Origin of the sequence: Saccharothrix mutabilis subsp. mutabilis (assembly GCF_039521145.1) — a bacterium.
Taxonomy (GTDB): domain Bacteria; phylum Actinomycetota; class Actinomycetes; order Mycobacteriales; family Pseudonocardiaceae; genus Actinosynnema; species Actinosynnema mutabilis.
The window spans coordinates 1-44,755 of the sequence record NZ_BAAABU010000018.1; the positions used below are offsets into that span (position 1 = coordinate 1).

The 44,755-nt window shown below is 74.6% G+C and carries 32 protein-coding genes; 18 read left to right on the forward strand and 14 right to left on the reverse strand.

Features of this window, described 5'->3' with window-relative positions; genetic code table 11:
• On the forward strand, window positions 1-1,244 hold a 1,244-nt coding region (locus ABD126_RS28675; RefSeq protein ID WP_343937087.1), incomplete at its 5' end, for a GAF domain-containing sensor histidine kinase.
• 29 nt (window positions 1,245-1,273) lie between these two features.
• Here the strand turns inward: ABD126_RS28675 and ABD126_RS28680 are convergent.
• Entirely contained in the window at window positions 1,274-2,365 is a 1,092-nt protein-coding gene (locus tag ABD126_RS28680; RefSeq protein ID WP_343937088.1) for an acyltransferase family protein, read from the reverse strand.
• Between the two features lie 9 nt (window positions 2,366-2,374).
• Between ABD126_RS28680 and ABD126_RS28685 the strand changes: the two genes are divergently transcribed.
• The gene (locus ABD126_RS28685; RefSeq protein WP_343937089.1) at window positions 2,375-3,076 is read left to right on the forward strand and encodes a CPBP family intramembrane glutamic endopeptidase; all 702 of its coding nucleotides are present in this window, start codon (window positions 2,375-2,377) and stop codon (window positions 3,074-3,076) included.
• A gap of 208 nt (window positions 3,077-3,284) precedes the next feature.
• Here ABD126_RS28685 and ABD126_RS28690 read toward each other — a convergent pair whose 3' ends face one another.
• From ABD126_RS28690 to ABD126_RS28715, 6 genes are all read right to left on the reverse strand, one after another.
• Window positions 3,285-4,205: a carbamate kinase gene (locus ABD126_RS28690; protein ID WP_343937090.1), complete on the reverse strand. Its 921-nt coding sequence runs from the start codon at window positions 4,203-4,205 to the stop codon at window positions 3,285-3,287.
• Between the two features lies 1 nt (window position 4,206).
• Complete coding sequence (gene argF / locus ABD126_RS28695; RefSeq protein WP_343937091.1) at window positions 4,207-5,199, reverse strand: ornithine carbamoyltransferase; 993 nt, start codon at window positions 5,197-5,199, stop codon at window positions 4,207-4,209.
• 16 nt (window positions 5,200-5,215) lie between these two features.
• Window positions 5,216-6,466, reverse strand: coding sequence for an arginine deiminase (locus tag ABD126_RS28700; RefSeq protein ID WP_343937092.1), 1,251 nt, complete (start codon window positions 6,464-6,466; stop codon window positions 5,216-5,218).
• Window positions 6,463-7,851 carry an amino acid permease gene (locus ABD126_RS28705; RefSeq protein ID WP_343937093.1) on the reverse strand — a complete coding sequence of 463 codons (1,389 nt, stop codon included), beginning with the start codon at window positions 7,849-7,851 and terminating at the stop codon, window positions 6,463-6,465. Before ABD126_RS28705 ends, ABD126_RS28700 begins: the two co-directional genes overlap by 4 nt.
• A gap of 140 nt (window positions 7,852-7,991) precedes the next feature.
• Window positions 7,992-8,315, reverse strand: a complete 324-nt coding sequence (locus ABD126_RS28710) for a hypothetical protein (protein ID WP_343937094.1) — start codon at window positions 8,313-8,315, stop codon at window positions 7,992-7,994.
• Between the two features lie 323 nt (window positions 8,316-8,638).
• Complete coding sequence (locus ABD126_RS28715; protein WP_343937095.1) at window positions 8,639-10,930, reverse strand: heavy metal translocating P-type ATPase; 2,292 nt, start codon at window positions 10,928-10,930, stop codon at window positions 8,639-8,641.
• 297 nt (window positions 10,931-11,227) lie between these two features.
• On the opposite strand from ABD126_RS28715, the gene ABD126_RS28720 reads away from it, so the two are divergent.
• From ABD126_RS28720 to ABD126_RS28770, 11 genes are all read left to right on the forward strand, one after another.
• Window positions 11,228-13,777: a heavy metal translocating P-type ATPase gene (locus ABD126_RS28720; RefSeq protein WP_343937096.1), complete on the forward strand. Its 2,550-nt coding sequence runs from the start codon at window positions 11,228-11,230 to the stop codon at window positions 13,775-13,777.
• A 263-nt stretch (window positions 13,778-14,040) separates the two neighbouring features.
• A complete protein-coding gene (locus ABD126_RS28725; RefSeq protein ID WP_343937097.1) occupies window positions 14,041-15,144 on the forward strand; it encodes a Gmad2 immunoglobulin-like domain-containing protein in 1,104 nt (367 codons plus the stop codon).
• A gap of 279 nt (window positions 15,145-15,423) precedes the next feature.
• Window positions 15,424-15,654 carry a hypothetical protein gene (locus ABD126_RS28730; RefSeq protein ID WP_343937098.1) on the forward strand — a complete coding sequence of 77 codons (231 nt, stop codon included), beginning with the start codon at window positions 15,424-15,426 and terminating at the stop codon, window positions 15,652-15,654.
• 145 nt (window positions 15,655-15,799) lie between these two features.
• Window positions 15,800-17,560: an acetate--CoA ligase gene (acsA, locus tag ABD126_RS28735; protein ID WP_343937099.1), complete on the forward strand. Its 1,761-nt coding sequence runs from the start codon at window positions 15,800-15,802 to the stop codon at window positions 17,558-17,560.
• A gap of 38 nt (window positions 17,561-17,598) precedes the next feature.
• Window positions 17,599-18,507 carry a pyruvate dehydrogenase (acetyl-transferring) E1 component subunit alpha gene (pdhA, locus tag ABD126_RS28740; protein WP_425542898.1) on the forward strand — a complete coding sequence of 303 codons (909 nt, stop codon included), beginning with the start codon at window positions 17,599-17,601 and terminating at the stop codon, window positions 18,505-18,507.
• Window positions 18,504-19,478: an alpha-ketoacid dehydrogenase subunit beta gene (locus ABD126_RS28745; RefSeq protein WP_343937101.1), complete on the forward strand. Its 975-nt coding sequence runs from the start codon at window positions 18,504-18,506 to the stop codon at window positions 19,476-19,478. The genes pdhA and ABD126_RS28745 overlap by 4 nt, the downstream gene beginning before the upstream one ends.
• Window positions 19,471-20,916, forward strand: a complete 1,446-nt coding sequence (locus ABD126_RS28750; protein ID WP_343937102.1) for a dihydrolipoamide acetyltransferase family protein — start codon at window positions 19,471-19,473, stop codon at window positions 20,914-20,916. The genes ABD126_RS28745 and ABD126_RS28750 overlap by 8 nt, the downstream gene beginning before the upstream one ends.
• Window positions 20,913-21,167, forward strand: a complete 255-nt coding sequence (locus tag ABD126_RS28755; RefSeq protein WP_343937103.1) for an acyl carrier protein — start codon at window positions 20,913-20,915, stop codon at window positions 21,165-21,167. The genes ABD126_RS28750 and ABD126_RS28755 overlap by 4 nt, the downstream gene beginning before the upstream one ends.
• A 633-nt stretch (window positions 21,168-21,800) precedes the next feature.
• The gene (locus ABD126_RS28760; protein WP_343937104.1) at window positions 21,801-23,045 is read left to right on the forward strand and encodes an aspartate kinase; all 1,245 of its coding nucleotides are present in this window, start codon (window positions 21,801-21,803) and stop codon (window positions 23,043-23,045) included.
• Window positions 23,042-27,046, forward strand: a complete 4,005-nt coding sequence (locus tag ABD126_RS28765) for a Pls/PosA family non-ribosomal peptide synthetase (protein ID WP_343937105.1) — start codon at window positions 23,042-23,044, stop codon at window positions 27,044-27,046. The genes ABD126_RS28760 and ABD126_RS28765 overlap by 4 nt, the downstream gene beginning before the upstream one ends.
• Window positions 27,043-28,404 (forward strand): diaminobutyrate--2-oxoglutarate transaminase family protein, encoded by a 1,362-nt coding sequence (locus ABD126_RS28770; RefSeq protein WP_343937106.1) that lies wholly within the window; start codon window positions 27,043-27,045, stop codon window positions 28,402-28,404. Before ABD126_RS28765 ends, ABD126_RS28770 begins: the two co-directional genes overlap by 4 nt.
• Before the next feature lie 51 nt (window positions 28,405-28,455).
• Here the strand turns inward: ABD126_RS28770 and fbp are convergent, their stop codons facing one another.
• Genes fbp through ABD126_RS28785 form a run of 3 tightly spaced genes read right to left on the reverse strand, consistent with a single transcriptional unit; the run spans window position 28,456 to window position 30,666 of the window.
• Complete coding sequence (fbp, locus tag ABD126_RS28775; protein WP_343937107.1) at window positions 28,456-29,574, reverse strand: fructose-1,6-bisphosphate aldolase/phosphatase; 1,119 nt, start codon at window positions 29,572-29,574, stop codon at window positions 28,456-28,458.
• Window positions 29,571-29,972 (reverse strand): VOC family protein, encoded by a 402-nt coding sequence (locus ABD126_RS28780; protein ID WP_343937108.1) that lies wholly within the window; start codon window positions 29,970-29,972, stop codon window positions 29,571-29,573. The genes fbp and ABD126_RS28780 overlap by 4 nt, the downstream gene beginning before the upstream one ends.
• A 10-nt stretch (window positions 29,973-29,982) precedes the next feature.
• Window positions 29,983-30,666 carry a CBS domain-containing protein gene (locus ABD126_RS28785; RefSeq protein ID WP_343937109.1) on the reverse strand — a complete coding sequence of 228 codons (684 nt, stop codon included), beginning with the start codon at window positions 30,664-30,666 and terminating at the stop codon, window positions 29,983-29,985.
• Window positions 30,667-30,894: 228 nt separating this feature from the next.
• Here ABD126_RS28785 and ABD126_RS28790 point away from each other — a divergent pair, with 228 nt between their 5' ends.
• From ABD126_RS28790 to ABD126_RS28805, 4 genes are read left to right on the forward strand one after another with little or no spacing between them, the layout of a single operon-like run.
• Window positions 30,895-31,590, forward strand: a complete 696-nt coding sequence (locus ABD126_RS28790; protein ID WP_343937110.1) for a hypothetical protein — start codon at window positions 30,895-30,897, stop codon at window positions 31,588-31,590.
• Window positions 31,591-31,628: 38 nt separating this feature from the next.
• Window positions 31,629-32,384, forward strand: a complete 756-nt coding sequence (locus tag ABD126_RS28795; protein ID WP_343937111.1) for an ANTAR domain-containing protein — start codon at window positions 31,629-31,631, stop codon at window positions 32,382-32,384.
• A gap of 5 nt (window positions 32,385-32,389) precedes the next feature.
• Entirely contained in the window at window positions 32,390-33,103 is a 714-nt protein-coding gene (locus ABD126_RS28800; RefSeq protein ID WP_343937112.1) for an ANTAR domain-containing protein, read from the forward strand.
• Window positions 33,096-34,076, forward strand: a complete 981-nt coding sequence (locus tag ABD126_RS28805; RefSeq protein WP_343937113.1) for a helix-turn-helix domain-containing protein — start codon at window positions 33,096-33,098, stop codon at window positions 34,074-34,076. The genes ABD126_RS28800 and ABD126_RS28805 overlap by 8 nt, the downstream gene beginning before the upstream one ends.
• Window positions 34,077-34,126: 50 nt before the next feature.
• On the opposite strand, the gene ABD126_RS28810 is transcribed toward ABD126_RS28805, so the two are convergent.
• From ABD126_RS28810 to ABD126_RS28825, 4 genes are all read right to left on the reverse strand, one after another.
• Entirely contained in the window at window positions 34,127-37,924 is a 3,798-nt protein-coding gene (locus ABD126_RS28810; RefSeq protein WP_343937114.1) for a S8 family serine peptidase, read from the reverse strand.
• A 200-nt stretch (window positions 37,925-38,124) separates the two neighbouring features.
• Window positions 38,125-38,781, reverse strand: coding sequence for a lamin tail domain-containing protein (locus ABD126_RS28815; protein WP_343937115.1), 657 nt, complete (start codon window positions 38,779-38,781; stop codon window positions 38,125-38,127).
• A gap of 98 nt (window positions 38,782-38,879) precedes the next feature.
• Window positions 38,880-39,230 carry a helix-turn-helix domain-containing protein gene (locus ABD126_RS28820; protein WP_343937116.1) on the reverse strand — a complete coding sequence of 117 codons (351 nt, stop codon included), beginning with the start codon at window positions 39,228-39,230 and terminating at the stop codon, window positions 38,880-38,882.
• Between the two features lie 119 nt (window positions 39,231-39,349).
• A complete protein-coding gene (locus tag ABD126_RS28825) occupies window positions 39,350-39,844 on the reverse strand; it encodes a lamin tail domain-containing protein (protein WP_343937117.1) in 495 nt (164 codons plus the stop codon).
• Between the two features lie 567 nt (window positions 39,845-40,411).
• Between ABD126_RS28825 and ABD126_RS28830 the strand changes: the two genes are divergently transcribed.
• Window positions 40,412-44,623, forward strand: coding sequence for a S8 family serine peptidase (locus ABD126_RS28830; RefSeq protein ID WP_343937118.1), 4,212 nt, complete (start codon window positions 40,412-40,414; stop codon window positions 44,621-44,623).
• Window positions 44,624-44,755 lie beyond the last annotated feature (132 nt).

Consider the following 44,755-nt stretch of genomic DNA (forward strand, 5'->3'; position numbering starts at 1 on the left):
TGGGTGTGCCGGTGCGCGTCCGGGACGAGGTGTTCGGCAACCTCTACATGACCGAGAAGGTCGACGGCGCGGACTTCACCGCCGATGACGAGGTGGTCCTCTCGGCGCTCGCGGCGGCGGCCGGTGTGGCGATCGAGAACGCGCGCCTGTTCGAGCGGTCCCGGATGCGGGAGCGGTGGCTGGAGGCAACGGCCGAGGTCAACAGCGTGCTCCTGGGCGGCGCGTCGGGGGAGGCCGCGCTGTCGTTGATCACCCAGCGCACCCGGGAGCTGTCCTCGGCGGCGCTGTCGGTGCTGCTGCTGGGGGACGACGTCCGGCTGCGCATCGCCGCCGGCACCGGCGTCCACGTCGAGGACCTGATGGGTGCCGACATCCCGCGGGAGGAGTCGCTGGTCGGGGAGGTGCTCTCCACGGCCGTGCCGATCCTGATCGAGGACCTCGAAGGGCAGCTCTGGGGCCGCGCGGTGAACCTCGGGCCCGCGGTCGCGGTGCCGCTGCGGACCGGGTCGTCGGTGACCGGCGTGCTGCTGGTGGCGCGGGAGAAGGGCGGCGCGCAGTTCGGCCCGGACCAGGTGCCGCTGCTGGCGTCCTTCGCCGACCAGGCCGCGGTGGCGCTGGAGTTCGCCGAGAACCAGCGCGCCCGCCGCCTGGTGGACGTGCTGGAGGACCGCGACCGCATCGCCCGCGACCTGCACGACCACGTCATCCAACGGCTGTTCGCCACCGGCATGAGCCTCCAGGGCGCGCTGGGCTCCATCCAGCAACCGCGGGTGCGGGAACGGGTGGAGAAGGCCGTCAAGCAGCTGGACGAGACCGTGCTGGAGATCCGCACCTCGATCTTCGACCTCCAGACCTCCGACGACGCGCCCGGCCTGCGCCGCCGCCTGCTCGACCTGGTCTCCGAGCTGACCGAGCCCACCCCGCTGACCCCGACCGTGCGGATGACCGGCACCGTGGACAACTCGGTGCCCGACGACATGGCCGACGACGTCGAGGCCGTCGTGCGGGAAGCTGTGACCAACGTCATCCGCCACGCCCGCGCCGCCACGCTCGTCCTCACCGTCGAGGCGGGCGACCACCTGGTGGTCACCGTGGTGGACGACGGTGTCGGCATCCCCGACCTGGTCGCGCGCAGCGGCCTGCGCAACCTGGAGCGGCGCGCCGCGCAGTGGGGCGGCACCTGCACGGCCGCCGCCGGCCCGAGCGGCGGCACCCGCGTCGCCTGGCAGGTGCCGCTGCCCTGAGCCCCGGACCACAGGCCCGCGGCAGCCGCTCACGAGGCCTTCTGCGCGCCCGGCCGGGCGCCGTTCGACCGCCGCCACGTGAACAGGGCGATCACCGGCAGGGTGAACAGCAGGGGCCCGAGGACGGCGAGCGGCCGGCCCAGCCACCACACGAGGTCGGGCGCCCGGTCGTCGGCGATGCGGCCGTCGAACACCGCGTAGCCGGCCGCGCGGGCCAGCGCCATCCCGGTGGTGTGGAACAGGAACAGCGGCAGCGCGAACCGGGTGACCAGGTCGCTGGCCCACCGCACCCGGCGGCGGAGCAGGAGCCGCTCGACGGAGGGCCGGGTGACCTCGGCCAGCCCGACCTGGAACACCAGCAGCGCCACCAGCACGAACGTCGGCGGGCCCACGTTGGACATCCGGTCGCCGGGCACCCCGACCATCGAGCCGGGGTAGAGGCCGGAGAACACCAGGCCCGCCAGGCCGAACAGCCCGGCGGTCAGCAGCGCCCACGCGAGCCGCGCCGGCGCGAGCACCAGCCGGCGGTGGAAGAAGCCCAGCTGGTGGGCCAGCCCCCACACCGCGGCCATGTTGACCCAGCCCAGCCAGGCCAGGCCGTAGCGGAACCGCAGCACGTCCACGACCAGCGCGACCCCGCCCAGCCACACCAGGACCAGCACGTCGAACCGGCGGTGCAGCCACGTCGTCACCGGCACCAGCGCGATCAGCACCGCGTACACGCCGACGAACCACAGCGGGCTGACCACCAGCAGCACGACCCCGCCGATCCACCGCAGGTCGAACCACCACCCGACGGCCAGCCCCAGCGCGGTCCACGTGCCCACCAGCGCCAACGCGGGCACCAGCAAGGGCCGCACGTGCTCCCACACGTACCGCCGCACCGGCGCCGACCGCCGCTCCCAGGACGACAGGTGCACCGCGCCGCCGACGTAGAAGAACAGCGGCAGCACCTGGAGCAGCCACGTGAGGATCCACAGGCCGGACAGGAAACCGAGCGGGCTGGTCGGCGTGGGACCGTCCGGCTGCCAGCGCAGGATGGTGAACGCCCAGTGCCACAGCACGACCACCACCAGGCTCATCGCGCGCAGCCAGTCCAGGTACCCGTCGCGTGGGCGCACACTGGAGGCATGCCCGTCAGACGTGTCGCCGCCCTGATCGCCGCCGTGTCCCTGCTGGCCCTGGCCACCACGCTGGTCAACCGGGTCCTGCCCGGCTGGGCCTACCCGCTGTCCGGCGTGGTGGTCGTCGCCTGCCTGCTCGGGGTGGCCCGCTGGTCCGGGCTGCGCGCCCCCGACCTGGGGCTGGACCGCCGCCACCTCGGCCGGGCGGCCCTGGTCGGCCTGGTCGGCCTGGCGCTGGTCGGCGTCGCGTTCGCGGTGGCGCTCGCCGTCCCCGCGCTGCGCGAGGCGTTCAACGACGGGCGGATGGACGCCACCGGTGTCGGCGCGCTGCTGTGGGTGGCGCTGGTGCGCATCCCGCTGGGGACGGTGCTGCTGGAGGAGATCGCCTTCCGGGGCGTCCTGCCCGCCCTGTTCGGCGCGGGGGAGGACTGGCGCTGGCTGCCCGTGCTCGCCGCGTCGGCGCTGTTCGGCCTGTGGCACGTCCTGCCGTCGCTGGCGCTGAGCCAGAACGCCGCCGTCGCCGGCGTGTTCGGCGGGGTCCCGGTGTGGGTCACCTCCGCTGTCGCGGTGGTGGCCTCCGCCGTCGCCGGTGTCGTCCTGCACTGGTGGCGGCACGCGGGGCGGGGCGTCCTCGCGCCCGCGCTGGTCCACACGGCGACCAACTCCGGAGGCCTGGCCGTGTCCTGGTGGGTGCTGACCGCCGGGTGAGCCCCCGGCGCCCACCGGCGTCGGCCGACTCGCGGCACCGCCGGCCCGGCCGCGGCCATCGCCGACCGCGGCCGGCCGACCGTCCGGACCACCGGGACCCGCACCACGATCCACCGTCGTCATGGGACCACGGTCGGCGACGCCGGTTCCCCGGGCCACGGTCCGAGGTCCCGTGCGCACGGGGTCCAGCGACCCCCGCCGGTCGCGGTCAACCGGCGGCCCGTGACCGGGTGATCGTCGTGCCCGCCTCGCCGGCCACGACCGCGCCCGCGTCGGTCAACGCGCCGATCGCCGCCGGGAACCCGGTCGCCGCGACGAACCGGCGGCACGCCTCCACCTTCGGCCCCATCGACCCGGCGGGGAAGCGCAGGTCCCGGAGTTCGTCGACGTCGAGGTGGCGCAGCGGCCGGGCGTCGGGGGTGCCGAAGTCGCGCATCACGTGCGGCACGTCGGTGAGCAGCACGAGCCGGTCGGCCGCCAGCCCGATGGCCAGCGCCGCCGCCGTCAGGTCCTTGTCGACCACGGCCTCCGCGCCGCGCAGCCGCCCGTCGCCGCCGCGCGCGACCGGCACCCCGCCGCCCCCGCCGCACACCACGACGACCCCCTCGGCCACCAGCCGCGCGATCGGCTCCTGCTCGGTCAGGCGCAGCGGCTCGGGGGAGGCCACGACGCGACGCCAGTGCGGGCCGTCGGCCGCGACCGCCCAACCGTGCCGGAGCGCGAGGTCCTCGGCCCGCGCCCGGTCGTAGACGGGCCCGATGAACTTGGTGGGCGCGCCGAACGCCGGGTCCCCGGGATCGACCTCGGTCTGGGTCAGGACGCACAGCACCGGCCGGCGCACGCCCTCGTTGCGCAGGGCCTGCGCCAGCCAGTAGCCGATCATGCCCTGGGTCTGGGCGCCCAGCACGTCCAGCGGGTACGGGTGGGTCAGCGACTCGTCGCGCTGGCTCTCCAGCGCGAGCAGCCCGATCTGGGGACCGTTGCCGTGGCAGACCACCAGCTCGTGGTGCTCGGCGAGCGGCGCGAGGGCCCGCGCCGCCGCCTCGACGTGGTGGAGCTGCACCTCGGCGTCGGGCCGCTCGCCGCGCGCCAGCAGGGCGTTGCCGCCCAGGGCGACCACGATGCGCATGTCAGGACGCCAGCGCGGCGACCAGCACCGCTTTGATGGTGTGCAGCCGGTTCTCGGCCTGGTCGAACACGATCGAGCGGTCGGAGGTGAACACCGCGTCGGTGACCTCCGCGCCGTCGAGCCCGAAGCCCTCGTGCACCTGCCGGCCGACGGTGGTGCTCCGGTCGTGCACGGCGGGCAGGCAGTGCAGGAACTTCGCGGCGGGGTTGCCGGTGGCCGCCATCAACCGCTCGGTGACCCGGTAGGGCAGCAGCAGCGGCACGCGGGTGTTCCACTCCTGCGGCGAGTCGCCCATGCTCACCCACACGTCGGTGTAGACGAAGTCGACGCCGGCCACACCCCGCTCGGGGTCGTCGGTGACCAGCACGCGCGCCCCGCTGGTCTCGGCCAGCCCGCGCGCGGCGGCCACGACGTCGTCGGGCGGCCACAGCTCGCGGGGCGCGGCGATGCGCACGTCCATGCCCAGCAGCGCCCCGGTGACCAGCAGGGAGCGGGCGACGTTGTTGTGGCCGTCGCCGACGAAGCAGAAGGAGATCTCCTCCACCGGGCCCGGGTGGTGCTCGGTCATGGTGAGGACGTCGGCGAGCGCCTGGGTGGGGTGCCAGGAGTCGGTCAGCCCGTTCCACACCGGCACCCCGGCGTGGTCGGCGAGCAGCTCGACGGTGTCCTGGGCGAAGCCGCGGAACTCGATGCCGTCGAACATCCGGCCGAGCACCTTCGCGGTGTCCGGGACGGACTCGTCGCGGCCCATGTGCGAGCCGGTCGGGTCGAGGTAGGTGACGTGGGCGCCCTGGTCGTGCGCGGCGACCTCGAACGCGCACCGGGTGCGGGTCGAGCTCTTCTCGAAGACCAGGGCGATGTTCTTGCCGCTCAGCGCGGGGATCTCGACGCCGTCGGCCTTCGCGCGCTTGAGCTTGGCGGCGGCGTCCACCAGGGCGAGGAAGGCGGCCTTGTCGAGGTCCAGTTCCTTGAGCAGTGATCCGGGGTGGCGCATGGGATGTCGTTTCCTCTCAGATGCCGTCGCGCTGGACGGGGCAGGTCATGCACCGGGCGCCGCCCCGGCCGCGGCCGAGTTCGCTGCCCGGGATGGCGACGACCTCGATGCCGTGGTCGCGCAGCATGGTGTTGGTGACGGTGTTGCGCTCGTAGCCGACGACGACGCCGGGTGCGAGGGCCAGGAAGTTGTTCGCGTCGTCCCACTGCTCGCGCTCGGCGGCGCGGGCGTCCTCGTCGGCGCACAGCACCCGCGGGCGGTCCGCGCCCCACGCGTCGGCCACCGCCGCGAACAGGCCCTGGCGCTGTTGCACGCGCATCCCGGCCGCGCCGCGCTCCACGACCTCCAACGGGTCCGCGGCGGTGATCACCCAGGTGGGCAGCGCGTCCGGGTCCAGGCCGGGGTAGCGGACGAACGTGTCGACGTCGAGCATCGTCAGGACGGTGTCCAGGTGCATCAACGCGTGCGACTTCGGCAGTTCGACGGCGATCACGGTGGTGGCCCGGCCGGTGCGCAGCAGTTGCGCGGCGAGCACTTCCACACCCATGGGCGTGGTGCGCTCACCCATGCCGATGAGCACCACGCCGCGGCCGAGCACCAGGATGTCGCCGCCCTCCACGGTGGCGGGGTGGTGCTCCCGGTCGTCGTCGCCGCAGTAGACGGGGAAGTCGGCCGCGGCGAACAGCGGGTGGAAGCGGTAGACGGCCCGGCAGTGCAGCGATTCCCGCCGCCGGGCCGGCTTGGCCATCGGGTTGATCGTCACGCCACCGCCGATCCAGGCGGAGCTGTCCCGCGGGAACAGCGTGTTGGGCAGCGGCGGGAGCACGAAGTCGTCCAAGCCCAGCGTGCTCCAGCGCAGGCTGCGCACGTCCAGCGGCGACAGGTCCGCGCGGGTCATCCCGCCGACGAGCAACTCGGCCAGCACCGGGGCGTCCACCTTCTCGGCGAACTCGCGCACCGGCTCCACCAGGGTCGGGCCGAGCTGTTCGGGCGTGCACACGCGGTCCAGCACGAACGCCCGGGCCTCGGGCAGGGCGAGCGTCTCGGCGAGCAGGTCGGCGAAGTGGTGGACGACGACGCCCCGGCCGCGCAGCACGGCGGTGAAGAAGTCGTGCTCCGCGCGCGCCTTCTCCGCCCACAGCACGTCGTCGAACAGCAGGTCGTCGCAGTTGGCCGGGGTCAGGCGGTCCAGCTCCAGGCCGGGCCGGTGCACCACGACCCGGCGCAGGGCCCCGACCTCGGAGTGGACGCCGTGCGCGGCGCTCACCGCTGCCCCGCCGCGGTCGGGTGCTCGCCGTACTCGTGGCGGCCGGCCTTGAGCCAGACGTAGACCGGGACGCCCAGCAGCAGGCAGACCACGCCGTAGTAGACGGCCTGGTAGCCGCTGCCCGCCAGCGCCCAGAACGAGAAGACCAGCGCCAGCGCCGAGATCCCGCAGTCGCGCACCAGGTGCGCGCGGTGCGCCGCCCGGCCGCGCACCACCAGCCAGTACAGCTGGGCCGCCGCGCTGAACAGGTAGGGCACCACGGCGGTGAAGACCGACAGCAGCACCAGCGTGGTGAAGACCTGCTCGAAGTTGGTGTAGCTGACCACGACGAGCACCGAGGCGAGCACGGTCGAGCTGACGATGCCGAAGTGCGGGACGCCGCCGCGGGTGCGGGCGAAGCGGGCGGGGAACAGGCGGTCGCGGGCCGCCGCCATCGGCATCTCGCCCACGACGAGCGTCCAGCCGACGAGCGCGCCCAACCCGGACACGACCGCCGCGACCGCCACGGCCTGACCGGCCCACTGGCCGCCGAAGATGGCGTTGGCGGAGTCGGTGAACGGCGCGGTGGAGTCGCGCAGCGCCGCGTTGGGCACGGTGCCGAACACGGTCAGCGTGCCCAGCACGTAGACCACCGCGCAGCCCAGGGTGCCCAGCACGGTCGCGCGGCCGACGTTGCGGCCCGGTTCGCGCACCCGGCCGGCGGCCACGGACGCGGTCTCGATGCCGATGTAGCTGAACAACGCGATCGCCGCGGCGGCGGAGACGGCGGCGCCGGCGGACGTGCCGCTGCTGTTGAACGCGCCGAAGTTGTCCGCCTTGACGAACAGCAGCCCGACGGTGGCCATGAACAGCAGCGGCACGAACTTGAGCACCGTGGACACGACCTGGGTCACCGCGAAGTTGCGCAGCCCGGACAGGTTGACCAGCGCCGGGATCCACAGGCCCGCCAGGGCGATCACGATCGACCAGCCCACCCGGTGGTCGGTGTTGACGAACACCTCGACGTAACCGACCAGCGCCACGACGATCGCCGCGTTGCCCGCCCAGGCGGTGATCCAGTAGCACCAGGCGTTGAGGAAGCCCGCGAAGTCGCCGAAAGCGTCCCGGGCGTACACGTACGGCCCGCCGGAACCGCGCAGGCGGTTGGACAGCGCGCCGAAGGTCATGGCCAGCGCCAGCGCCCCGATCGTCACCAGGACGAAGGCCACCAGGCTGATCGGGCCGAACGCGGCCAACGCGCTCGGCAGGCCGAACACGCCGGTGCCGATGACCGACCCGATGACCAGCGCGGTGGCGGTCGGCAACCCGAACCCGCCCCCGCGCCGCCCGGGCGGGTCGCCGCCCGTTGTCGTCCCCACTTCGGGGGCCGTCGTGTCTGCGCTCACGAGATGTCCTCGCTTCCCTGTCCGGACCGCCCGGTGCGATCACCCCCGACAGCCTGGCCAGGACGGGCGACGACCCCACACCGCCGCAGGACCCGTCACGACCGGGCCCTTGGTCACCGATCACCCGGGCGGCCGACGGGTCAGGCGGGAGAACCACCGCGCCGCCTGCGCCCGCGGCGCGCGGCGTTGCCACTGGTGAACGTGTGCAGCACGGCTATGCCGAGCACGAAGCCGAAGTTGTACCAATTACCGTTGTTGTGCACTTCGTAGATGTTGACGTTGTGGTTGAACAGGGAAACGATGAACGTGATCGGGTGGATGAGCCCGTGCCAGACACCGGGCCAGAAACCCGCCGGCGGCACACCGTCCACAGTGGACACGTCGTTCGGTCCGGCCGCGCAACCCGCCGTCACCACCGCCACCACCAGGAGAGCGCCGAGCAGGCGCCGGGAATTCGTCGTCATGCCGCCACGGTTGCGCGGCGGGCCGGCCCGGGCCAAGGGACCTCCGGACGGACCGCGCGGGGCCTTCGGTCACCTGTTCTGCGCGCCACGCGGGTCGGGCCGCGCACAGGCCACCGCGCGCCACCCCGCGACCCGTTGCGGCGCACCGACTTGAGCCGTGCCGATACCCCAGCGCGCGGAGTCGAGGCGTGCCGCTACCCAACGCACGGCGTGGGGCCTACACTGCTCGCGCTGGGACCTCCCCCCTTCCCAGCGGTCGAGCGGTTCCCGATTTCCTCCCCCCGAAGCCGGGAACCGCTCGAAACCCCTCCCACGACCGGAAATCAGCCCGGCGTCGTGGCGAGGGTGAAGTAAGCCTCTTCCTCCTGGGCGAAGTGCAGGGTCAGGATCGCGTCCAACCCGTACAGGGTCGCCAGGAGGTCGCCGGTCCGGTCGAGCCGGCCGATGTCGGGCGACGTGGCCAGGTGACGGCCCAGCCGGCGCACCAGCCGTTCGATCTCGGCGTGCCCGCGGCTCATCGTCAGCGTCGCCTCCGCGCCGCCCAGGACCTCGGTCAACGCGGGGTAGAGGGTGGTCTCCTCGGCGCGCTCGTGGGGCAGCAGCCGTTCGGTGAGCAAGCGGTGGGTGCGGCGCACGAGCGCGTCGGCGTCCGGATCGCCCCCGCGGGCGACGGCGTCGGCCGCCTGCCGGACCATCGCCCGCACCTGGAGCAGTTCCTCGTGCTCGTGGGCGAAGCGGTGCAGCAGCCGGTCGGCTTCGGCGTGCGGTCGGCGGGTCCGGCCGCCCAGGGCGCGCAGCGCGTTGGCGATCACCGCCAGGTCGATGGCCTCCTGCACCAGCGCGCCGGCGACCGGGACCAGGAAGCCGCCGGCGGCGGCGAGCATCGCCAGCAGCGACAGGACGGTGCCCAGGCCGGCGCTTTGCAGGGCGACGCGCCGGGCGCGGCGCGCGGTGTCGACGGCGTCGGCGAGGCGGTCGATCCGGTCGTCCAGGATCACCGCGTCGGCGGCCTGCGCCGCGGCGGTGGAGCCGCGCGAGCCCAGGGCGACGCCGACGTCGGCGGCGGCCAGCGCGGGAGCGTCGTTGATGCCGTCGCCGACCATCGCGGTGGTCCCGCCGGAGCGGGCCGCGCGCACGAGCGCGATCTTGTCGGCCGGGGTGGCGTTCGCGTGGACCTCGTCGATGCCCAGCATCCCGGCGACCTCCACCGCGTTGTCGACCCGGTCGCCGGTGAGCAGCACGACGCGCCGCACCCCCGCGGCCCGCAGCCTGCGCATGGTCCGCGCGGCGTCGGTCCGGATCCGGTCCCGCACCAGCAGCGCGGCCACCGGCTCGTCGTCCCGGCTGACCCAGATGACGCCGGCCAGGTCCAGGTGCGCCCGGCGGGCGGCGTCGCGCGCCCAGTCCGGTTGGGGCGCGGCGGAGGGCAGCCGTCCCACGTGGACGGTCCGGCCGTCGACGTCGCCGCGGGCGCCCCGGCCGGGTTCCTCGGTGACGCCGTGCGCGTTCGCGGGCCGCACACCGGCCCGTTCGGCGGCGCGCACCACCGCCGAGGCCAGCACGTGGGGGGAGTACCGCTCGACGCCCGCCGCGAGCGCCAAGGCCTCCTCACGGGTCGTGCCCGGCGCGCACACCAGGTCCACGACCTCGGGCCTGCCCTCGGTGACCGTCCCGGTCTTGTCCATGACCAGGGTGCTGACCCGGCCGAGCAGTTCCAGGGCCGCGCCGCCCTTGACCACGACACCGGCGCGCGACGCGCGGGACATGCCCCCGGTGACCGCGATGGGCACCGCGAGCAGCAGCGGACACGGCGTCGCGGTGACCAGCACGGCCACCGCCCGCTCCGGGTCGCCGGTGAAGGCCCAGGCCAGCCCGGCGACCAGCAGGGCCGCGGGCAGGAACCACACCGCGATGCGGTCCGCCAGCCGCGCCACCGGCGCGCTGCTCGCCGCGGCCTGCCGGGCCAGCGCGACCACGCCCGCGTAGGTGCTGTCGCCGGCGGTGGCCGTGGCGGTCAGGTCGACCGCGGCGCCGGCGTTGACCACGCCGCTGCGCACCGGCTCCGGGGCGCGCCTGGTCACCGGGACGGCTTCCCCGGTCAACGCCGACTCGTCGAACGTCCCGTCGACCACCAGCGCGCCGTCGACCGGCACGACCTCGCCGGGCAGCACCACCACCCGGTCACCGGGCCGCACCAGCCCGACCGGCACGGTCTCGACGTCCTCGCCGCGCCGCAGGTGGGCCTGCCCGGGGGCCCGCTCCAGCAGCGCCGACAGGTCCCGCCCGGCGCGCCGCCGCGCGGCGGCCTCCAGCAGGCGGCCGGTGGCCACCATGACCGCGATGACCGCCCCGGCCAGGAACTCGCCGACCGCGAGCGTGCCGCCCAGGGCGAGCACCGCCAGCAGGTCCGCGCCGTACCGGCGAACCCGCAGGTCGGCGACCACCCACACGACCGTCGGCACCAGGGCGACCACGTCCGCCGCGGCCCACAGCACCGCCGCGGGCACCGGCCCGGCCACCCGCGCCACCCCGCCGGCGGCGACCAGCGCCGCGACCACCACGAGCAGGGCCGTTTCCCCGGACGGCAGCCGCCGTCGTCCACCAGTCGCACCCATGACCGAACCCTCGCCCGACCCGGGCACCGGGCGACAGAGCAGCACGGCTCGCCCGGCCGGGCCCTCCGACCCGGGACCGAGCATCCACTCCGCCGGTCGCGTCCACCCCGCTGGCCGCGTTCACCACGCCGGCCGCGCTCACCACGCCGGTCGCGTCCACCGCGCCGGTCGCGTCCGCCACACATCCCGCGTGGGCCGGAAGTCCCTGCCGCCCGCCTACCGACGTCCCTGTCCCCGGTGGCCGTTCCGCGCGCACGATCGGGCCAGCCTCCGCGCACCGGTGAAGGGAGCACTCCCATGACCACCGCCGACATCGTCGTGCTGGCGACCGCCGTGGCCGTCATCGCCGGGCTGGGCTGGTACTTCTTCGGTCCCCGCCGCGCCCGCCGCGCGGAGGTGGCCGACGGGGTGCAGCGCGTCGAGGTCACGGTGCGCGGCGGCTACCGGCCCGACGTCATCCGGGTGCGCCAGGGCGTCCCCGTGGAACTGGTGTTCCACCGCCGGGAAAGCGGCGACTGCACCTCGCACGTCGTGTTCCCCGACTTCGGCGTGAACGCCGCGCTGCCCGCCTCCACCCGGACCACCGTCCGGATCGACCCGGACCGCGCGGGCACGTTCGGGTTCTCCTGCGGCATGAACATGATCCACGGCAGCCTGGTGGTCGAGCCGGCCGACGAGACCGACGGCACCGCACCGGCCACCACGGCACCCCTGGGGACGACGGACTCGCGCACCGCCGCCGAGGAGGAAGCCGCCCAGGCCCGGGAGCGGCGCGCGGAGATCGGCGACCTGACCCGGCGGGTGCTGGTGGGCGCGGTCCTCACGCTGCCCGTGCTGGTCGCGATGATGGCGCACGAGCTGTTCGGCGCCGACTGGGTGCCCGGGGTGCTGCTCGACCACTGGGTGCAGCTCGCCCTGATCACCCCGGTGATGCTCTACACCGGGTGGCCCGTCCACCGCACCGGCTGGCTGACCCTCGCCCACCGCGACGCGGACATGAACAGCCTCATCACCCTCGGCACGGTCGCCGCCTACGGCTACAGCCTCGTCGTCACCCTCGCCCCGGGCCTGCTCCCGGAGGACGTCCGCGAGGTCTACTACGAAGCCGTCGGCGTGATCCTGACCCTGATCCTGCTCGGCCGCCTGCTGGAGGCCCGCGCCAAGGCGGGCACCGGCGAAGCCGTCCGCGCGCTGCTCGGCCTCCAGGCCCGCACCGCCCGCGTCGTCCGCGCCGGCGTCGAGACCGAGATCCCGGTCGAGCGGGTCGTCGTGGGCGACGAGGTCGTGATCCGCCCCGGCGAGAAGGTCCCCGTCGACGCCACCGTCCTGTCCGGACGGTCCGCCGTGGACGAGTCGATGGTCACCGGCGAGCCCATCCCGGTCACCAAGCACGCCGGCGACACCGTCATCGGCGCCACCATCAACACCACCGGCTCCCTGCGCGTCCGGGCCGCCAAGGTCGGCGCGGACACCGTGCTCGCCCAGATCATCCGCCTGGTCCGGCAGGCCCAGGCCTCCAAGGCCCCGATCCAGCGCCTGGCCGACGCGACGTCCGCCTACTTCGTCCCCGTGGTCATCGCGGTGGCCGTCGCCGCGTTCACCGCCTGGTACCTGGTCGGGCCGGCCCCCGCGCTCACCCTCGCGCTGGTCTCCGCCGTCGCGGTGCTGATCATCGCCTGCCCGTGCGCGCTCGGCCTGGCCACCCCGTTGTCGATCATGGTCGGCACCGGCGAGGGTGCCCGCGCGGGCATCCTGATCCGCTCCGCCGAAGCCCTGGAGACCGCGCACAAGCTCGACACGGTCGTGCTGGACAAGACCGGCACCATCACCGCCGGCCGGCCCGCCCTCACCGACGTCCGCGCCACCGCCGCGATCGCCGGGGACGACCTGCTCGCCCTCGTGGCCGCCGCCGAAGCCGACAGCGAGCACCCCCTCGCGTCGGCCATCGTCGCCGGGGCCCGCGACCGCGGCCTCACCCCGGCCGCCGCGTCCGGGTTCGACTCGGTCACCGGCGGCGGCGTGCGGGCCACCGTCGACGGGCACGCCGTGCTCGTCGGCACCCGCAGGCTGCTCGGCGACGCCGGCGTGGACACCGGCGCGCTCGACCCGATCGCCGCGGACCTGTCCACCGAGGGCAAGACCCCGGTCCTGGTCGCGGTGGACGGCCGGCCCGCCGGCGTGCTCGCTGTGGCCGACACCGTCAAGGCCGACTCCACCGCCGCGATCGCCGCGCTGCACCGGCTCGGCCTGGACGTCGTCATGATCACCGGCGACAACCCGCGCACCGCCGCCGCGATCGCCCGCCAGGTCGGCATCCGCCGCGTGCTCGCCGAAGTCCTGCCGGAGCACAAGGCCGACGAGATCCGCCGCCTGCAAGCGGAAGGCCGCCGGGTCGGCATGGTCGGCGACGGCATCAACGACGCCCCCGCGCTCGCCCGGGCCGACATCGGGCTGGCCATCGGCACCGGCACGGACGTCGCGATCGAGGCCGCCGACATCACCCTCATCTCCGGTTCGTTGGCGGGCGTGGTCACCGCGATCCGGCTGTCGCGGGCGACCATGCGCAACATCCGCCAGAACCTGTTCTTCGCCTTGGTCTACAACGCGGTCGGCGTCCCGGTCGCCGCCGGCGTGCTCTACCCGTTCCTGGGCCTGCGCCTGAGCCCGGTGCTCGCCGCCGCCGCGATGGCACTCAGCTCGCTGTCGGTGGTCGGCAACGCCAACCGCCTGCGCCGCCACCACCCCGCCACCCTCCCCGCGCCGCCCGCCACCACGCAGGTCGCCGCGGTCGAGCCGGCCGTGGAAGTCGACACCGGCCACACCGAACCGGTCGCCCCCGCCCGCTGACCACCCGCCCTCGATCCCCACGCCTTCCGCCTCGCCCGCCGCGCCGCACCCCGCCGCGCCGCGCCGCACCCCGCCGCGCCGCACCCCGCCGCGCCCGCACCCCGCCGCGCCCGCACCCCGCCGCCCCCGCCGCCCCGCGCCCCGCCGCCGCGCCTGCCGCATTCCCGACAACCAAGGACCTTCGCCGCTCGACGCCAGCCCTTTCGGTTCTGTCCCAACGCTTCCCAGCCGACCAGCCTGGAGGGGAGAGGGAGGAGAGGACGATGAGCACTCCTGTCGACAAGCGCCGGGCGTGGTGGATCGCGGGCGTCGTGGCGGTCGTGGCGGTCCTGGTCGCGGTGGTGGCCTTCGTGGTGAACCGCGGCCGGTCCACCGACTCCGGGACGTCGTCGCCGCCGGTCCCCACGACGACCACCGCGGACACGATGGAGGTCCGGGTGTTCTTCCACCGGGGCGAAGCGGACGACCCGGGCCGCGTCGTCGCCGTGCCGCGAACGGTGCCCCGTTCCGACATGGTCGCCACGGCGGCGCTGAAGCAGTTGCTCGGCGGCACGACGGCCGCGGAGGCCGAGCAGGGCTACTGGTCGCTGTTCGTGCCCGCCACGGCGGACAGCCTGCGCGCGGTCCGCGTCGAGAACGGGGTCGCGCACGCCGACTTCGCGAACTTCAGCCGCACGATCCCGAACGCGAGCACCAGCTTCGGCAGCGCCGCGCTGATGGCCGAACTCGACGCGACGCTCAAGCAGTTCCCGACCGTGCGGTCCACGATCTACTCGTTCGACGGTGACGTGGCCGCCTTCTACGAATGGCTCCAACTCACCCCGCCGACCGGGAACCCCGGCGACACCGCGCCCGCCGTCGCCGAGGCGCGCCGGTTCCTCAAGTCCGCGGTGGGCATGGCGGACCCCGCCGAAGGTCCGTTCCGGTGGGTCGGCGACGGCACCGCCGAGGTGACCTTCTTCGCCCGCTCGCCCAACACCGGTGAGCCCATGCCCACGATCACGACCGTGGTGTCGCTGCGCCGCGAGGGACGGTGGACGGTCACCGGCACCCGCACCGACCCCATCCGCGTCGACACCCCGACCGCCGGCCAGACCGTGCTCTCACCCCTGCGCGTCACGGGCACGGCCCACACCTTCGAGGGCAACGTGGCCGTCCGCGTGCTGGCCGACCAGGGCGGCGGCACCACGGAGGTCGGCACCGGCTTCGTCACCGGCGGCGGCGACGAGCAACGGCCGTTCAGCGGCGACATCACCTTCACCGCGCCCAACGGCGGCACCGGCTGGGTGGTCTTCGCCGAACATTCGGCGGCCGACGGGCGGATCCTGCACGCGACGACCGTCCGGGTGACCTTCCCGGCCACCTGACGGACCGGGCCGTCGGTCGGCGCTGGAACGGCGGTTCACCCACGATCGTGAACAGACGTCGGCAGGTCGTCGTGGAGATCGGGTTGGTGGAAACCCTCGCACAGTTGCGCGAGGAGTTGGCGGAGGCGACGGTAGCCCCGTCACCGGGCGGGCTCCCGCCCCCTGACCGGCGGGCCGCTGGTCCCCGTCTCGTCGTGTCCGATGGTCCCGTCGCATCGACTTCCTCCGCTCCTGCCGCCGTCACCGCGACCGGCGAACCCTCGAAGGTGGCGGAAGGAGATGAGTGACATGGACTACACCGCGAGGCACAGGGCGATGCTGAAGGCGATCTCGGAGGGCCGCGGCCGGTTGACCGGGGAGCGGCACCCCAGCCTCACCGTGGACGGCCTGTGGTGCGACTTCACCGCCACCGCCGACCTGCTCGGCGGTGGCCTGGTGCGCTCCGCGGCCGGCGCGGCGGTCCTCACCACCTCGGGCACGGACGTCCTGCGCGCCCTGTCGGCCGCCTGACCGGTCCGCCGCGGCGCGGGGCCCTGGCGCGGCGGGACCAAAGTCCCCGGCACGGCGGTCCTGGCGGTACTGCCGCAGCCGTCCGCCCGGCGGGCACGCTCGGCAGCAGGCAACCGCCGCGACCGCACGACAGGGAGGTCGGCTCGTGGAGTGGCAACCCGTTCGCAAGCCCGGCGCCGCCGGCGTCGTACCGAACCTGACCGACTACGCGGCCACCCGGGCCGGGTTCTCCTGGGCCACCGCCCGGCGGGCGCTCGACGGGCTGCCCGGCGGACGCGGCCTCAACATCGCCCACGAGGCCGTGGACCGGCACGCCGGCGCCGGCCGGGTCGCGCTGCGCTGCCGGGACCGCGCCGGCCGGGTCACCGAGCTGACCTACGACGACCTGATGCGCGCCACCAACAGGTTCGCCAACGTGCTGCGCGGGCTGGGCGTCGGCAAGGGGCACCGGGTGGCGACCCTGCTCGGGCGGGTGCCCGAGCTGTACGTGACGGCCCTGGGCACCCTGAAGAACACCAGCGTCTACGCGCCGCTGTTCTCGGCGTTCGGCCCCGAGCCGGTGCGGGAGCGGCTGCGGCTGGGCGACGTGCGCGTGCTGGTGACGACCCCGGAGCTGTACCGCCGGCGGGTCGCGGCCCTGCGCGCGTCCCTGCCCTCGCTGGACCACGTGCTGCTGGTCGGCGGCGACACCGACGTGCCCGACACCGTCGACCTCGCCTCGGCGATGGCGGCGGCGAGCGACGAGTTCACCATCCCGCCGACCGACCCCGAGGACATGGCGCTGCTGCACTTCACCAGCGGCACCACGGGGAAGCCCAAGGGCGCGGTGCACGTCCACGGGGCGGTGGTGGCGCACCACGTCACCGCGGCGTACGCGCTGGACCTGCACCCCGACGACGTCTACTGGTGCACCGCCGACCCCGGCTGGGTCACCGGCACCTCCTACGGCATCATCGCCCCGCTCACCCACGGCGTCACCGTCGTGGTCGACGCGTCGGACTTCGACGCGCACGGCTGGTACCGGGCGTTGAGCGACGAACGCGTGACGGTCTGGTACACCGCGCCCACGGCGCTGCGGATGCTCATGCGCGCGGGCGACGACCTGCCGGGCCGCTACGACCTGTCGAGCCTGCGGTTCGTCGCCAGCGTCGGGGAGCCGCTCAACCCGGAAGTGGTGGTGTGGGGCGAGAAAGCGCTCGGCCTGCCCGTCCACGACAACTGGTGGCAGACCGAGACCGGCGCCATCATGATCGCCAACTTCGCCGCCGCCGACATCCGGCCGGGGTCGATGGGCCGACCGCTGCCGGGCGTGCGCGTCGGCCTGCTGCGCCGCGCCGGGAACCAGGTCGCCCTGGTGGGCGGCCACGTCGTGGAGGTCACCGACCCCGACGAGGTCGGCGAGCTGGCGCTGCGGCCGGGCTGGCCGTCGATGTTCCGCGGCTACCTGCACGACGACTCCCGCTACCGCGCGACCTTCGTCGACGACTGGTACCTCAGCGGCGACCTCGCCCGCCGCGACGCCGACGGCTACTACTGGTTCGTCGGGCGCGCCGACGACGTGATCAAGTCCGCCGGCCACCTGGTCGGGCCGTTCGAGGTGGAGAGCGTGCTGATGGAGCACCCCGCCGTCGGGGAGGCGGGCGTGATCGGCAAGCCCGACCCGGTCGCGGGCGAGGTCGTGAAGGCGTTCGTGGCCCTGCGCGGCGGTTACGCGCCCACCGAGGACCTGAGGTCCGAGCTGGTCGCGTTCGGGCGGCGCCGGCTCGGGGCGGTGGCGCCCAAGGAGATCGCCTTCGAGCAGCACATGCCGCACACCCGCAGCGGCAAGGTGATGCGGCGCCTGCTCAAAGCGCGGGAACTGGGCCTGCCGGAGGGGGACACCTCGACCCTGGAGGGGACCCCGTGAGCGACGACCGCAAGCGCCACACCGACCTGCTGCGCGAGATGGTGCGCATCCGCCGGTTCGAGGAGCGGTGCGCGGAGCTCTACAGCGCGGGCGCGATCCGCGGCTTCCTGCACCTCTACGTGGGGGAGGAGGCCGTGGCCGCCGGGATCATCCCGGAGTTGCGGCCCGACGACGCCGTGGTGTCCACCTACCGGGAGCACGGCCACGCGCTGGCCCGCGGCCTGTCGATGGAGTCGGTGATGGCCGAGATGTTCGGCCGCGTCACCGGGTGCAGCCGGGGCCGGGGCGGCTCGATGCACCTGTTCGACGCGCAACGGCGGTTCTACGGCGGCAACGCCATCGTCGGCGGCGGCCTGCCCGTCGCGGTCGGGCTCGCGCTCGGGGACCTCATGCGGGAGCGCGACCGGGTCACCGCCTGCTTCTTCGGCGACGGGGCGGTGGCCGAGGGCGAGTTCCACGAGTCGGTCAACCTGGCCGCGCTGTGGCGGCTGCCGGTGCTGTTCTGCTGCGAGAACAACCAGTACGCGATGGGCACCGCGCTGGCGCGCGAGCACGCCCAGACCGACCTGGCGCTGCGGGCCGGCTCCTACGGCCTGCTGTCGTGGGCGGTCGACGGGATGGACGTGCTCGCGGTGCGCGACGCGGCCCGACGCGCGCTGGAGTACGTGCGGGGCGGCAACGGGCCGTGCTTCCTGGAGTTGCGCACCTACCGGTTCCGCGCGCACTCCATGTACGACGCGGACCGCTACCGCGACAAGGCCGAGGTCGAGGCGTGGAAGCGGCGCGACCCGATCGACCTGCTGCTCGCCGCCCACCCCGACCTCGACCTCGCCGCCGTGGAGCGCGAGGTCGCCGCGGAGATCGACCACGCGGTGGCGGCGGCCGACGCCGCGCCGCCCGAACCCGTGGCGGACCTGACCCGGTTCGTCGTCTCGGAGCGACCATGAAGACCACCTACCGCGAAGCCCTGCGCGAGGCGCTCAGGGACGCGCTGCGCACCGACGACCGGGTGTTCCTGATGGGGGAGGACGTCGGCCGCTACGGCGGCACCTTCGCGGTGAGCGCGGGGCTGCTGGAGGAGTTCGGACCCGACCGCGTCCGCGACACCCCGCTGTCGGAGTCGGCGTTCGTGGGCGCGGGGATCGGTGCGGCCCTGGCGGGGATGCGGCCGATCGTGGAGATCATGACGGTCAACTTCAGCCTGCTCGCGCTGGACCAGATCCTCAACAACGCGGCGACTCTGCTGCACATGTCCGGCGGTCAGTTCGCCGTGCCGCTGGTGATCCGGATGACCACCGGCGCGGGCCGGCAGGTGGCCGCGCAGCACTCCCACAGCCTGGAGGGCTGGTACGCGCACATCCCCGGGCTGCGCGTCGTCGCGCCGGCGACGCTGGAGGACGCGCGCGGCATGCTCGCCACCGCACTGGCCGACCCCGACCCGGTCCTGCTCTTCGAGCACGGCGCCCTCTACGGCGCGTCCGGCGACCTGGACGGCGCCGGCCCGGTCGACCTGGACCGCGCGGTGGTCCGGCGGGCCGGTTCGGACGTCACGTTGGTGACCTACGGCGGCTGCCTGCCCAAGTGCCTGGAGGCCGCGGACGCGCTGGCGGCGCAGGGCGTGGCGGCGGAGGTCGTCGACCTGCGCAGCCTCCGGCCGCTGGACGAGGAGACCGTGCTGGCGTCGGTGCGCCGCACCCACCGGGCGGTCGTGGTGGACGAGGGCTGGCGCAGCGGCGGGTTCGCCGCCGAGGTGAGCGCCCGGATCGCCGAGCGGGCGTTCTACGACCTGGACGCGCCGGTCGAGCGGGTGTGCGCGGCGGAGGTGCCGATCCCGTACGCGAAGCACCTGGAGCAGGCCGCGCTGCCGCAACCGGCGACGATCGTGGCCGCCGCGACGAGGGCGGTGCGCGGTGGCTGAGTTCACCATGCCCTCGCTGGGGGCCGACATGGAGGAGGGCACGCTCCTGGAGTGGCTGGTCAAGCCCGGGGACCAGGTGCGCAAGGGCGATTCGATCGCGGTCGTGGACACGGCGAAGGCGGCGGTGGAGGTGGAGTGCTTCGCCGGCGGCACCGTGGACCGCATCCTGGTGCAGCCCGGCGAAACCGTCCCGGTCGGCACCCCGCTGGCCGTCATCGCCACCGAGCCGACGACCACGGGGCAGAGGACCGCCGCCGAGCCGAGTGCCGCCGCGCCGCAACCGCCGCCGCCCGCCCCGACACCCGCCCTGGCATCCGCGCAGAGCACCCCGCACCGACCCGGACCGGCCAAGCGCCCCATCACCGGCCCGTTGGTGCGCAAGCTCGCCGCCGAACTCGGGATCGACCTCGACACCGTCCACGGCACCGGCCGGGGCGGTGCGATCACCCGGGCGGACATCCAGCGCGCGACCCGCCCCCAGCCCGCCGGCGTATCAATGCGGCGACGCATCACCCCGTACGCGCGCAGGCTGGCCGCCGAACTGTCGGTCGACCCGGCGACCGCCGCGCCGGGGAAGGACGGCGTCGTCCACGCGGCCGACATCCGTGCCGCCGCCGCCGAGCGAGCCGCCGCCGAACCAGCCGCCGCCGAGCGAGCCGCCGCCGAACCAGCCGCCGCCGAGCGAGCCGCCGCCGACGGTGCTCCGGTCGAGCGTGCCGCCCCGAGCCGGGCCAAGCCGTCCGCTCGCCAAGCCACCGCCCGCCAAGCCAAGGCCCGCCAGGCCACGGCCCGGGAAGCCACCGCCCGCCTGATGGCCCGTTCGAAGCGCGAGATCCCGCACTACTACCTGAGCACCACCATCGACCTGACCCGCACGATGAGCCGGCTGCGGGAGGTCAACCGGGACCTGCCCGTCGAGCGGCACGTCCTGCCCGTCGCGGCGCTGTTGGAGGCGTGCGTCGTGGCGGCTACCCGGGTGCCCGCGCTCAACGGGTTCTGGGACGACGGCTTCCAGCCGGCGGCCCGGGTCCACCTCGGGGTGGCCGTCGCGCTGCGCGGCGGCGGCCTGGTGACGCCCGCGATCCTCGACGCGGCCGGGCTGTCCGTCGTCGACCTGATGGACCGCCTGCGGGACCTGGTCGCCAGGGCCCGCACCGGGCGCCTGCGCGGTTCGGAGCTGACCTCCGCGACGCTGACCGTCACCAACCTCGGCGACCGGGGCGTGGAGTCGGTCTTCGGCGTGATCCACCCGCCGCAGGTCGCCCTGGTGGGGCTGGGCAAGGTCGTGGAGCGCCCGTGGGCGGTCGACGGGCTGCTCGGCGTGCGGCCCGTGGTGACCGCGACCCTGTCCGCCGACCACCGCGCGACCGACGGCCACACCGGCGCGCTGTTCCTGGAAGCGCTCGACCACGCGCTGAACCGACCGGAGGAACCATGAACGACGACCGGGCCCGGGAGACCGTCCTGGCGGCGCTGCGGCGCATCGCCCCCGACGCCGAGGTGGAGGGCCTCGACGGGCACGCCGACCTGCGGGAGGCGTTCGACCTCGACTCGCTGGACTTCCAGGCGTTCACCGTCGAACTCGGCCGCGCCGCCGGCGTCCCCGTCGAGGACGACGACGCCCGCGACCTGACCACCCTCGACGCCTGCGCCGCTTTCCTCGCAGGACACCGCCGGAGCGCCGGCTGATTTTCGTGATTCGCCGGTCCGTGCTGTTTGACGACGCACTCACCGCACCAGTGCGGTGCTTTTCACAGAATGCGCCGCAATGCGTCGTCCGTTGCCGGCCGATCGACGTCGGATGAGCGGGTGGGGCAACCGGTCGGGCCGGCAAATCTGTTTATCGCGGCAGCGTGCCGCAGTGCGCGCCCGCAGCCGCGCCGGCCTTTTGTGATCACTGGGCCGACCGCGCACCGATCGGCCCAGTGCGCGCCGCCTGGAAGGGTGCCGGTGTTGCTCGTGGTCATCTTTTGGTCACGGCCACTACCTGGGACGGCACGTCGATCCGGGGCCGATGAATCGGGCGTTCGAAGGGTTGTGTTCCGCATTCTGCCGGAACCCCCGGTGGGCTTGCCGGACCTGTACCGACCGGTTCGGTGTCACGATAAATGCGGAACCCCGACGGGAATTGCGAAATTGGCCGCATAATCCTTCTGGAGGTGCACCCGGTCGTCACGGGTGCGCTACCTTCCGTTCCGGCGCATCGCGTCGCACAGGTATCTCGCCCGCCGGCTCGGGGGGTCGTGACCCGCTCATCCGCGGTGAACCGACGGGTCGCCCGGCGCATTCGATCGCAGCTCGGAACAAGGGGGTGGGCTTGTCATGGAAGGTGCTCACGATCCACACGGGACCGTCGCGGCGCGACCGGCCGGGGGCCGGGGCGCGCCGCCGCCCGGCGCGGTGCTCGTGCGCAAGTACGGCGGCTCGTCGCTGGCCACCCCCGCCCGGGTGCGGGCCGTGGCGAGGGCGTTGGCGGACGCGGTCGGGGCCGGGCACCGGGTGGTGGTCGTCGTCTCGGCGATGGGGCGCACGACCGACGACCTGATCGCGCTGGCCCGGGTCGTGGGCGACCGGCCGGACCCGCGCGAGCTGGACCAGTTGCTCGCCACCGGGGAACAGGCGTCGGCGGCGCTGGTGGCGCTGGCGTTGCGCGGGCTCGGGGTGCGCGCGGGGTCGCTGTGCGGCGACCAGGCCGGGATCGTGGTGGGCGGACGGCCCGGGGCCGGGGTCGTGCAGCACGTCGAGCGCGGCCGGCTGCTCGCGCGGCTGCGGCAGTGGGACGTCGCGGTGGTCGCCGGGTTCCAGGGGCGCACCGAGGACGACGACGTGCGCACGCTGGGCCGCGGCGGGTCCGACACCACGGCGGTCGCGCTGGCCGCCGCGCTGGGCGGCGACGACTGCGAGATCTTCACCGACGTGCCGGGCGTGCTCACCGCGGACCCGTCGGTGGTGCCCGGCGCGCGCCGGCTCTCGACCGTGCCCTACGACGTCATGCTGGAACTGGCCGGTCGCGGCGCGAAGGTGCTGCACCCGCGGTCGGTGGCGGTGGCCGCGCGGCACGGCGTGCGCCTGCGGGTGGCCCACACCGAGCGGCCGGAGGTCGGCACGACCGTCGCCGCCGCGCCGCTGGAGGGCGGGCACCGGGTGGTCGGTGTGGCGCACGAGCGCGACGTGCGGCTGGTGACGGTCTCGGGCGTGCCCTGGTCGTTCGCGCTGGCGCACCTGGCCCGCCACGGGCTCGCGCCGGACGTCGTGGTGCGGTGGGACGCCGACGAGGTCCGGTTCACCGTGCGGGGCGGGCCGGCCGAGGACGTGGTGCCCGAGGTCGTCGGCGCGCTGGGCGCGGACTGGAGCGTCGAGGACGGTCTCGGGTCCGTGTCGGTCGTCGGGACGGGCCTGCTGGACCACCCGCGCTACCTGGCGGGCACGCTGGACGTCCTCCAGGACGCGGTCGTGACCATGACGACCTCGCCGTCCCGCTTCACCGCCGTCGTCGCCGCCGACCGGGTCGCCCCGCTGGCCCGGGCGCTGCACGCGGAGTTCGGCCTCGCCGAGGCCACCCGGTGACCGCCTACGACGTGCCCGTGGGCGTCGCCGACGGGCCGGTGCTCACCTGCGCCGACCAGCCGGTGCGCCGGCGGCCCGGTGAACGCCTGGACGCGTTGTTCGAGCGGCACTGCGCGGAGATGGGCGACCGGATCGCCGTGGACACCGGCGACGCGACGCTGACCTTCGCCGAACTCGACGCGCACGCCAACCGGCTGGCACGGCACCTGGTCGCGGCGGGGACGGTGCCCGGCGACCGCGTCGGCCTGCTGTTCGACGACCCCGCGCGGACCTACGCCGCGATGCTCGCGGTGCTCAAGCTGAACGCGGTGTACGTGCCCCTGGACGCCGCGTTCCCCGACGACCGCCTGGCGTTCATCGCCCGCGACGCCGGGATCGCCCGCGTGCTGACCGTGTCAACCCTGCGCGACCGGGTGGCCTGGTCGGCGGCGGTGTGCGTGGACCTGCTCGACCCGGAGGCGGTGCCCGGCGGGCGGCTCGGCGCGGACGAACGCGGCCGTCCCGTGGACGACCTGTGCTACGTCGTCTACACCTCCGGCTCCACCGGCAGGCCCAAGGGCGTCGCGATCGAGCACGCCGCCATCTGCAACTTCGTGCGGGTCGCGGCCGAGGTCTACGGCATGCGGCCGGGCGACCGGGTGTACCAGGGGATGACGATCGCGTTCGACTTCGCGGTGGAGGAGACCTGGGTGCCGCTGCTGGCCGGGGCGACGCTGGTGCCCCGCCCGCCGGGCCCGCCGCTGGTCGGCCGGGAGTTGCGCGGGTTCCTCGCCGACCGGCGGGTCACCGCGCTGTGCTGCGTGCCCACGCTGCTGACGACCGTGGACGAGGACCTGCCCGACCTGCGGCTGCTGCTGGTGTCGGGCGAGGCGTGCCCGGAGGACCTGGTCCGCCGCTGGCACCGGCCGGACCGGCGGTTCCTCAACGTCTACGGGCCCACCGAGGCGACGGTCACCGCCACCTGGGCCGTGCTGCGGCCCGACCGGCCGGTGACCATCGGCGTCCCGCTGCCCACCTACTCGGTGGTCGTGCTCGACCCGGACGAGCCGCGCGCGCTCGACCACGGCGAGGCCGGCGAGATCGGCATCGCCGGCATCGGCCTGGCCACCGGCTACCTCAACCGCCCCGACCTCACCGAACGCGCGTTCGTCCCGGACTTCCTGGGCATCCCGGACAACCCGTCCGGCCGCATCTACCGCACCGGCGACCTCGGTCGCATCCGCCCCGACGGCGAGATCGAGTACCTGGGGCGCATCGACGCCCAGGTCAAGGTCCGCGGCTACCGCGTCGAGCCGACCGAGGTGGAGTCGGTGCTGCTGGAGGTCCCCGGCGTGGCGCAGGCCGTCGTGGAGCCCGCGCGGCGCGACGACGGGACGGTGGAACTGGTCGCGTACTACAGCGTGCGCGCGGACGCCGCCGACCCCGGCGCGCCGGAGGTCTACCGCCGGCTGCGCGACCGGCTGCCCGCGTACATGGTGCCCGCGTACCTCGAACGGCTCGACCTGGTCCCGATGACGGCCTCGGGCAAGGTCGACCGGCGCGCGCTGCCGCCGCCGCGGTCGCCCCGCGCGTCGGCGGGCGGGCCGCACGTGGCGCCGGCGACCGCGACCGAACAGGCGTTGGCCACGGCGTTGGCGGACGTGCTGGGCTTGGCGCGCGTGTCCGTGGAGGACGACTTCTTCGCCGTGCTGGGCGCGGATTCGTTGCTGCTGGCCCGGTTCGGCGCGGTGGTGCGGGAGCGGACCGACCTGCCGCCGGTCGCCATGACCGCGGTCTACGCCCACCCGACCGTGCGGGCGCTCGCGGCGGCGCTGGACGGGACCCGGGCCGGTGCCGCCGAACGGGTGGAGCCCGCCCGCCGCCACGGCCCCCTCCGGCACGTGTCGTGCGGCGTCGGCCAGGCGCTGGTGTTCCTCGCCTACGCCTGCGGCGCGGGGTGGGCGGCCGAGACCGGCTTCGGCTGGATCGCCGAGGCCGCCGACCCGCTCGCGGCGTACCCGCGCGCGGTCGCGGTGGCGGCGCTGGGCCTGGCGGTGGCCTCGGCGGTGCCGATCGCGGCCAAGTGGCTGCTGGTCGGCCGCTGGACCGCGCGCGAGATCCCGTTGTGGGGCTGGGCGTACCTGCGGTTCTGGACGGTCGCGACGCTGGTCCGGTTCAGCCCGGCGGTGCTGTTCGCCGGGTCGCCGCCCTACGTCTGGTACCTGCGGGCGCTGGGCGCGCGGATCGGCGCGGGGGCGCTCGTGCTGACCCGGCACCCGCCGGTGTGCGCCGACCTGGTGACGATCGGCGCGGGCGCGGTGGTCCGCGGCGAGTGCCACCTCAACGGCTACCACGTCCGCGGCGGGTGGCTGCGCACCGGGCCGGTGGCGATCGGCCGCGACGCGTTCGTGGGCGAGGCGACCGTGCTCGACGTGGACACCGCGCTCGGCGACGGCGCCCAGCTCGGGCACTCGTCGTCGCTGCACCGCGGCCAGGCGGTGCCGGCGGGGGAGTCGTGGCACGGCTCGCCCGCCCGCAAGTCCACAGTGGACTACCGCGGTCTTCGGGCGGAGCGGCCGTCCCGGGTTCGCGGCGTGGCGTTCGGCGTGTCGCAGCTGCTGGTGCTGGTGCTGGTGTCGCTGCCCGCCGCGCTGCTGGCCACCGGGTTCGCGGTGGGCGTCGTCTACGACGGGCGCGCCGACTTCGCCCGCGCCGCGCTGTACGGGGAGTTGGCGGTCGAGGCGGCCGTGCTCCACCTCGGGGCACTGGCGGCCGTGCTGGTCGTCGCGCTCACGGCCCCCCGGCTGCTGGCCCGCCTGCTCCCGCCGGGACGACCGCTGGCCCTGTACGGGTTCCGGCACTCCTGCCACCGGGCGGTGCTGCGCCTGACCAACTCCCGGGCGTTGGCGCTCCTGTTCGGCGACAGCTCGGCGATCGTGCACTACCTGCACGCCCTGGGCTACCGGCTGGGCGCGGTGGTGCAGACCGGGTCCAACTTCGGCGTCGAGGTGCGGCACGAGGCGCCCACCCTGTGCGAGGTCGGCGTCGGCACCATGACCTCCGACGGCCTGTGGCTGCTCAACGCCGAGTACTCGGCCGCGTCGTTCCGCCTGCGCGAGGTCCGGGTCCCGGCGAACTCGTTCCTGGGCAACGACATCTTCTACCCGCCGGACGCGCGCGTGGGCGAGGACTGCCTGTTGGCCACGAAGGTGCTTGTGCCGCTGGACGGCCCCGTGCGCGCCGGCACCGGGCTGCTCGGCTCGCCGCCGTTCGAGATCCCGCGCACCGTGCACCGCGACACCGGGTTCGACATCGCGGCCCAACGGCGCGCGCGGCTGCCCGCCAAGAACCGGCACAACCTCGCCACCGCCCTGCTGCACCTGGCGGCCGGCTGGCTCCAGGCGTTCGCGGTGCTGCTGGTCGGCGTGGCCGCCGGCACCCTGCACGCCCGGCTGGACTGGCTCGCCATCAGCGCCGAGATCGTCGTCACCGCCGTGGTCTCCGTGCTGCTCGCGGTGCTCGTCGAACGGGCCGCGCAGGGGTTCCGGCCGCTGCGGCCGAGGTTCTGCTCGATCTACGACCCGGTGTTCTGGCGGCACGAGCGGTTCTGGAAGCTCAGCCCCGGCCGGTACCTCGCGCTGTTCAACGGCACGGCGTTCAAGAGCGTGCTGTGGCGGCTGCTCGGGGTGCGGATCGGGCGGCGCGTGTTCGACGACGGCTGCGCCATCCCGGAGAAGTCGCTGGTCGTGATCGGCGACGACTGCTCGCTCAACGCGGGCACCGCCGTCCAGGCGCACTCGCTGGAGGACGGGGCGTTCAAGTCCGACCGCATCGCGCTGGGCACGGGCGTCACGCTCGGCGTCGGCGCGTTCGTCCACTACGGAACGGTGGTCGGCGAGCACGCGGTGCTCGAAGCCGACTCGTTCCTGATGAAGGGGACCCAGGTCCCGCCGCGGTCGCGGTGGCGCGGCAACCCCGCCGCACAGCTCACCGCGGACCAGCCCGTGAGGAGGCGACCATGAGTCGAGTGCCGGAGCTGATCGGGGGACCGGTGGTCCGCACGGACCTGCCCGGTCCGCGGTCGGCCGAGTACCTGGCGCACCAGGGGCGGTGGGAGTCCAACGCGCGCACCTACCCGCGCAGGCTGCCGATCGCGCTCGCCGAGGGGTTCGGCAGCTACGTGCGCGACGTGGACGACAACGTGTTCATCGACTTCCTGTCCGGCGCGGGCGTGCTGGCCCTGGGCCACAACCACCCGGAGGTGGTGCGGGCCGCCGAAGCGTCGCTGCGCGCGCTCACCCACGGGCTGGACTTCCCGACACCGGCCAAGCGCGAGTTCACCGACGCCCAACTGTCGATGCTGCCGCCGGGGATGCGGTCGCGGATGAAGGTCCACTTCTGCGGGCCGACCGGGGCCAACGCCGTGGACGCCGCGCTGAAGCTGTGCAAGACGGCCACCGGACGGGGCGCGGTGGTGTCGTTCCAGGGCGGGTTCCACGGCTCCACCCACTCGGCGATGGCGGTCACCGGCCTGGTGGCGCAGAAGGAGCCGGTCGCCGACGGGATGCCCGGCGTGCACTTCTTCCCGTTCTCCTACTGCGCCCGCTGCCCGCTCGGGCTGTCCCCGGAGTCGTGCGAGACCAACTGCGTGGCGCTGCTGGAACGCTCGCTGCGCGACGCCAACGGCGGCGTCCCCAAGCCCGCCGCCGTGGTGGTCGAACTGGTGCAGGGCGAGGGCGGGGTGGTGCCCGCGCGCCCGGAGTTCGTGCGCCGCCTGCGCGTGCTCACCGCCGAGCTGGGCATCCCGCTCGTGGTGGACGAGGTGCAGACCGGGTGCGGGCGCACCGGCACGTGGTTCGCCTTCGAGCGGTACGGGATCCAGCCGGACGTCATCGTCGCGTCGAAGGCGTTGAGCGGCATGGGGTTGCCGGTGGCGATCATCCTCTACGACCGCCGCCTGGACGCGTGGGCGCCCGGCGCGCACACCGGCACGTTCCGCGGCAACCAGGCGGCGTTCGCGGCCGGCGCGGAGACCGTGCGGATCGTGCGACGCGACGACGTGCTGGGCAACGTGCGGCGGCGCGGCGAGCAACTCGGCGCCCGGCTGGCGGAGCTGGCCGGGCACCCGTGGGTGCGGGAGGTGCGGGGTCGCGGCCTGATGTGGGGCGTGGAACTGGCCGACCCGGCCGGCGGCGCGCCGGCCGGGTCGGTCGCCGCCGCCGTGCAGGCCGACGCGTTGCGCAACGGGCTGATCGTCGAACTGGGCGGGCGGGAGGACTGCGTGGTGCGCGTGCTGCCGCCGTTGAACGTGACGGCGGAGGTGGTGGACACGGCCTGCGACATCCTGACCGCGTCCGTGCGGCGCTGCTGCCCGGGGTGAGCGCGTGCGGTGGTGCCGGCCCGTTCCGGTGGGCCGGCACCACCGCACCCGTCAGCGCGGCACGGGCAGCTTCGGCGTGTCCAACGACTCCCAACGGTCGGTCAGCCGCTGTTCGAGCGTGTGCATAGTCGTGTACTCCAGGTCCTCCAGCGGCAGCCGGTGCGGCTCGAACGGGCCGTGCCGGCGCAGGTAGTCCATCGCCGCGGCGGCCTGCGACCGCGCCCGGTCGAACGCCGGGTCGGCGAACAGGTCGCGCGGGCCGACGAACTTCCCGTCGCGGATCTGGAAGCCCAGCGCGACCACCCGCGGCGGGCCGTCGAACCGCGACGGCGTCGCCTGCTCGACCCCGACCGGCATGATCGGCGCGTGGTGCGAGCCGCGCATGCAGCCCGCGACCGCGTAGGGGAAGGCGAACGGCTCCAGCACCTCGCCGACCGCGGGCAGCCCGGACTGGGCGCGCACGATCATCACCGGGTCGTCCTTGCCGACGTACTTGCCCGCGATGAGCGACAGCCGCTGCGTGGACGTGGCCGCCGCCTGCTCGTCCAGGGTCTTGGACCGCACCGAGTGCACGACGTAGCGGCTGGGCGCGCCGATGTACATCAGCATCTCGTACAGGTCGGCGGGGCAGTCGAACCAGATCCGCTTCTCCTCGTAGAGGTCGTAGACCTCGAACCGGAAACCGGCGTGCATCTTGGCGTCGATCACCAGGCCGGCGGTGTTGAACGGGTCGGCGAACATCTTGTACAGCGGCAGGTTCCAGGCGCCCGGCTCGGTCTTGTCGGCCAGGAAGCAGATCACCGGCTCGCTGGGCCGCTCGGTGAACTCCAGCTCGGCGTAACCGGGGCCCATCCCGCGCAGGTTCCCGCTGAACGCGTCGGAGAGCAGGTCCTGCCCCGCCCCGTACAGGCCCAGCCGCTTCGCGATCGCGGTGGTCCGCTGGAAGACGTCCCACGCGAAGGTGTGGACGGGCTCGGCGTCGCTGCCGTGCTCGTGGGTCATGATCAGCGAGATGTCGTCGCCGCACGACGCGACCCGGGCGTCGAGCAGCAGGTGGTCGCCGATCGCGCCGTCCAGCGCGGCCCGCGCGGCGGCCGTCATCTCCGGGTGCACCGACGAGTGGCCGACGAACCCGCCGGTGTCGGCCTTGATGATGCTGAGCGTGATCACCGCTCCTCCTCGGGCTCCGCGACGGCGCCGGGCGCGCCCTCGTCGCTCTGGAACAAGCCGACCAGGTTGCCCTCGGTGTCGCGCAGGTGCACCGACCAGCCGACCGAGGGGATCGGCATCTTCTCGGCCACGACGGTCCCGCCCGCCGCGGTCACGCGGTCGACCGCGGCGTCGATGTCGTCCACGCCGACGTAGACCAGCACGCCCTCGGGCGCTTCGCGGCGCGGCGTCAACGCGCCCTCCGCGCCGGTGCCGACCCCGGGCTGCTCCCCGGTGGCCAGCGGCCAGTACTCGACCGGGCCCCACCGCTGCGGGTCCCAGCCGAACACGGCGCGGTAGAAGTCCCCGGCGCGGTCGGGGTCGTCCACCGGGATCTCGAAGTGCACCACGCGGCTCATCCGGGCCTCCTCATCCACCGAGGCCGACGTGGTGGTCGGTCACGGTGTCGTCCCAGTCGTAGGTCAGGTTGTTGACGACGTTCACGACGGCGGGCAGGACGCGGGTGACGTGCTCGGCCATCCGCACCTCGCTGCGGCGCTCCAGCTTGCCGCCCAGCGTCACGACACCGCGGTCCACGCGCACGTCGACGCCGGCGGGCTCCAGCCACAGCACGCGCTGGAAGACCGTGCGCAGGATCTCCGCCCGCAGCGACTCGTCGTCGACCAGGAACGCCTTGAGCACGTCCCGCCGGGCGAGCACGCCCGCGAGCCGGCCCCGCTCGTCCACCACGAACAGCCGGCGGACGCCGGCGGTGGCCAGTTCCCGGGCCGCCGCGCTGATCGGCGCGTCGGGCGCGATGGTGACGACCGGGGAGGTCATGACCTCGGCGGCCGTGGCGCCCTCCGCCTTGTGCCGGCGTCGCCTCGTGGCGCGCCCGGCGAACAGCGCGGGTTCGCCACCGCGCTTGTACTCCTCCTTGGCCACCAGGTCGGCCTCGGAGACGACGCCGACGGGCCTGCCGTCGTCGTCCACCACCGGCACGGCGCTCAGGCCGCGTCCGGTGAGCAGTTCCACCAGGTCCTTGAAGGGGGTGTCGGGCCTGGCGGTGACCACCTCGCGGGTCATCAGCGAGGCGGCGGTCGGGTCGCGCATGTCGTCCTCCCGGCTGTCGGTCCCGTCCCCAGCGTGTTCGGCCGGCGCTCGGCGGACCAGGGACGCAAGTCACCGCCGGACCGGGACGTTCGCCGCGCCGGACCGGACCCTCGATCGGCCGCATGACGGGGTCGGCACCCGGCGGTACAGTGCCCGTCGGGCTTCGCCGGGCACACCGCGGCCGAGCCGCCGTGGCGCGTGGGGACCTCCGATCCGAGGGGAGAGCAGGTGGGCCGCACAGGCCTCCGGGTGGAGACGTCCGAGCACGGTGGTGTCGCGGTCCTGCGCCTGGCCGGGCAGCTCCTGCCGACCGACTTCCTCCTGGTGCGCGACGCGTTGTTCGGGGCGGTGTTCGCCCGCCCGCCCGCGGTGGTGGTGGACCTGACCGGGTTCGGGGCGGTGCCGCCGGAGGCGACCGCGGCGCTGTTGGCGGTGCGCCAGCAGGTCGTCGAGTGGCCCGGTGTCCCGGTGCTGCTCGCCGGTCCGGACGCGGGCCGGGCGTGGGGACTGCCCCGCTACGACACCGTGTCCGAGGCCGTCGCGTCGGTGGCCCCGGGCCCGCCGCGGCGGTTCGTGCGCTTCCCCCTGCCGCCGGACGACGCGCCCCGGTTCGCCCGCCTGCTGGTCGAGGACCACTGCGTGCTGCGGGGCCGGCAGGACGTGGCCGCGGCGACGGGTGAGGTGGCCCAGCGGCTGGTCGGGCTGGTCGACCAGGCCGACCTGGCCCCCACGCTCGGCGTCGAGTGGTGGCGGGACCGGGTCGTCGTCGTGGCCGGCGGCGACGGTTTCGTGCCGTGCGGGTTCGCCGACGTCCGGGACGCGGTGGCGCCCGGGGGAGCGGTGCGCTGCGGCTGGGTCGGCACGTGGTCGGACAGCACGCTCGTCTGGGCGGTGCTCGACCCGTCCGCCGCGGCTCCCCGCTGACCGCGCCGAGCGCGACCGCCTGACACGATGGGACGGCCATGCCGGACAACCACGACGCCGACGAGCGCAGGAACAGCCTGTGGGACCGCATCCGCGCGCTCGCCGAGCGGGACGGCACCGTGGTCGCCCTGCGCCACGTGTGCCTGGTCGCCCGGACCGCGCTGGACGCCGAAGGCGTCGCGGTCTACCAGACCGCGGGCGACGGGACGAGCGAGCCCGTCGCCGTCACCGGCCCCCTCGCCGACCGCCTGAGCGAAGCGCAGATCACCTTCGGCGAGGGGCCTGCGCTGGAGGCCATGGCCGACGAGCGCCCGGTGCTGGCGGCCGACCTCGACGCCCGCCAGTGGCGCGCCTGGTGGCCGGTGTACGCGCCGTTCGCCTCGGCCGAGGGGATCCGCGCCGTCACGGCCCTGCCCGTCGTCATGGGCGCGGTGGTGGTGGGCGGGCTGGAGGCCGACCACGCCCGGCCGGCGGCGCCGGACCGCGGGCGGTTGGCCGACGGTCTCCTGCTGGCCGACGCGGCGATGCTGGTCATGCTGCGCGGCGCGCCCGGGCACGACCCGTTCGGCGACGGGCTGGAGGTCCGCTGGGCCGCCGTCCACCAGGCGACCGGCGTGGTGTCGGTGCAGCTCGGCTGCGACCTCGCCACGGCGTTCGTGCGGCTGCGCGCGCACGCCTACCGCACCGGCCGGCGGCTGGTCGACGTCGCGGCGGACGTGGTGGCGCACCGCGTGGCGTTCGCACCGGAGTCGGGCCGGGAACCCGATGCGCAGTCCGAGTCGGAACAGGGGTGAGCGGGGTGCGGGAACAGCGGATGATGCGCAGCCTGGTGGAGCTCGCGGACGTCCTGGCGGCCGGCGCCGACGTGGTCGAGTTCCTCCGGGCGGTCAGCGAGCACTGCGCGGGGGTGCTGGACGCCGACGCGGTGGGCGTCCTGCTCGCCGACGGCGCAGGCGGTCTGGCCGTGCAGGCGGTCAACCAGGAGCGCTGGGCCCTGCACGACCTGCTCGACGCCCGCGACGGACCGGCGCTGACGTGCTTCCGCACCGGCGAGCCCGCCGCGTGGAGTTCGGCCACCGCCACCCCCGGGTCGCGGTTCGCCGCGCTCGCGGGCGAGGCCGGCTTCACCTCCGCCCAGGCGGCCCCGATGCGGCTGCGCGAGTGGACCGTCGGCGTGGTCGGCGTGTTCGGCCGCGCGGGGCCGCTCGCCGCGGAGGCCGCGTCGCTGACGCAGCACTTCGCCGACATGGCGAGCATCGGCATCCCGCACGTCCGCCCGGTGACCGACCCCGACCGCGTCGGCGAGCAGGTGCGGACCGTCGCGCGCGACCGCGTCGTCGTCGAGCAGGCCAAAGGGGTTCTCGCGCAGCGCCGGGGCATCGGCGTGGTCGAGGCGTTCGCCGAGCTGCGCGCGTGGTCCCGGCACCACCGGGTGCCGGTGGTCGAGGTGGCGCGCGCGGTGCTCGACGGCCCGCCTGCCATCGCGGACCTGGTGCGTCGCCGGGATGGCTGACCACGACCTGGACCCGCTGGACGTCGAGGTCTACCGGGCGCTGCTGGACCGGCCGGGCACGGCCGCGGAGCTGGCCGACCGGACCGGCGTCGGCGCGGGCCTCGTGCGGGTGGCGCTGGCCCGGCTCGTGGCGCTGGACCTGGCCACCCGCTCCGGCGGCCGGCCGGTGGTGTTCGGCCCGGTCCGGCCGGAGATCGGCTTCGGCGGCCTGGTGGTGCGCGAGGAGCGGCGGCTGGAGCGGATGCGGGCGCTGCAGGCGGAGTTCGAGGAGCGCTACCGGCGCGCGGTGCGCGGCACCGACCCGGCCGAGCTGCTGGAGGTGGTCCGCGGCGCGGACGCCATCTCCCAGCGGGCCGAGCAGCTGATGCGGTCGGCGCGGCACGAGGTCCGGTTCGTGGACAAGCCGCCCTACGCCGAGCCGCCGTCGGTGCTGCACCCGGCCGAGCGGGAGCTGCTCGACCGGGGCGTGCGCTTCCGCGGTGTCTACGACCGGGCCGCGCTGGAGCTGCACGCGCTGGACGAGGACCTCGAACCCGGGCTGGCGCTGGGTGAGCAGGCCCGGGTGGTGGGGGAGGCGCCGCTGAAGATGATCCTGGTCGACGGCCACGCCGGCCTGATCCCGCTGGACTCCGGGGAACCCGAGCTGCGCACCGCGCTGGTGGTCCGCCCGTGCACCCTGCTCGACGCGCTGGGCGCGTTGTTCGAGGTGCTGTGGCAGCAGGCGCTGCCGCTGCGGCTGCACAACCACACCTCGCTGTCCACACAGGACGCGCGCCTGCTCGGGTTGCTGACCACCGGCATGCCCGACCGGACCATCGCCAAGCAGTTGGGGCTGAGCTACCGCACCTTCCAGCGGCGGTTGCGCGACCTGATGGACGCGCTCGGCGCGCAGACCCGCTTCCAGGCGGGTCTGCGCGCCGCGGCCAAGGGGTGGGTGCGCATGCCCTTCCCCGAGGACACCGCACCGCCGTGACACCGGTTGGGTCCGGCCGCGGGGGGACGCGCGGCCGGACCCGGGGTGCGTCACCGGGAGCGGTAGGCCCGTTCCACGGTCTGCACCACGGTGTTGCCGCGGGTGTCGCGGGCCTCGGTGCGCAGCCACACGTCACCGGACACCTTCGGCGCGGTCACCGACCACCGACCCGTGTCCACCGCCTTGACCGGCAGGTCGGTCCAGGTGGTCCCGTCGAGCGAGTAGGCGACGCGCGCCCACAGCACGGGTCCCGCGCCCCGCGCCCCGGTGTGCGAGGCCGCCGCGATCTCGAACGCGTCCCCGGTCAGCGCGTTGCCGGCGTCCAGCGGCAGCCGGTAGTCGATCTGGACCAGCGGCTGGAACGAGCACCGGTCGCCGTCCGCGCACCCGAAGCCCGCGGGCGGCGGGGACTCCGACCGCGCCGAGGTGAACTGCCACGTCGTGCTCACCCGCTGGGCGTGCCCGAACAGCAGCGTGCTGGGCGCCCCGGGCTTGCCCGCGCCGGCCATCACGTCGGTCACTTCCAGCCGGTACTTCGCGCTCTCCGGGGCCATCCGGAAGCGGGGGAACCGGGCGTAGGGGTCCTGCACCGGGGCGATCTCCTCCGCGCCCCGGAACAGCCGGGCGGTCGTGGTGGTGAAGTACCGCGAGTTCTCCTGCGGGCTGACGTAGTGCTCGCCGTCGACCCACTCCAGGGCCGGGGTGAACAGGTCGCCCTCCCGGCAGTGCGAGCACGGCACCCGCCACCGGCCCGCCGCCCACGGCGCCAGGGCCGGGTGGCTCGCGGGCAGTTCCACGGCCGCGGAGCGCACCGGGGCGCGGAACCAGTGCTCGTCGGGCATCGTGGTCCGGCCGGCCCGGTGGACGGTGAACTGGTTCATCGACAGCGTCGCCGCGGTGCCCGCCGAGACGTTCGTGGTCCGCTTCCACAGCGTCCGGTCGTCCGCCGGCCCGGTGTACTCCGTCCACGTCCCCGGCAGCGGGATGGGCGTGCCCTGGATGAACTGGGTCTTCCACAGCTTGTCCGGGAAGGCGTACCAGCTCTTGAACCCGGTCACACCGGGCCGGTCGGCGTGGTAGGTGGTCTTGGTGGCGACCAGGTCCGCCGGCCCGAACCGCCGGGCGTGGTCGGCGGGCACGCCGTTGCGGTCCACGACGTCGAGGTTGAACATCGCCGTCGGCGCGGCCCGCACCGTGAAGAGGACCTCCCTCGGGCCGGTGCGCAGCGCCTCGCCCTCGCGCCGGTCCAGGGAGAACACCGGCAGCGGCTGGTTGCGCAGCGGGGCGATCGGGATCGCGCCGGGCACGTCCACGTAGGCCACCAGCGCCGCCGCCCCGGCCTGCGCCGCGCCGCGCGCCGCGTTGGCCACCACCGTGTTCACCGCCGTCACCGGGTCGCCGGCGCCGGTCGGCGCGGGCACCCGCAGCAGCACGGCCTTGCCCCTGACGTCGGCGCCGTCGTGCGGGACGACGGCGAGGCGGTGCTCGCCCGGCCACGCCGCGGTCACCGACCCGATGTCGTAGGCCGGGCTGAACCGGAGCCCGCCGGCGGTGAGGTCCACCGCCGTGTCCGAGCGGATCGCGTAGTCCTGCAACGAGATCGCGCCGACCCGGGTGGCCGGCGCCGGGGTGACCCGGGTCTCCCAGTCCGCCCCGCCCGCGCTGACCCCGACCTCGGTGATGCTGCCCGGCCGGTAGTCCTCGGGCGAGACCACGCGCCGCAGCGCGACGGTCCGGTCCCGCTGCTCGGTGCGCGTGGTGGTGCCCAGCGACACCGGGACCGTGGCGCGGGAGTCCAGCGTGATGGTGGTGGGCCCGTCGACGGCGACCTCGGCGGCGCTGAGCCCGTACCAGCGCCGGGCGGTCAACCCGACCTCGGAGGTCCAGCCCAGCGCCGAGTAGGTGCCCCGGCGCACCGTCAAGCGGCCCTCGCCGTTGACGATGCCGACCTTCTGCACGTTCTGGTCCACGAACGGGTCGTTGCCGCCGCCGGCCCCGAGCGTGTCGTCCACGAGGCTGACGGTGGCGCGCTTGGCGGGCGCACCGGCCGAGTCGAGCACCCGGACCGTCACCGCGACCAGCGGCGCGGGGTGGTAGGTGCTCACCGGCGTCCGGATGGTGCCGCCGTCGGGGGTGGTGGCGACGACCGTCCCGCCGTACACGCCGAACGGGCCCTCGTCGGGGTCCACGGCCACGGCGGCGTCGGCGGTCGAACCGGGCGGCAGGGTCACCGCGCCCGCGGCCAGCCGCATGCTGTCCGGGTCGGGCCTGCCGCCGTCCCACGACTGCACGGCCAGGGCCAGGTCGGCCCGCACGGCGGCGTCGCCCGCGTTGCGCAGCGTCAGCGGGCGGTGCACCGGCTCGGTGCCCTCGACCCGGCCGAAGCTCGCCGACGCCGGACCGGTCGCGCGCTGGGTCACCGCGCGCGCCACGTCCAGCCGGCCCGCGCCCTGCTCGAACCACTTGTACCCGACGTCCTTCGCGGTGGAGGCGAGGGCGTCCTTGATGGCCTGTCCGGTCCAGTCCGGGTGCTGCTGGGCGAGCAGCGCCGCCGCGCCCGCCACGTGCGGGGTGGCCATCGAGGTGCCGGAACTGGCCGTGTAGCGCTCGTCCACCGGGGAGCCCATCGAGGTGCCGGTGGCGCGGGCGGCGACGACGTCCACGCCGGGCGCCACGATCTCCGGCTTGACCAGGGCGTCGCGCAACCGCGGGCCGCGGCTGCTGAACCAGGCGAGCTTGTCGTCGCGGTCCACCGCGCCCACGGTGAGGGCCCGCGCCGCCGCGCCCGGCGTGCTGATGGTCCGGTTGCCCGACCCGGCGTTGCCCGCCGCGACCACGAACAGCGTGCCCGTCTTCTCCGACAGGGAGTCCACCAGCTCGCTCATCGGGTCCGCGCCGTCGGTGACGCCCGCGCCCAGGCTGAGGTTGACCACGTCGGCGCCCTGCTCGACGGCCCACTCGATGCCGGCCATCACCTGCGACTCGTCGCCCGCGCCGGAACTGTCGAACACCTTGGCCGACAACAGGGTCGCGCCGGGGGCCACGCCCCGGTACTTCCCGCCGGAGGCGGCTCCCGTCCCGGCGACGGTCGACGCGACGTGCGTGCCGTGGCCGTGCCGGTCGACGCCGTCGCCGTCAGCGGTGAAGTCCGCGGCGGCGGCGACCCGGCCCACGAGGTCGGGGTGCTCGGCGTCGACGCCGGTGTCCACCACGGCGACCTTCACGCCGCTGCCGTCGAGCCCGAGGGCCCACGCCGCCGGCGCGCCGACCTGCACCGTGGTGCGGTCCAGCAGCGCCTTGACCTTGCGGTCCAGCGACACCTTGGCCACGCCCAGGTCACCGGTCTTCAGCGACTGCCAGACGTGCGGGGCCCGCGCCTTGTCCACCCGCGCGCCCACCGCGTCCGACAGTCGCGTGTGGACGGTCAGGTCCAGCGGGCCGCCGTCGGGTTCGGCGATCACCGGGATGGTGCCGGTCTCCCGGTCGGTGCGGCCGTCGGCCGCCAGCGCGGTGACGTTGAACAGGTCGGCGTCGAGCGTGCCCGCCTCGATCAGCGGGAGCGCGTCCGAGGGCTGCACGAACACGCCCTCGCCGGTCGTGGTGGTGAAGAACGCCGGCTGGGAGCCGTCCTCGCGGGCCGCCGGCTCGACCCGCGCGGAGGACGGGTCGCCCTGGTAGGTCACGACGTCACCGGTGATCAGCGTGATGCGCTCCACCGGCGCGGTAGACCCGACGGCTGGACCGCCGTCGGACGTGGCCGGTGCGGCTGCGCCCGGCGGAGCACCTCCGGTCAGCGACGTGGCGACCAACAGTGCCACGGCGGCCCCGTAGCGGCGACGACTTCTCATGTGCGGCCTCCTCGGATGCAGGGAACCCGAGGATGAGGTGGCGCGCGGCGTTCACGGAACCGGTGCGGCGGGCGGCAAGTCGCCGCCGGCGACTTGCCGCCACGCCACGAACCCCGACCGCGTGCGGCGGTCGGGGCCCTCGGCATCCGGTCCCGGGGTCTACGGTGAGGGCGAACCGGATGTGCTGGTCACCCGGGTGCTCAGTTCAGGGTTCCCGGGGTGGCGGTGTGCAGGTCGAAGTCGACCCGGTTGTTGTCGGTGTCGGTGCTCAGGACGTCCCGGGCCGACGCCACGCGCAGCAGCGGGTCGAGGTTGAGGTTGATCATCGGCCGCGCCGCCTGGCCCTCGCGCGCCCTGGTGGTCGGGACGCTGTTGGAGAAGGCCACGCCGTCGATCTTCTGGCCCTGCTGGTTGCCCTGCGGCACGGTGTAGATCGCGACGCCGCCGAGGTCGGGGATGTCGAGCTCCTCCGGCAGCGGCACCTGCGTCACGTTCGGCGGGATGGTGCCCGCGAAGTTCTCGTGGACCAGCACCAGGATGTCGCCCGCCTGGCCGCGGGGCTCCAGCTGCGTGCCCGCGGGGAAGTCCACGGTCTCCAGCAGCGCGCCGTCCGGCGCGTAGATCCGGACCTCGAACTGGCCGGCGAGTTCGAACGACTGGGAGCTGAGGTTGCGGATCTCGACGAACTCGTCCAGGTTGCCCTGCGGGCCGCGGGTCGCGACCTCGTTGACCACCAGGGACGAAGAGACCATCGGCAGGACCTCGTCGCCCTGCTCCGGCGCTGCCTGGGCGAAGCCGGTGGTCACCGCTGCCGCGAGGACCGCGAACGCGGCGGCACCGGTCGAAAATCGACGCATGACATTCCTTCCAGAGATTGTTGGCGCATTTCTCGGGTGTGGTCCGAAACCGTGTTCCCGATTCCCGGGGGTTCGTCCGGACCTCGTTCCCCCTGGCCTCAATCCTGGCCTCGGCACCCACCGCCGGAAAAGGGGCCAAATCGGTTGAGGGGATTTCCGCCGACCGCGCGCGTGCGTTCCTGGCGCAGTCGCCGGGCGGATGCCGCCGCCCGCTCCAACTCCTGCGTGGGCACCTCCAGGACGCGGCTGAGCCAGGTCCGCCAGTAAGGACCGGGGATGCGCTTGCCCCGTTCCCACCGGGACACCTCCTCACGGGTGACGCTGCCGTTGCCGGAGGCGGCGTGCAGGCGCGTGGCGAGGTCGTACTGGGTCAGTCCGCGGCCCTGGCGCAGTTTCGGCAACATGGTGGTGATCGGTTCGGGTCTCGACTTCCGATCGTCGTCAAGCACGAGAAGAAAACCTTTCCTTGTCCGGCGCGGCGTCGAACGGCCCGCACCGCGCCCGCCCGGCGGCGGGGCGGCGCGGTGCGGGCGGGGGCCCGGCGGCGAGTGGGCCCGCCTTCGACGGTTCAGCCCGACCTCGCGGTGCCACCGGTGTCCTCCGGGTGCGAGGCGCAGGTGAAGTCGGCGCGGTTGTCATCGGTGTCCGTGCTGTTGTCGTCACGGGACGGGGCCGTGGCGGTGCCGGCGCACGAGCGGGCGGCATCGCGTTCCCGACAGGGCGAACCGGGTGCGGTGGCGACGCGGTCGACCAGCGCACCCCGCTGGTCGAGCAGCGCGACGCCCTCGCCCGCCACCTCGGCCACGGTGACCCGCGGCAACCCGTCGTGGGCGCGGTCCAGGCCCGCGATCCTGAGGTGGCCGCGCGGCGGCAGCACGGTGCCGGCCGGCAGTTCCACCAGCAGGTCGCGCGCCGGGCCCGAACACGACTCGACCGACCAGCCGGCCAGGTCGACCGGGGCCTGCGACGGGTTGTGCAGGTCGACGAAGCCGGCCTGGCCGGCGGTGGACAGCGAGTGCACGCGGACGGGCGGGACACCGGGACCCGTGACCGTCGCGCACATCAGTGAGAACACAGCGATGTGGCGACTGACCGTAATCACCTGACACATTCTTGTGAACTCCGCGTGAGCGTGCACGGGGCCAAGGTCCTCGTCGCGCCGGGCCGGTGAGCTTCGGGCCGAAAATCGGGCGGTTCGCCCGTCGGTAGTGGGCCGACCGGCGCATCCGGTTCTTCTCTTTTCACCAGTCGACGTTCGTCACAAGCCGTCCGCTGTGAAATACCGGCCACCGTCGGAAATGTGAACGGCCCTGCCGGCGCGGGGACTTTAGGCCCTGTCCGCGCGCTTGGCGGCGACGGTTCCATGAATTACCAGATCGACTTCGCGTGAACCCCCGGCCGGAATCCATGTCCCTGCCGGAGGTGTGCGTTCACCCGCGCGGTCGGTCTGCGGCAAATGGTTGTCAGGTCACGGAAGGAGTCTCTGGACATGCGTTCCAGAATCCGAAAGCGCAGATTTGCGGTCTGGCTGGCAGCAGCCTGTGCCGCCGCTGCGCTCGTCAACGCGCCCGCGGCCACCGCCGCGGACCCGGGAGAAAACCCGGGTGACCACAAGGTTCACCCGGACGTCGTGGCTGCGACGACCGACCGGCCGGCGGACTTCTTCGTGCTGCTGCGGTCGCGAGCGGACCTGGCCGCCGCGCGCGACATCGGCGGGCACGGGGACCGCGTCCGCTTCGTGTACGAGGCCGTGCGCGCCGACGCGCAGCGCACCCAGGCCGACCTGCTCCGGGAGTTGGGGGAGCGCGGCGTCCGCGCCACCCCGTTCTGGATCGCCAACGCCGTCAAGGTGACCGGCGACCGGGCGCTGGTGGCCGACATCGCCGCGCGCGACGAGGTGGTGAGCATCCTCCCCGACCGCGAGTTGGCGCTGGTCGACCCGGTGCGCAAGGAGCCCGCGGGCGGCGTGCAGGGCGTCGAGTGGAACGTCGAGCAGGTCCGCGCGCCCGAGGTGTGGAACACCTTCGGCGATCGCGGCGAGGGCGTCGTGGTCGGGACCATCGACACCGGCGCCCAGTTCGACCACCCCGCGATCGCGCGCCGGTACCGCGGCGCGGAACGGCCCGGGACGCTCGACCACGCCTACAGCTGGTTCGACCCGTCCCGCGTCTGCGGCTCGCCGTCGGTGGTCCCGTGCGACAACATCGGGCACGGCACCCACGTGCTGGGCACCATCCTGGGCGACGACGGCGCCGGCAACCAGGTCGGCGTCGCGCCCGGCGCGACGTGGATCGCGGCCAAGGGCTGCGAGACGACGGGCTGCTCGACGACGGCGCTGCTGGCCGCCGGGCAGTGGATGCTCGCCCCCACCGACTTCGACGGCGCCAACCCGCGACCCGACCTCGCGCCGCACGTGGTCAACAACTCCTGGGCCGGGCCCCCGGGCGACCCCCTCTTCCGCGAGGTGGTGCGCACGTGGGTGGCCGCCGGGATCTTCCCGGTGTTCGCCGCCGGGAACATCGGCTCGGCCTGCGGTTCGGCGCAGTCGCCCGGCGACTACCCGGAGAGCTACGCGGTCGGCGCGCACGACGCGGGCGGCGCGATCGCGTCGTTCTCCTCGCGCGGACCCAGCGCGTTCGGGGTCGTCAAGCCGGACGTCGTCGCGCCCGGCGTGAACGTGCGGTCCAGCGTGCCGGGCGGCGGCTACGCCTACTACGACGGCACGTCGATGGCCACGCCGCACGTCACGGCGACGGTCGCGCTGGCGTGGTCGGTGTCGCACGCCCTGGTGGGCGACGTGGCCGCCACCCGGGAACTGCTGGACGCGGCGGCGCGCCCGGTCGACGACGTCGGCTGCGGGGGCGTGGGCGAGCACAACAACGTGTGGGGACACGGCCGGCTCGACGCGTTCGAGGTCGTCAGCCGGGCCCCGAAGGGACCGGTCGGCACGCTGACCGGCGTCGTCCACTCCGGCGGCCAACCCCTCGTCGGGGCGCGGGTCCGCGTCGAGGGACCGGTGGGCCGCACGGTCGCCACCGACAGCGTCGGCGGGTACCAGCTGCGCCTGCCGGTGGGCCGCTACCGGCTGACCATCGGCAAGTTCGGCCACCTCGACCACACCGCCGACGTGGAGGTGCGGGAGAACGAGTCGACCGCGCACGACGCGGACCTCGCGGTCGCGCCCCGGCACACCGTGTCCGGGCACGTGCGGGACGAGGCGGGGACACCGCTGCCCGGCGCGCGCGTGTCCTTCCCGGGCACCCCGCTGCCCACCGCGGTCGCCGACAAGACCGGCTCCTACGTGGTCGCGGACGTTCCGCAGGGCCACTACGACGCCGTCGCCGAGGGCGGGGACTGCCTCCTCCCGGCGCGGGCGCACGTGGAGGTCGAGGGTGACACGACCGTCGACTTCGCCCTGCCCGCCAAGTCCGACGCCCACGGGCACGTCTGCTCGCCCACCGCGTCGAAGTGGGTGAGCGCGGGCACGGTGCTGCCCCTGTCCGGCTGGGAGGGCGCCACGCAGGTGGCGCTGCCGTTCCCGGTCAACCTGTACGGGCAGTCCTACCGCACCGCGCAGGTCAACGTGAACGGCTACCTCAACTTCACCCCGTCGGCGGCCGGCCGGCCGCTCAACACGCCGATCCCCCACGGCGACGAGCCGAACACGGCCGTCTACGCCTTCTGGGACGACCTGGTCGTGGACGCCGCGGCGTCCGTGCGCTCGGAGGTGGTCGGCACCGCCCCGGACCGCGCGTTCGTGGTCGAGTGGCGCAACGTCACCTTCCCCGGCACGCCGCACCTGCGGGTCGGCTTCGAGGTCGTGCTCCACGAGAACGGCCCGATCGTCGTGCAGTACCAGGGCATCGACGACGACCCGGTCGAACGCGGCGCGTCGGCGACGGTGGGCGTGGAGAACGAGGCCGGCACCGACGCCCTGCAGTACTCGGCGGACCGGCCGGTGCTCGGCGACGCGACCGCCGTCGTGTTCCGCGTGCCGGGCACCGGTTACGTCCGCGGCACGGTCACCGACGCCAACGACGGCAAGCCGGTCGCGGGCGCCACGGTGACCGCCGTGCGGGACGGGGCCGAGGACCAGGTCGTCACCACCGACCAGGACGGCGTCTACCAGGTGCGGGCCCGGGTCGGCGACGTCCGGCTGCGGTTCGCCGCCCGCGACTACGGCGCCGAGGAGGCGACCGCGCGGGTCGAGGCGGAACACGCCATCACCGTTCGCGACGCCACCTTGCGCACCGGCAGGCTGGAGGCGCGCCCGGCGGCGCTGGAGATCGTCGTCCCGCCGGGGCAGAGCCGCACCCGCACCGTCACGCTGGCCAACACCGGCACGGCCGAGCTGTCCTGGCAGGTCAAGGAGGCGGGCGCGTCGACCACCACGCGGGCGGCCCCGCGCGAGCTGCCCGACACCACCGACGCCCGCACCACCCGGGGCCTGCCCGGCAGCGAGGTCGCCGCGACCGCGCCGCCCGCCCCCGTGCTGCGGTCGTGGACGGCGACGGGCGTGCAGGCCGGGTGGGGCGTGGGCTACCGCGACGGCCCGTGGATCTCCGACCAGGGCGGCGCGCGCAACGCCCACTACACCGACGACGGCGTCCTGGACAAGCTCCACGCCGCGCCGTGGGCGGGTTACTGGGTGGGCGACATGGCCTACGTGCCCTCGCAGGGCCTGATGTGCCAGAACAACATCGGCGGGGACAACGGCATCCACTGCTGGAACCCCGACACCGGCGAGGTCGTCGACCGGATCACCGGCCCGCACCCGTGGAACGGCGGTGACAAGCGGGCCCTGGCCCACCGGCCCGACGACGACACGTTCTACGTGGCCGGGTGGGAGGGCGTGGTCTACCGCGTCAAGGGCCTGTCGCACCCCGACCGGGGCGCGGTGGTCGGGCGGTGCGTCGCGGCCGACCCGAACATCTCCGGCCTGGGCTGGAACTCGGCGTTCGGGGTGCTGTGGGCGGCGACCAACAGCTCCTCGGACACCATCTACGCCCTCAACCCCGACACCTGCCAGGTGCTCAAGACCCTCGGCGCGCCGGACAACGCGCCGTGGACGGGCGCGGGCCTGGAGACCGACGACGCGGGCCGGCTCTGGGTCGTCTCGCAGGGCAGCCCGACGACGGTCTACCAGCTCGACGGCGGCGTGCCGGACTTCACCGACGCGCCGTGGCTGCGGATCAGCCCGGAGACCGGTGCGCTGAGCCCCGGCGGGTCGGCGCGGTTCGACGTGCGGGTGGACGCCACGGGCCTGGCGCCGGGCGTGTACGGGGCCACCGCGATCGTGGTCAGCACCACCGGCCGGACGCGCACGGTGGCCATCCCGATCAAGGTCGTCGTCCCGGCGCACCAGGTCGCCCTCAACAGCGGCGGCACGCCACACGTGGACGCCGCCGGCGACACCTGGGCGCTGGACCGCGCCTACGCGCCGGGCGGGCACGGCTTCCTGGACGACGGGCGGTCGCGCGTGGTGAGCACGACCCGCCCGATCGCCGGCACCGACGAGCAGCGGCTCTACCGCAACCTGCGCGAGGGAGCGTACGAGTACCGGTTCGACGGTGTCCCGAACGGCGTGTACGCGGTGGAGCTGAAGTTCGCCGAACTGGGCCGGACCCGGCCCAACAGCCGCCTGTTCGACGTGATCGCGGAAGACCGCCTGCTGCTGCCGGCGGTGGACGTGGTCGGGGCGGTCGGCAGGCTGACCGCGATGGACCGGACGGTGCACGTCGAGGTCACCGACGGACAGCTCAACCTCCGCCTGGTCGACCGGCGCGGCGCCCCGATCGTCAACGCGATCCGGGTGACCCACCGGCCGGACCTGACGGGCTGAACCACGCCGGGCGGTCACGCCACCGCGCGCGACCGCCCGGCCGGCCCCGTCTGGCCAGATCCGGCCGGCCCTACCGGGTTGGCCGGATCCGGCGCGGTTGGGTTGGGCGGGGTTGGTCGGGCGCGATTAGCC

Bases quoted from the DNA above. Each gene is read 5' to 3' on its own strand.
- ABD126_RS28805 (WP_343937113.1), top strand. From the start codon at position 33,096: ATGGCTGACCACGACCTGGACCCGCTGGACGTCGAGGTCTACCGGGCG.
- ABD126_RS28815 (WP_343937115.1), bottom strand. From the start codon at position 38,781: ATGCGTCGATTTTCGACCGGTGCCGCCGCGTTCGCGGTCCTCGCGGCA.
- ABD126_RS28785 (WP_343937109.1), bottom strand. From the start codon at position 30,666: ATGCGCGACCCGACCGCCGCCTCGCTGATGACCCGCGAGGTGGTCACC.
- ABD126_RS28780 (WP_343937108.1), bottom strand. From the start codon at position 29,972: ATGAGCCGCGTGGTGCACTTCGAGATCCCGGTGGACGACCCCGACCGC.
- ABD126_RS28810 (WP_343937114.1), bottom strand. From the start codon at position 37,924: ATGAGAAGTCGTCGCCGCTACGGGGCCGCCGTGGCACTGTTGGTCGCC.
- pdhA (WP_425542898.1), top strand. From the start codon at position 17,599: ATGGTGCGCATCCGCCGGTTCGAGGAGCGGTGCGCGGAGCTCTACAGC.
- ABD126_RS28730 (WP_343937098.1), top strand. From the start codon at position 15,424: ATGAGTGACATGGACTACACCGCGAGGCACAGGGCGATGCTGAAGGCG.
- ABD126_RS28710 (WP_343937094.1), bottom strand. From the start codon at position 8,315: ATGACGACGAATTCCCGGCGCCTGCTCGGCGCTCTCCTGGTGGTGGCG.
- ABD126_RS28720 (WP_343937096.1), top strand. From the start codon at position 11,228: ATGACCACCGCCGACATCGTCGTGCTGGCGACCGCCGTGGCCGTCATC.
- ABD126_RS28795 (WP_343937111.1), top strand. From the start codon at position 31,629: ATGCCGGACAACCACGACGCCGACGAGCGCAGGAACAGCCTGTGGGAC.
- ABD126_RS28745 (WP_343937101.1), top strand. From the start codon at position 18,504: ATGAAGACCACCTACCGCGAAGCCCTGCGCGAGGCGCTCAGGGACGCG.
- ABD126_RS28760 (WP_343937104.1), top strand. From the start codon at position 21,801: ATGGAAGGTGCTCACGATCCACACGGGACCGTCGCGGCGCGACCGGCC.
- ABD126_RS28770 (WP_343937106.1), top strand. From the start codon at position 27,043: ATGAGTCGAGTGCCGGAGCTGATCGGGGGACCGGTGGTCCGCACGGAC.
- ABD126_RS28755 (WP_343937103.1), top strand. From the start codon at position 20,913: ATGAACGACGACCGGGCCCGGGAGACCGTCCTGGCGGCGCTGCGGCGC.
- argF (WP_343937091.1), bottom strand. From the start codon at position 5,199: ATGCGCCACCCCGGATCACTGCTCAAGGAACTGGACCTCGACAAGGCC.
- ABD126_RS28725 (WP_343937097.1), top strand. From the start codon at position 14,041: ATGAGCACTCCTGTCGACAAGCGCCGGGCGTGGTGGATCGCGGGCGTC.
- ABD126_RS28825 (WP_343937117.1), bottom strand. From the start codon at position 39,844: ATGTGCGCGACGGTCACGGGTCCCGGTGTCCCGCCCGTCCGCGTGCAC.
- ABD126_RS28685 (WP_343937089.1), top strand. From the start codon at position 2,375: ATGCCCGTCAGACGTGTCGCCGCCCTGATCGCCGCCGTGTCCCTGCTG.
- ABD126_RS28690 (WP_343937090.1), bottom strand. From the start codon at position 4,205: ATGCGCATCGTGGTCGCCCTGGGCGGCAACGCCCTGCTGGCGCGCGGC.
- ABD126_RS28715 (WP_343937095.1), bottom strand. From the start codon at position 10,930: ATGGGTGCGACTGGTGGACGACGGCGGCTGCCGTCCGGGGAAACGGCC.